At 28.0% G+C, this 57,671-nt stretch carries 46 protein-coding genes and 6 tRNA genes (1 of these 52 running past the window's edge); 42 read left to right on the top strand and 10 right to left on the bottom strand.

The window, feature by feature from the left end; all coding sequences use genetic code 11:
- From AWT65_RS05190 to AWT65_RS05055, 28 genes are all read left to right on the top strand, one after another.
- A protein-coding gene (locus AWT65_RS05190; RefSeq protein WP_066729981.1) for a BaiN/RdsA family NAD(P)/FAD-dependent oxidoreductase crosses the window boundary here: on the top strand, positions 1-1,150 show its 3' portion. 53 nt of this gene lie to the left of the window's left edge; 1,150 of the gene's 1,203 nt are visible here — the last part of the coding sequence; its start codon lies beyond the left edge, outside the window; its stop codon occupies positions 1,148-1,150.
- Complete coding sequence (locus tag AWT65_RS05185) at positions 1,147-2,733, top strand: NAD(P)/FAD-dependent oxidoreductase (protein WP_066729980.1); 1,587 nt, start codon at positions 1,147-1,149, stop codon at positions 2,731-2,733. The genes AWT65_RS05190 and AWT65_RS05185 overlap by 4 nt, the downstream gene beginning before the upstream one ends.
- Positions 2,723-4,270, top strand: a complete 1,548-nt coding sequence (locus AWT65_RS05180) for a phospho-sugar mutase (RefSeq protein ID WP_066729979.1) — start codon at positions 2,723-2,725, stop codon at positions 4,268-4,270. The genes AWT65_RS05185 and AWT65_RS05180 overlap by 11 nt, the downstream gene beginning before the upstream one ends.
- 77 nt (positions 4,271-4,347) lie before the next feature.
- Positions 4,348-5,559 (top strand): ATP-binding protein, encoded by a 1,212-nt coding sequence (locus AWT65_RS05175; RefSeq protein ID WP_066729978.1) that lies wholly within the window; start codon positions 4,348-4,350, stop codon positions 5,557-5,559.
- 58 nt (positions 5,560-5,617) lie between these two features.
- Positions 5,618-7,099 (top strand): glutamate--tRNA ligase, encoded by a 1,482-nt coding sequence (gene gltX / locus AWT65_RS05170; RefSeq protein ID WP_066729977.1) that lies wholly within the window; start codon positions 5,618-5,620, stop codon positions 7,097-7,099.
- 228 nt (positions 7,100-7,327) lie between these two features.
- A complete protein-coding gene (locus AWT65_RS05165; protein ID WP_066729976.1) occupies positions 7,328-8,182 on the top strand; it encodes a YitT family protein in 855 nt (284 codons plus the stop codon).
- A gap of 9 nt (positions 8,183-8,191) precedes the next feature.
- Positions 8,192-8,419 (top strand): DUF1858 domain-containing protein, encoded by a 228-nt coding sequence (locus AWT65_RS05160; RefSeq protein WP_066729975.1) that lies wholly within the window; start codon positions 8,192-8,194, stop codon positions 8,417-8,419.
- Positions 8,419-8,988: a helix-turn-helix domain-containing protein gene (locus AWT65_RS05155; RefSeq protein ID WP_066729974.1), complete on the top strand. Its 570-nt coding sequence runs from the start codon at positions 8,419-8,421 to the stop codon at positions 8,986-8,988. Before AWT65_RS05160 ends, AWT65_RS05155 begins: the two co-directional genes overlap by 1 nt.
- Positions 8,985-10,349 carry a phosphoglucosamine mutase gene (glmM, locus tag AWT65_RS05150; protein ID WP_066729973.1) on the top strand — a complete coding sequence of 455 codons (1,365 nt, stop codon included), beginning with the start codon at positions 8,985-8,987 and terminating at the stop codon, positions 10,347-10,349. The genes AWT65_RS05155 and glmM overlap by 4 nt, the downstream gene beginning before the upstream one ends.
- Positions 10,349-11,038, top strand: coding sequence for a class I SAM-dependent DNA methyltransferase (locus AWT65_RS05145; RefSeq protein ID WP_066729972.1), 690 nt, complete (start codon positions 10,349-10,351; stop codon positions 11,036-11,038). Before glmM ends, AWT65_RS05145 begins: the two co-directional genes overlap by 1 nt.
- Entirely contained in the window at positions 11,035-11,379 is a 345-nt protein-coding gene (locus AWT65_RS05140; RefSeq protein ID WP_066729971.1) for a hypothetical protein, read from the top strand. Before AWT65_RS05145 ends, AWT65_RS05140 begins: the two co-directional genes overlap by 4 nt.
- The gene (locus tag AWT65_RS05135; RefSeq protein ID WP_066729970.1) at positions 11,376-12,794 is read left to right on the top strand and encodes a hypothetical protein; all 1,419 of its coding nucleotides are present in this window, start codon (positions 11,376-11,378) and stop codon (positions 12,792-12,794) included. The genes AWT65_RS05140 and AWT65_RS05135 overlap by 4 nt, the downstream gene beginning before the upstream one ends.
- Before the next feature lie 3 nt (positions 12,795-12,797).
- Positions 12,798-13,997, top strand: a complete 1,200-nt coding sequence (locus tag AWT65_RS05130; RefSeq protein WP_066729969.1) for an aspartate kinase — start codon at positions 12,798-12,800, stop codon at positions 13,995-13,997.
- A gap of 4 nt (positions 13,998-14,001) precedes the next feature.
- Positions 14,002-14,868: a 4-hydroxy-tetrahydrodipicolinate synthase gene (dapA, locus tag AWT65_RS05125; RefSeq protein ID WP_066729968.1), complete on the top strand. Its 867-nt coding sequence runs from the start codon at positions 14,002-14,004 to the stop codon at positions 14,866-14,868.
- Positions 14,865-15,596, top strand: coding sequence for a diaminopimelate epimerase (dapF, locus tag AWT65_RS05120; RefSeq protein ID WP_066729967.1), 732 nt, complete (start codon positions 14,865-14,867; stop codon positions 15,594-15,596). The genes dapA and dapF overlap by 4 nt, the downstream gene beginning before the upstream one ends.
- Positions 15,593-16,576 carry an aspartate-semialdehyde dehydrogenase gene (locus tag AWT65_RS05115; RefSeq protein WP_374041693.1) on the top strand — a complete coding sequence of 328 codons (984 nt, stop codon included), beginning with the start codon at positions 15,593-15,595 and terminating at the stop codon, positions 16,574-16,576. The genes dapF and AWT65_RS05115 overlap by 4 nt, the downstream gene beginning before the upstream one ends.
- Before the next feature lie 2 nt (positions 16,577-16,578).
- Positions 16,579-16,887 (top strand): hypothetical protein, encoded by a 309-nt coding sequence (locus AWT65_RS05110; protein WP_066729965.1) that lies wholly within the window; start codon positions 16,579-16,581, stop codon positions 16,885-16,887.
- Positions 16,888-16,896: 9 nt separating this feature from the next.
- On the top strand, positions 16,897-18,819 hold the full coding sequence (locus tag AWT65_RS05105; protein ID WP_066729964.1) for a V-type ATP synthase subunit I: 1,923 nt from the start codon (positions 16,897-16,899) through the stop codon (positions 18,817-18,819).
- A gap of 13 nt (positions 18,820-18,832) precedes the next feature.
- Positions 18,833-19,291, top strand: coding sequence for a V-type ATP synthase subunit K (locus AWT65_RS05100; RefSeq protein WP_066729963.1), 459 nt, complete (start codon positions 18,833-18,835; stop codon positions 19,289-19,291).
- 16 nt (positions 19,292-19,307) lie between these two features.
- On the top strand, positions 19,308-19,850 hold the full coding sequence (locus AWT65_RS05095; RefSeq protein WP_066729962.1) for a V-type ATP synthase subunit E: 543 nt from the start codon (positions 19,308-19,310) through the stop codon (positions 19,848-19,850).
- 9 nt (positions 19,851-19,859) lie between these two features.
- The gene (locus AWT65_RS05090) at positions 19,860-20,768 is read left to right on the top strand and encodes a V-type ATPase subunit (protein ID WP_066729961.1); all 909 of its coding nucleotides are present in this window, start codon (positions 19,860-19,862) and stop codon (positions 20,766-20,768) included.
- Entirely contained in the window at positions 20,761-21,090 is a 330-nt protein-coding gene (locus AWT65_RS05085) for a V-type ATP synthase subunit F (RefSeq protein ID WP_066729960.1), read from the top strand. The genes AWT65_RS05090 and AWT65_RS05085 overlap by 8 nt, the downstream gene beginning before the upstream one ends.
- 10 nt (positions 21,091-21,100) lie before the next feature.
- Positions 21,101-22,861, top strand: a complete 1,761-nt coding sequence (locus AWT65_RS05080; protein ID WP_083497838.1) for a V-type ATP synthase subunit A — start codon at positions 21,101-21,103, stop codon at positions 22,859-22,861.
- Positions 22,858-24,237: a V-type ATP synthase subunit B gene (locus AWT65_RS05075; protein ID WP_066729959.1), complete on the top strand. Its 1,380-nt coding sequence runs from the start codon at positions 22,858-22,860 to the stop codon at positions 24,235-24,237. The genes AWT65_RS05080 and AWT65_RS05075 overlap by 4 nt, the downstream gene beginning before the upstream one ends.
- Before the next feature lie 3 nt (positions 24,238-24,240).
- On the top strand, positions 24,241-24,870 hold the full coding sequence (locus AWT65_RS05070; protein WP_066729958.1) for a V-type ATP synthase subunit D: 630 nt from the start codon (positions 24,241-24,243) through the stop codon (positions 24,868-24,870).
- The gene (locus AWT65_RS05065; RefSeq protein WP_066729957.1) at positions 24,867-25,427 is read left to right on the top strand and encodes a hypothetical protein; all 561 of its coding nucleotides are present in this window, start codon (positions 24,867-24,869) and stop codon (positions 25,425-25,427) included. The genes AWT65_RS05070 and AWT65_RS05065 overlap by 4 nt, the downstream gene beginning before the upstream one ends.
- Before the next feature lie 118 nt (positions 25,428-25,545).
- On the top strand, positions 25,546-26,202 hold the full coding sequence (locus AWT65_RS05060; protein ID WP_066729956.1) for a hypothetical protein: 657 nt from the start codon (positions 25,546-25,548) through the stop codon (positions 26,200-26,202).
- Between the two features lie 408 nt (positions 26,203-26,610).
- Complete coding sequence (locus AWT65_RS05055; protein ID WP_066729955.1) at positions 26,611-29,103, top strand: ATP-dependent Clp protease ATP-binding subunit; 2,493 nt, start codon at positions 26,611-26,613, stop codon at positions 29,101-29,103.
- A 33-nt stretch (positions 29,104-29,136) separates the two neighbouring features.
- On the opposite strand, the gene AWT65_RS05050 is transcribed toward AWT65_RS05055, so the two are convergent.
- From AWT65_RS05050 to AWT65_RS05005, 10 genes are all read right to left on the bottom strand, one after another.
- Complete coding sequence (locus AWT65_RS05050) at positions 29,137-29,787, bottom strand: 2'-5' RNA ligase family protein (protein WP_066729954.1); 651 nt, start codon at positions 29,785-29,787, stop codon at positions 29,137-29,139.
- 5 nt (positions 29,788-29,792) lie between these two features.
- Positions 29,793-30,515, bottom strand: a complete 723-nt coding sequence (gene aphA, locus AWT65_RS05045) for an acid phosphatase AphA (protein WP_066729953.1) — start codon at positions 30,513-30,515, stop codon at positions 29,793-29,795.
- A 143-nt stretch (positions 30,516-30,658) separates the two neighbouring features.
- Positions 30,659-30,733: transfer RNA gene (locus tag AWT65_RS05040), tRNA-Gln, on the bottom strand.
- A gap of 6 nt (positions 30,734-30,739) precedes the next feature.
- On the bottom strand, positions 30,740-31,093 hold the full coding sequence (locus AWT65_RS05035; RefSeq protein WP_066729952.1) for a YbaB/EbfC family nucleoid-associated protein: 354 nt from the start codon (positions 31,091-31,093) through the stop codon (positions 30,740-30,742).
- Positions 31,094-31,114: 21 nt separating this feature from the next.
- Positions 31,115-31,199 (bottom strand) — tRNA-Tyr (locus AWT65_RS05030).
- Between the two features lie 2 nt (positions 31,200-31,201).
- Positions 31,202-31,277: transfer RNA gene (locus AWT65_RS05025), tRNA-Thr, on the bottom strand.
- A 9-nt stretch (positions 31,278-31,286) separates the two neighbouring features.
- Positions 31,287-31,363, bottom strand: a tRNA-Asp gene (locus tag AWT65_RS05020).
- Positions 31,364-31,367: 4 nt separating this feature from the next.
- Positions 31,368-31,443: transfer RNA gene (locus AWT65_RS05015), tRNA-Val, on the bottom strand.
- Between the two features lie 11 nt (positions 31,444-31,454).
- A tRNA-Glu gene (locus AWT65_RS05010) sits at positions 31,455-31,529 on the bottom strand.
- A gap of 85 nt (positions 31,530-31,614) precedes the next feature.
- A complete protein-coding gene (locus tag AWT65_RS05005) occupies positions 31,615-32,112 on the bottom strand; it encodes a nitroreductase family protein (RefSeq protein ID WP_066729951.1) in 498 nt (165 codons plus the stop codon).
- A 93-nt stretch (positions 32,113-32,205) separates the two neighbouring features.
- Here AWT65_RS05005 and gyrB point away from each other — a divergent pair, with 93 nt between their 5' ends.
- From gyrB to AWT65_RS04935, 14 genes are all read left to right on the top strand, one after another.
- A complete protein-coding gene (gene gyrB, locus AWT65_RS05000) occupies positions 32,206-34,140 on the top strand; it encodes a DNA topoisomerase (ATP-hydrolyzing) subunit B (protein WP_066729950.1) in 1,935 nt (644 codons plus the stop codon).
- A 60-nt stretch (positions 34,141-34,200) separates the two neighbouring features.
- The gene (gene gyrA, locus AWT65_RS04995) at positions 34,201-36,654 is read left to right on the top strand and encodes a DNA gyrase subunit A (protein WP_066729988.1); all 2,454 of its coding nucleotides are present in this window, start codon (positions 34,201-34,203) and stop codon (positions 36,652-36,654) included.
- Positions 36,647-37,408 carry a hypothetical protein gene (locus AWT65_RS04990; protein ID WP_066729949.1) on the top strand — a complete coding sequence of 254 codons (762 nt, stop codon included), beginning with the start codon at positions 36,647-36,649 and terminating at the stop codon, positions 37,406-37,408. Before gyrA ends, AWT65_RS04990 begins: the two co-directional genes overlap by 8 nt.
- Before the next feature lie 3 nt (positions 37,409-37,411).
- Positions 37,412-38,764 carry a hypothetical protein gene (locus tag AWT65_RS04985; RefSeq protein ID WP_066729948.1) on the top strand — a complete coding sequence of 451 codons (1,353 nt, stop codon included), beginning with the start codon at positions 37,412-37,414 and terminating at the stop codon, positions 38,762-38,764.
- Positions 38,765-38,780: 16 nt separating this feature from the next.
- On the top strand, positions 38,781-39,797 hold the full coding sequence (gene pheS / locus AWT65_RS04980; RefSeq protein WP_066729947.1) for a phenylalanine--tRNA ligase subunit alpha: 1,017 nt from the start codon (positions 38,781-38,783) through the stop codon (positions 39,795-39,797).
- Between the two features lie 11 nt (positions 39,798-39,808).
- The gene (gene pheT / locus AWT65_RS04975; protein ID WP_066729946.1) at positions 39,809-42,160 is read left to right on the top strand and encodes a phenylalanine--tRNA ligase subunit beta; all 2,352 of its coding nucleotides are present in this window, start codon (positions 39,809-39,811) and stop codon (positions 42,158-42,160) included.
- Positions 42,161-42,173: 13 nt separating this feature from the next.
- A complete protein-coding gene (locus AWT65_RS04970; RefSeq protein WP_066729945.1) occupies positions 42,174-42,665 on the top strand; it encodes a hypothetical protein in 492 nt (163 codons plus the stop codon).
- 2 nt (positions 42,666-42,667) lie between these two features.
- On the top strand, positions 42,668-44,407 hold the full coding sequence (pepF, locus tag AWT65_RS04965; RefSeq protein WP_066729944.1) for an oligoendopeptidase F: 1,740 nt from the start codon (positions 42,668-42,670) through the stop codon (positions 44,405-44,407).
- A gap of 48 nt (positions 44,408-44,455) precedes the next feature.
- Complete coding sequence (gene eno, locus AWT65_RS04960) at positions 44,456-45,766, top strand: phosphopyruvate hydratase (RefSeq protein WP_066729943.1); 1,311 nt, start codon at positions 44,456-44,458, stop codon at positions 45,764-45,766.
- A 244-nt stretch (positions 45,767-46,010) separates the two neighbouring features.
- Positions 46,011-46,586, top strand: coding sequence for a hypothetical protein (locus AWT65_RS04955; RefSeq protein WP_066729942.1), 576 nt, complete (start codon positions 46,011-46,013; stop codon positions 46,584-46,586).
- The gene (locus tag AWT65_RS04950; protein WP_066729941.1) at positions 46,583-54,631 is read left to right on the top strand and encodes a YadA-like family protein; all 8,049 of its coding nucleotides are present in this window, start codon (positions 46,583-46,585) and stop codon (positions 54,629-54,631) included. The genes AWT65_RS04955 and AWT65_RS04950 overlap by 4 nt, the downstream gene beginning before the upstream one ends.
- Before the next feature lie 69 nt (positions 54,632-54,700).
- Positions 54,701-55,507: a hypothetical protein gene (locus tag AWT65_RS04945; protein ID WP_066729940.1), complete on the top strand. Its 807-nt coding sequence runs from the start codon at positions 54,701-54,703 to the stop codon at positions 55,505-55,507.
- Positions 55,504-56,697, top strand: a complete 1,194-nt coding sequence (locus AWT65_RS04940; RefSeq protein ID WP_066729939.1) for an acetate/propionate family kinase — start codon at positions 55,504-55,506, stop codon at positions 56,695-56,697. Before AWT65_RS04945 ends, AWT65_RS04940 begins: the two co-directional genes overlap by 4 nt.
- A 96-nt stretch (positions 56,698-56,793) precedes the next feature.
- Positions 56,794-57,603, top strand: coding sequence for a DUF4198 domain-containing protein (locus AWT65_RS04935; RefSeq protein WP_066729938.1), 810 nt, complete (start codon positions 56,794-56,796; stop codon positions 57,601-57,603).
- Positions 57,604-57,671: the final 68 nt, after the last annotated feature.

The following is a 57,671-nucleotide window of genomic DNA, read 5'->3' as shown; positions in this document are numbered from 1 at the left end:
TATAGAAGCAGGAAGTAGAAAAAAGAAAATTTTGTTATTAGAACATAAGGATAGAATATTAAAAAAAGTTTTAGTAACAGGAAATGGGAGATGTAATTTTACAAATTTGAACGCAGATTATACGAAATATACAGGTATAAATGAAAAATTAATTAAGAATTTATTAAATAATTATGGAAGTTCAAAAGTAATAAATTTTTTTGAAAATTTAGGTATTTGTCCATATACTGAAAATAAAGGTAAGACTTATCCTAGATCTTTGCAAGCCTCTTCTATAGTGGATAGCTTAAGATTAAAGTTAGATGAACTAAAGATAGAAACAAAATTAGAGTATATAATTGATAAAATTGAGAAAAATGGAGAGCTATTTTGTGTTAATAATAAATATTATTCAAAAAAGCTTGTTTTAGCTACGGGGGGTTATAGTTATCAAAATTTAGGTTCAGATGGAAGTGGATATAATCTAGCGAAGAAATTTGGACATAGCTTAACAGAACTTACACCTATTTTGGTACAGCTTAAAACTGAAAAAGAATATGTAAAAGGGTTGGAAGGAATAAAGGTTGACGCAGTTGTTAGTGCAGAATATATGAATGAATGTATAAGAAAAGAAAAAGGAGAGTTACTATTTACTCCATATGGAATTTCAGGGCCTACAATATTTAATTTATCATATCTTTTGCCAAAATATATGTTTAACTTAGTATATTCTGTAGATTTTGTTCCTGAAATGGAAGAATTTGAGTTAGTGCAATATTTGTATAAAAGAAAAAAAATATTAAATAAATTGGAAGCAACAGAGTTTTTAAATGGTTTTTTACCTAAAAAATTAGGTATGTTTTTATTAAAAAAAGCAGGAATAGATAAATTAAATTTAAGTATAAAAGAAATAGATGATAAAACAATAAATAAATTAGCAAATTTACTTAAAAAGTATAAAATAAAAGCTAACGATACTATGGGCTTTAAACAAGCACAGGTTACAGCAGGAGGAATAAATACAAAGTATATAAATGAAATTACCTTAGAATCTAAATTAGTAAAGGGTCTATACTTTGTAGGAGAAATAATGGATATATATGGAGAATGTGGTGGATATAATCTACAATTTGCTTTTGCAACAGGACTGTTAGTAGGGGGTGAAATATGATAAGAATAACGGGATTGAAGGTAAATATAGAACATACGGAAGAAGATTTGAAAAAAAAGATATATGAAAAATTAAATTCTCGTGTAGAAATCAAGCAATTTAAAATAGCTAATAGAGCTGTAGATGCAAGAAAAAAACCTAATATATATTATGTATATTCTGTAGATATAGAAATAGAAAATGAAGAAAAATATATAGATGATAATACAATAAAGAAAATAGAAGAGTTAAAATATGAAATTCCTAATTTGAAAGGGGCTAAGGTTAATAGACCAGTAGTTGTAGGTAGTGGACCTGGAGGACTTTTTGCAGCTTTGATACTCGCAAAAGCAGGACTTAAGCCAATTATACTTGAAAGAGGAGAAGCTGTTGATGAAAGGGTAGAAACAGTGTATCATTTTTTTAAAACTGGAGAGTTAAATGAAATTTCTAATGTGCAATTTGGTGAAGGTGGAGCTGGAACTTTTTCAGATGGTAAATTAACGACTAATAGTAATAATAATAGAAATAAGATAGTTATAGATGAATTGATAAGTGCTGGTGCAGATGAAGCAATATCATATATAGCTAAACCCCACATAGGTACGGATATTTTGGTAAATGTTGTAAAAAAAATAAGAAAACAAATAGAAAAAATGGGTGGAGAGTACAGATTTCTTAATAAATTAGTGGATATAAAATACGAAAATGAAGCTTTAAAAGAACTTGTAGTGGAAGCCCCTGAGGGTGTATATAATTTACAAACAGAATATTGTATTTTAGCTATAGGTCATAGTGCAAGAGATACACTATACATGTTAAAAAATAGAGGAATTAATTTAACAAAAAAAACTTTTGCAGTAGGTTTTAGAATAGAACATAAGCAAGAATATATAAATGAGTGTCAATATGGAAAAAATTATTCAAAGTTATTACCACCTGCAGAATATAAGATAAATGTAAGAACAAAACAAAAAAGAGGAGTTTTCACTTTTTGTATGTGCCCTGGAGGTGTGGTAGTACCTGCTTCTAGTGAACAAGGCTACCTTGCGATAAATGGAATGAGCTATAATAAAAGAAATTTAGAAAATGCTAATTCAGCAGTTTTGGTTAATGTTGAACCGAGTGATTTAGAAGAAGATGTTATGTCAGGTATTGAATTTCAAAGAAAAATAGAAAAAAAAGCCTTTGAATTAGGTGGAGGAAAATATAAAGCACCTGTTCAATTAGCTACAGATTATATTAAAGGAATTAAGACAACAAAGTTATTAGATGTAAAGCCTAGCTATAGCATAGGTTATACACTAACAGACCTTAATGGTATTTTACCACCTATATTAAATGAAAGCTTAAAAGAAGGTTTGGTGCAATTAAATAAAAAAATTAATAATTTTTCAAAAAAAGGAGCTATTTTAACTGGTGTAGAAAGTAGAAGTTCATCTCCAGTTAGAATTAATAGAGATAAAGATAGTTTTAATTGTAACATAAAAGGATTAATACCTTGTGGAGAAGGTGCTGGTTATGCAGGCGGTATAATGACAGCAGCAGTAGATGGAATAAAATGTGCAGAAAAAGTTATGGAGGATATAAAAAATGCTATATAAAAAATGGCTTGAAAGTGAATATATAGATGAAGATGACAAAAAGACTATTTTAAAAATGTCTAAAGAAGAATTAGAAGAAAATTTTTGCAAATATATTAGTTTTGGTACTGGAGGAATAAGGGCAAAAATGGGGCTTGGTACTAATAAACTTAATAAATATATAATAAGAAGAGCAAGTCAAGGTCTAGCAAATTATTTAAAAAAAAGATATAACACTGATATATCTGTTGTAATAGCAAGAGATTGTAGAATTAATTCGGAATTATTTCAAAATGAAACAGCAAAAGTTTTGTCTTCTAATGGAATAAAAGTATATATTTATGATGGTGTTAGAAGTACTCCAGAAATGACTTATGCTATTATAAAATTAAAAACAAAGGCGGGTATAGCAATAACTGCTAGCCATAATACTAAGGAGTATAATGGGTATAAGGTATATTTAGAAGACGGAGGTCAAGTTGTTCCGCCTTATGTAAATGAAATAATAGATGAAATAAATAAGGTAGAATTAAAAGATATAAAATATGAAAATACTGAATTAGTTGAAGTATTAGATAAAAATATAGATGAAGCATTTATCGAGGATATAAAGAAATTAAGCATAAAGCAAGGTAATGTAAATATTGTATATACACCACTACATGGTACAGCAGGTATACCTGTAACAAAAATATTAAAAGAAATGGGATATACAGTTAAAATAGTTGATACACAATTTAAACCAGATGGGAACTTTCCTACTGTAAAAAGTCCAAATCCAGAGTATAAGGAAGCTTTTGATGAAGCTATCAAATATGTGGATAATAATACCGATATAATTATAGGTAATGATCCAGATTCTGATAGGATAGGTGTTGTTATCCCAAATAAGGGTGAATATATATATTTAACAGGTAATGAAATAGGGATGTTAGTCCTAGACTATATCCTAAAAACAAGAGATACATCAAAAAGAAATGTCGTTGCCACTACAATAGTATCTACACCTATGGTAGAGAATGTTAAGGGTATACGGGTTAAAAAGACTTTGACAGGATTTAAGTATATAGGTGAGATAATAAAGAATAGTGAAGAAGACTACTTGTTTGGTTTTGAAGAAAGCTTTGGCTTTCTTTATGGAACAACAACAAGAGATAAAGATGGAGTTAGTGCTACTATGATGGTTGCTGAAATGGCAGCATATTACAAGAAAAATGGAAGTAATTTAATAGAACAATTAAAAAATATACAAAATAAATATGGAAATTACAGGGAAAAAAGAATAAATCTTACTATTGAAGGCGAAAAAGGAAAAGAACAAATTAAAAAGATTATGGAAGAATTTAGAAAGTTAGATATTAAGAAGATAGACTACTTAAATGATAACACTAATTTACCAAAATCAAATGTACTACAATTTGACTATCCTGATAAAACAAGAATTTTAATTAGACCATCAGGAACAGAACCTAAATTAAAGGTATATATTTATGCAATAGGTGAAGAAAAAGCAAAAGAATACAAGGAAGAAATCAAGAGATTTATAGACACACATTAAAGTAATTTGTCGAGTATAGTCTACAAAGATGTTGAAATACATAAAAATCCATAGTATAATCTACATGAGGTGGTGCTATGGATTTTGTTGAAAGAAAAGAATATATTGATAAAATAAAGCCCTTTATTAATAAGCCTGTAATAAAAGTTATAACAGGAATGAGACGTGTAGGAAAATCTACGTTTCTTAAGATAATATCACAAAAAATTTTGAAAGATATTGACGAGAGTAATAAAATATATCTTAACTTTGAAACATTGGAATTATTGAAAATTAAAACAGATATAGAACTGGTAGAGTATTTAAACCCTTTACTAAAAGATAAAAAAAATAAGGTATATATGTTCTTTGATGAAATACAATTAGTTAAAAATTGGGAAAGAGTCATAAATGCACTAAGAGTTGATGAGAATTATGATATATATATTACTGGTTCAAATTCAAGTTTGATGTCATCTAAAATTTCTACTTTGTTATCAGGAAGATATATACAAATTGAGATACAGCCATTTAATTTTAGAGAATTTTTAAAACTTTATTCAGATAAAAATTTAGTTTATGAAGAACTATTTAAAAAATATATAAATATAGGTGGTATACCATTTCTTAAGTATTTTGATTTAGATGAAAATTCATGTGCTAAATATCTACAAGATTTGTATAATACTGTAATAGTAAAGGATGTTATTGAATACAATAAGGTAAGAGATGTTGATATGTTTAATCGTATTTTAACTTATGTATTTGAGAATATAGGGCAAACATTTTCTTCAAGAAGCATACAAAAATTTTTGAAAAATGAAAATAGAAATATTTCTGTTGATACAATATTAAACTATTTAGAATATGCAAAAAGTGCGTATATTATAAAAAAAGTACCAAGATATGATGTTGTAGGCAAAAAAATTTTAAGTGTAGATGAAAAATACTTTATCACAGATCATGGATTAAGATACGCAAAAGGATTTTCAAATGAAAAAAATATTGAAAGAATATTAGAAAACATTGTATATATAGAGCTTTTATCAAGAGGGTATAAGGTCAATATAGGTAGAGTCAATGACAAAGAGATTGACTTCATAGCAGTAAAAGGAGATAAAAAAGAATATTATCAAGTCTCATATTTACTAGAAACAGAAGAAACTAGAAATAGAGAATTTGGTGTATATCAAAAAGTTGAAGATAACTATCCAAAATATGTATTATCAATGGATAAAATAAATTTTAGCCAAAATGGGATTATACATTTAAACATTATACAGTTTTTGTGTGAAAGAAGCATAAATTGACAAGTAAAAATATTAATGTTATCATAAAACATATATGAAAAAAGGAGAACCTAATTTAATGGAAGATAGAAAAGTTAAAGTAAGAATAGCTCCCTCACCAACAGGAGATCCACATGTAGGTACAGCGTATATTGGATTATTCAATTACGCATTTGCAAAACATAATGGAGGTAAATTCATACTCCGTATAGAAGACACAGATAGAACAAGATATTCAGAAACATCTGAACAACAAATATTTGATGCAATGAAATGGCTAGGTCTAAATTATGAGGAAGGGCCAGATGTAGGAGGGCCTTGTGGTCCATATAGACAATCTGAAAGAATGGGAATGTATGCTAAATATGCAGAACAATTAGTTGAAAAAGGAGAAGCATATTACTGTTTTTGTACTCAAGAAAGATTAAAAGCTTTAAGAGAAAGACAAGAAGCAATGCATCAAGCACCAGGGTATGATGGACATTGTAGAAAATTAACAAAAGAAGAAGTAGAAGACTTAAAAAAGAAAAATATACCGTATACAATAAGATTAAAGATGCCATATGATGGTCAAACAATAGTAAAGGATAAGTTAAGAGGAGATATTGCATTTGATAATAGTGGTATTGATGATCAAGTGCTATTAAAATCAGACGGATTCCCTACATATCACTTAGCAAATATTGTAGATGATCATTTGATGGGAATAACAGATGTAATTAGAGCAGAAGAATGGATAGCTTCAACACCTAAGCATGTACAATTGTATAAAGCATTTGGATGGCAAGAACCTAATTGGTATCATATGCCTCTTCTTAGAAATGCAGATAAAACTAAGATCTCAAAGAGAAAGAATCCAGTGTCATTGAACTATTATAGAGAAGAAGGGTATTTAAAAGAAGGAATGTTAAACTTCTTAGCATTAATGGGATGGAGCATGGAAGGTGAAAAAGAAATATTTACCTTGGATGAAATGGTAAAAGAATTTACTTTTGATAGAATTTCTTTGGGTGGACCAGTATTTGACTTAGTTAAATTAGCATGGGTTAATAATCATCATATGAGATTGAAACCAGTAAAAGAATTGGCTGAACTTGCAAGACCTTTTTATGAAAAACTATATGATCTTTCAGGATTAAAGGAAGAAAAATTTGAAAGAATAGTTGAAATAATAAGAGAAGGAGCACATACTTTAAAAGAGCTAGCAAAATTAAGTGATATTTACTTCATTGATAAATTTGATTTACCTAAAATTGAAGAAGGAATGAATAAAAAAGAAAGAAAATCAGTAACAAGAATACTTGATGCACTTAATTCTGAAGTTGGTAAGAAAGCAATTGACTTGTTCAAACAAAAATTAGAAAAATATAATGAAGAAATATCAGAAGAAGAAGCAAAAAACATATTACAAGAATTACAAGATGAATTACAAGAAGGACCATCAGCAGTATTAATGCCATTAAGAGCGGTATTGACAGGAAAATCAAGAGGTGCAGACTTATATACAGTAATTTCTATAATAGGTAAGAAAAGATGTTTAGATAGAATAAATCAATTTTAAGAAAACGCCGAATGGCGTTTTTTTTTACTGTTAAGAAAAAAATAAAAGTATGATATAATTAAAATATAAATTCGGCGAGGTATGTTTGTGTGTAAAGATTTAGAGATAAAACACAATATTATACATTAAATTTTTAAAAAGAATAATTTGAATGTAAATAGCCTAATTATAGAAAAAAAGACTTAAAAATGATATAATTATATTAATAATAAAAGAAGGAATGATTTAATGAAAATTTGTACAACGAAGCTTATTAAAAACATCTTGTTAATTGTTGGATCGGCATTTATTCAATGTTTTGTTATACAATCAATGATGAAGTCTTCAGGTTTAATAGCCATGGGGTTTACTGGTTTAGCACTATTATTACATATGGGGTTGAATATAGTACATGTTAATATATCAATTTCGGTATTCTTAATAGTCCTTAATTTGCCAGTTGCATTGGTGTGTGCGAAGTCTATTAGTAAAAAATTTACGCTTATGTCTTTGTTACAAATAGTACTAGCTTCAATATTCCTAGTAATATTTAATTTCAAACCAATATTTACTTCAGTAATACTTAATGTAACTGTTGGAGCCTTTATTTATGGGTTACAATTAGTTATGGCATTAAGAGCTGGTGGTTCAACTGGTGGAACAGATTTTATTGCATTGTATGTTGCAAATAAGATAAGTAAAACTATTTGGGAATATATTTTTGCATTTAATGCTATTCTTTTATTAGCATTAGGTTTCTTATTTGGCTGGGATAAGGCGGGCTATTCATTAATTTTTCAATTTGTAACGACTTATACAGTGAATAAATTTTATACTAGGTATGTAAGAGTTACTATACAGGTTATAACAGCATGTCCTGATGAAATAATTCAAGAATATATGAAAGTAATTCATCATGGAATTACAAAAGCAAGAGGAGAAGGTGGTTATTCAAAGAAAGAATATGGTATACTTTATGCAGTGGTATCTAGTAGTGATGTTAGAAAAGTTGTTGATATTATAAATCGAATAGATTCCAATGCTATTATAAATATATATAAGACAGAAGATTTTTATGGTAAATTCCATCTTGATCCAATATAGGAGGTTTTTATGGAAAAAAGAGTTACAGGTGATATGAGTATATTAGAAGCTGTCGAAAAATATCCCATAATAACAGAAGTATTGATGAGATATGGACTAGGTTGCACAGGTTGTTTCATTTCTGAAATGGAAACAGTATATGAAGGTATAGCTGTACATGGTTTAGATCCAGATATAGTTATAGATGAAATAAATATGCTAATAGAAATGCAGGAAAATGGAGAACTTGATTATTAATGCAAACTACAGGTAATATTTTAAAAAAATATATAAAGAAAAAAATAAAAAGAGATGATTTAGCTAAGCTTTTGGGAATAAGTCCACAATATCTGAGCAATATTATGAATGATAAAAGAAAAGCTTCTAAAAATCTTTTAAATAAATTGATTATTTCACTTGGTATAGAAGGTGAAGACAGAGAACAATTAAAAGCTTATGAAAAAGAACGCTTAAAAGCTAAAAACTATGAGCTAATAAAAAAAATATTAACTAAGGAGGGCTTAAAAAGTGATGGTAGTGAAAAAATTTACTCTAGAGGAGGAAATTTATTTAATACATTAACCAATTTAAGCCTTTTTGTTAATATTGACTTTGATATTTTTGATTTTGTTAAAGGTGATATTTTAGCTTTTAAAAAATATACAAATGAAAATTTAAATAATAGCTATTGTTTAATAGCTGATAAGCTATATAAAGTAAAACAGGTAAATGATAGCTATATTTTAGAAAGTGATGAAATAAAAATAGTTAAAGAAATATCTATAGAATATATATTAGAATATATCATTAGGAGGGTAAAAAAATGAGTAGAAAATATTTCGGTACAGATGGTATTAGAGGAGAAGCAAATAAAGATTTGAATATAGAACTTGTTACAAGATTGGGACTAGCATTAGGATATTATTTAAACAAGAATAATAAGAATAAGGATGTTAAACCTAAAATAGTATTAGGAACAGATACAAGAATATCAGGATATATGATAAGATCTGCATTTTCAGCAGGACTTACTGCAATTGGAGTAAATATTGACTTCGTTGGAGTTTTACCTACACCAGGGATAAGCTATTTAACAAGAGTAAAAGGTGTTGATGCAGGTGTTATGATATCAGCTTCACATAATCCTATAAAAGATAATGGTATAAAAATATTCAGTAGTGATGGATTCAAATTACCAGATGAAATAGAAGAAGAATTAGAAGGATATATGGATAATAAAGAATTAATGATGCAAAATCTAGTTCCAGCAGAAAGATTAGGTAGATTTATCTTCGTTGAAGACGATATGAAGATGTATAGAAGATTTTTAAGAAGTACAGCACATATAAAATTCAATGGCTTTAAGATAGTTATAGATACAGCAAATGGAGCAGCATACCGTGTGGCAGCAAAGGTTTTCCAAGGCTTGGGAGCAGATGTAATAGTTATTAATAATATTCCAAATGGGAAGAATATTAATGTTAACTGTGGTTCAACACATCCACAACTATTACAAGAAATGGTTAAATTATACAAAGCTAATATAGGTCTTGCATATGATGGTGATGCAGATAGATTAATAGCTGTTGATGAAAAAGGTAATATAATAGATGGAGATTTAACAATAGCAATAATTGCAATGAATCTTAAAAAACGTGGATTACTTAATTCAAACACTGTAGTAACAACAGTACTAAGTAATATGGGCTTTGAAAAATATTTACATAAAAAAGGAATAAGATTAGTAAGATCAAATGTAGGCGACAGATATGTACTAGAAAAAATGCAACAACAATCACTAAACTTAGGTGGAGAACAATCTGGACATATAATAATGCTTGACCATAATACAACAGGGGACGGAATTTTATCATCAATACAATTAGTTCAAGCTGTAATAGAATCAAAGAAAAAATTAAGCGAATTAGTAGAAAAAATAACATTATGGCCTCAAAAAATGGAAAATATACAAGTTGCAAAAGAAAAGAAGCTAACATGGCATGAAAATGAAGTAATAATCAATGCAATAAAGAAGGCTAGCGAAGAATTAACTGGAGTTGGAAGAATTTTAGTTAGACCATCAGGAACTGAATCATTGATAAGAGTAATGGTTGAAGCTAAAGAACAAAAATTAGTTGATAAGTATGTAAAAGAATTAAGTGATGTAGTTAGAAATGAGTTATGCTAATGCATGACGATTTTGCAAGAATATATGATGAATTTACAAAAGATGTAGACTATAATTCATGGTATAAATTTTTAAGAAAATATATAAAAAAAGGAAATATATTAGATATAGGTTGTGGAACGGCTAGCTTAACTAAGCTATTTTATGAAGATGGTTTTGATATAATAGGTTTAGATATATCTAAGTCTATGCTTGAAGTAGCAAGAAAAAAAGCTAGTCAAATTCCATATTTTTGCGTAGATATACAAAAAAATAAATTAGATAAAAAATTCAAGTATATAATGTGTAATTTTGATACTGTTAATTATTTAAAAGATTTTTCTTCTTTTATTAAACATTGTTCTCAAATGCAAGATAATAATGGAATTTTAATTTTTGATATAGTTAGTGAAGAAATATTTGACGAAATTTTTGAAAATGATTTGTTCATAGACGAAGAAGAAAATTATACAGCAATATGGAGACATGAAAAGAAAAAGAAGAATATTCATAATATAGATATAGATTTATTTATAAAACAAGGAGAACTATATAAAAAATATGTAGAACATTATACGAAATATATTTATGAAATGGAAGAAATTATAGAAGTTTTAAATAATAATTCATATATTCTATATGATGTGGCAAAGAATTCAAAATATGGAGAAGCAAGAATTTTTGTAATTGCAAAGAAAAGAGAAATATGAAAAAAAAATTAGATGACGATTTAAAAAAGTTAAATGATTCAGAATATTCAGACTTAGTTGAGAGTATTAGTTTTTTACCAAAGGATGAAAAGAATTTTGATGAAGATGGTCATGAAAAGAAAAAAATAAAAATTAGTAAATTTACAAAATATTTTACTACAGCAACAGGTTTTATTTATACTTTAACAGCACCCTGCATCTTATTATTAACAATATACTATATCTTGGTTAAATACTATTTTTTAAAAAGTAAACCAGTATTATTGATTGTTTTGATTGTTTTAGGTATTTTGACTGGTTATTGGTCTTTATTTAAAGAAATTGGAGGGCATAAAAAATGAAAAAAATGCTATTTTTAGTGAGTTTAGTACAATTTTTGACATTTTCAAATGAAATAAAATTAACCCTATTTCAAGATGCGAATATTAATGAAAAGCCTAAAGAAGCTTTGATAAAAATATCTAATAAAAAAGAAGAAGATATATCTAATTTTTCAAAAAACTTGGAAAAATATTCTACAGATTTTAAATTTCTAAATTTTTCAAATATTTATGAAAAAAAAGTAGAAGGATATAAGCTAAGTGTGGTTTTTAACAAAAAATACGATATGCTTTTTGAAACTAAAGCTAATACAAAAAAAGAAGTTATAGAAAAGATGCTAAAGGAAGTAGAAAAATTAAAAAATATTAAATTAGTAAGTTTTAATATGGAAAAAATTTATTCAAATGAACCTAAGGTGTATAAGAATTATCTAATTAAAGTTAAAAATTTAAAGGAAATAAATGAGATTATTGATCTTTGTAAAAAGTATAAATTAGATATAAATAATCCGGAATATTTATATGATAATGGTAATGTTCCATATAATGATATCCTTTATAATACAAAAGAAAAGGCAAAAAAAATATCAGATTTATTGAAATATAGCTTTGATGACAAAAATTTTGTTTTAAGTGAATTGAATAATGAAAATATTGGAAATATTTTCCCAATGTATTACAAAGCAATGGATAGTAATATACAAGTTCCAAATAAAAACACTATAGTAAATTCAAAAGTAGAATATATTTTGAAAAATAATTCATATAAAAAATTAAATGGTAAAATAAAAGTATATGGACATGCTAGTGAATATGTTGATGCTAGTAATGCAAATATTACAGTAGAAGTTAATGATGATAATTTAGTTGAAAAATTAAAAGCATATGGTTTTAAAACAAAAAGTTATGAATACTATAAGTCATACTCAGATGAAATAGAACAAATAACCACACTAGAATTAAAACCAACTGAAATAAAAAATATAAGATATTTATTAACCAATATAGACAAATTGAAGGTGGAAGCTAATACAAGAGATAAGGCAGTTAAAAAGGCAGAAAATATAATAAAAGAATTCAAGGCAAATGGAGTTAATTTGGTGATAAATAATCAAAGTATTAAAAATATAAGAAATAACAAGGAAAAAATGTTTTTATCACATATTTTAACTGCTAAGGTTAAAGATATGGAAAAATTAAATGAAATATTTATTGAATTAGGTAAAATGAACTTGGATAATATAAGTGTATATTATGAAATAGATGACAAGGATATATATATTAAAGCTTTAGAAAATGCTATAGAAAAATTAAAAAACTTTAAAGCTTATCAAATTACAAGTATAAAAGAAATAAAAAATATGGATAAGTCATTTAGTTCATTGCCAATAAAATTAACTAAGAGTATAGAAGTAGAAGCAGATATAGAAAGGTAAGATATGGTAGTTCACAAATATGGAGGCTCTTCTGTAGCAACTATAGAAAAAATAGAAAATATTGCAAAGCATTTGAAAAAAATCTATGAAAGTGGAGAAAAAATAGTGGTAGTAGTATCCGCTATGGGAAAAACTACAAATGCTTTGATAGCAAAGGCTCATGAAATTACAACAAATCCTAATTTGCGAGAGTTAGATAGATTAATGTCTATAGGTGAAAATCAAACGATAGCTCTTTTAGCTATAGCTTTGAATAATATAGGAGTTCCTAGTATATCATTAACTGGAGAACAAATTCCAATAATTACAAAAGGTGTGCATACTAAAAATATAATAGAAACAATAAATACAAATAAAATAGATAAATTACTTTCAGAGGGGAAGATAGTTGTAGTTGCAGGTTTTCAAGGTATAAATAGTATGGGAGATGTTACTACTTTAGGTAGAGGAGGTTCTGATACAACAGCAGTAGCCTTGGCAGCAGCCTTGAAGTGTAAGTGTGAAATTTATACAGATGTTGATGGTATCTATAGAATAGATCCTAGAATTTATGAAAAAGCAACTAAGATAAAAACTATACAATATAATGAAATGATGGAGCTTGCTTATCTTGGGGCAGGAGTTATGGAACCTAGAGCTATAGAATTGGGGTATAAGTATTCTGTACCTATTTATGTAGGAAAAAGCTTAGGTGAAAAAAATGGAACAAATATAGTTAAGGAGTGTAAGATGGAAGAGCAAGAAATAACTGGTATTTCTGTAAATTCAAATACTTTGATGGTTACAATAGATGGTATAGCGACTTATGCTAGAAATCTTGAGCCTATATTTAAAAAAGTTAGTGAACTTGGAATAAATATAGATATAATAAGCCAAAATGATGTAATATCTGAAAATGGAAGTATTGCTTTTACAACAGCAAGAACAGATGAAAATTTATTAAATAAGTTATTTTCTTCTTTAAAAATGGGAACTGATGTTAAGGTATTAATTAATAAAAATGTTGCTAAGGTTTCATTGGTTGGAATAGGAATTATGACACATGGTAGTGTAGTAGCAAAGATATTTGAAATATTGATGGATAATAATTTGAGTTTCCATCAAATATCTACTTCTGAAATTAGCATATCATTAATAGTTAATGAAAATATAGCAACGAAAGTTGCAGAATTACTTGCACAAAAATTTAAAATAGGGGGATAAAATAATGGAATTTAAGGGAGCATATACAGCATTAATTACACCATTTAAAGAAGATTATGCTGTAGATTATGAAAAATTAGAAGATTTAGTTGAATTCCAAGTCGAAAATGGAATTTCTGGTATAGTCGTTTGTGGAACTACAGGGGAAACACCAACATTAAGTGAAGAAGAATATAAGAAGGTTATAAAAACTGTAGTGGATAAGGTTGCTAAAAGAGTTCAAGTTATAGCAGGTGCAGGAGCTAATTCTACTAAAAAAGCTATAGAATTGACAAAAATTTGTAAAGAATTGGGAGCTGATGCAGTATTATCAACTTGTCCTTACTATAATAAACCAACTCAAAGAGGAATACAAGCTCATTATGAAGCAATAAGTAGTGCTGTGGATATACCATTAATAATATATAATGTTCCAGGTAGAACAGGATCTAATGTATTACCTGAAACTATAGAAAAATTATCACATATACCTAATATAGTTGGTGTTAAAGAAGCTAGTGGTAGCCTAGAACAAATGATAGAAATTAGAAAATTATGCAGAAAAAATTTCAATATTTTGTCAGGAGAAGATCATTTAATTATGCCTATGAGTGCAGTAGGTTGCAGAGGGGTAATATCAGTTATAGCAAATATTTTACCTAAAAAAGTTTCAGAATTCTATAATTTACAAGGTGAAGAAAAGGAAGCAATGCATGAATATCTATATGATATAAGTAGAAATTTATTCATAGAAGGAAATCCTGTAACAGTTAAAGAAGCAATGGATATTTTAGGGCTTGCAAGTAATAGAGTTAGACTTCCTTTGGTTAGTGCAGAACCAAAAACAAGAGAAAAACTAAAGAATTTATTTAAGTTGAAAGGACTTTTATGAAATTTGAAAAGTATCAAGGCTTGGGTAATGATTTCATAATATTAGATGAAGATATAGATGAAAAAAGAGTAAAAGAGCTGTGTGATAGACATTTTGGAATAGGAGCAGATGGTTTAATTATTCATACATATAAAGATGGTTTGCCATATATGAAATTTTTTAACGCAGATGGTAGTCGTGCTAAGATGTGTGGTAATGGTATTCGTTGTTATGCAGCTTATCTATATTCAAAGAAAATACCCTATACCAAAATATATACTTTAGCTGGAATCAAAGAAATAGAAAAAATTGATGATAAGTATAAAGTATATATGGGCAAGGCTAAGATAGATTTTTTAGAATATTCTTATAAAGATTTAAAATTAAATAGTATAAATACTGGAACTGAACATTGTGTAATAATTGCTGATAAAAGTCTTAAAGAATTAGAAATTATTGCAAAAGATTTGTCAAATAGAAAAGACCTATTTCCAAAGGGAACTAATGTAAATATGATAAATATAAAAGATAGAAAAAATATACAAATGTATACCTATGAAAGAGGTGTTGGAATAACTTTGGCTTGTGGAACAGGAGCTTGTGCAAGTGCATATTTAGCAAATTTAAAAAATTTGGTTGAACCAAAAGTTAGGGTACAATTATTAGGCGGAGTATTAGAAATAACAATTTCAAAAGATGATATATATATGTTAGGAGATGCAAAAAAAGTTTTTGAAGGAGAAATATAATGAAGTTAAATGTAGCAGTAGTTGGAGCAACGGGTCTAGTTGGAAGAACAATGTTAAAGGTTTTAGAAGAGAGAAATTTTCCAATAAATAAACTATACCTTTACGCTTCAAAAAGATCAAAAGGTAAAAAAATGTTGTATAATAATACTGAATATACAATAATTGAATTAACTGATGAAAATATAGCAAATGATATAGATATAGCTCTATTTTCAGCAGGAGCAGATACATCAAGAGTTTTTGCACCTAAATTTGTGAAAAAAGGAGCAATAGTTATTGATAATAGTAGTTGTTTTAGAATGGATAAAGATAAAGAGCTAATAGTTCCTGAAGTAAATAAAAATAGAATACCTGAAAAAGGAATTATAGCAAATCCTAATTGTTCAACTATAACTGTTATGCCAGCATTGAAATTTTTAAGAGATGCTTATGGTTTAAAAAGAGTAGTATATTCTACATATCAATCTGTATCTGGTGCAGGTAAGAAAGGACTTGAAGATTTGGAAAATAATTTACAAGGTTTACCTAGCCAAAAGTTTGATGATAAAATAGCCTTTAATTTAATTCCATATATAGATAAATTTTTAGATTCAGGTTACACAAAGGAAGAACAAAAAATGATAGATGAATCAAGAAAGATATTAGAACTTCCAAATTTGAAAGTTACAGCAACTTGCGTAAGAGTACCCGTAAGATATTCACATGGAGTTAGTGTCAATGTTGAATTAGAAAAGGACTTTAAATTGGAAGATGTAATAGAAGGACTTAAAAATACTGAAGGAGTAATAGTAGAAGTAGGTAAATATCCTATGCCTATATATGTTGAAGGTAAAGATGAAACTTATGTAGGTCGTATTAGAAGAGATTCTTCGGTTGAGTATGGTCTTAATATGTGGATAGTAGCTGATAATATCAGAAAAGGGGCAGCAACAAATGCTGTACAAATTGCACAAGAAATTCTGAAGAAAAAGGAGGAGTAGGTATGAAGGAGGCCTTAGACAAAATTAAGGTAGCTGAAGACCAAGCAGCAAAGATTGTACTTGATGCGAGCAAAAAGGTAAAAGATATACTTAATGAAGCAACCAATAAAGCTCAGTTAATATATTCAGAAAAAATTGAGAGTAAGAAAAAGGAATTGGGAGATAAATTAGCTTCTAGTACTAAAAATTTAAGGGACGAATTAAGTATAGAAATACAAGATGCTACGAGCAAAGCAAATGAAATATTGGTAAATGTTAAGGAAAATGGGAATGAAGTTGTGAAAGCAATTTTATCTGACCTATTGAAGTAAGGTGTTAATATGGCAATATTGAAAATGACAAGATTTAATTTGATGGTTTTTGAAAAATATAAAAAGGAAATATTAACAGCATTCCAAAATTTCAAAGAAGTAGATTTCGTTGAAAGTAATTTAGAAGATTATGGCTATAAAAATGTGGTGTCAGCTAAATTAGAAAATATTGAAGAAGAATTATACAAATTAGATCAGGCAATTAAAAAATTAAGAAAGTATGCAAAAGTTAAAGGGGGTTTTCAAGCTTTAAAAGAAGGACAAAAAACTTTTACATATAAAGAACTTTTAGATTTTATTCAAAATCATGAATGTAAAACTATTTTGAAGAAGGTAGAAGAATTACAAATTGATTTTGATAAAAATATGAAGCTTATTGAAAATTCAAAAGCAAAAATACAAGATTATATTACTTTAACAAAGTTAGATATATCTAAGAATGAAATTATGAAATTGAAGCAATGTACTGTAAAAATTGGAAGTATAGCTACTAAAAATTTAAATGATTTAAATCAAGATAATATCTATTATGAAATAATAAATGAAACTGTTAAAGAAACTATACTTGCTATAGTATTTAAAAATAGTGATGAAGATGAAGCTATGGAAACACTTAGAAAGGTTAATTTTAATTCTATTAATATTGAATTGAATAAAACTCCTAGCGAATATATTTCAGATTATAAAAATACTATAGACCAAGCAAATAAAGAATTAACTAAAATAGAAGAACAATTTACAGAATATGCTCTAGATATAGAAACACTAGAAATATTCTATGAATATTATTCAAATGAAAAATTAAGAGAACAAAAAAGTGAAGATTTTGCAAAAACAAATAAATTAATTTATTTGGAAGGTTATATACCAACTGAAAAAGAAGCTTTGTTTGAAAAAACTATAAAAAAAGTATGTGATAAATATTATTACTTAAATATGGAAGAAGTAAAAAGAGATTCAAATTCAGCACCAATTAAATTAAAAAATGATAAATTTTCATCTGCATTTGAAGGCTTAGTTAAAACTTATTCTATGCCAAGCTATAATGAAGTGGATCCAACACCTTTAGTAGCACCATTTTATTGGTTATTCTTTGGAATGATGGTTGCAGATTTTGGTTATGGATTATTAGTAACTATTTTATCATTTATTGTGTTAAAAACTTGCAATTTGAAGGAAAACGTAAAGAAAAATGTTAAATTCTTTTTCTATCTTGGTTTTTCAATAATGTTATGGGGAGCTATATATGGTTCATATTTCAGCTTACCATTGGGTATACCAGGTTTAATAAATCCAACAACAGACTATAATACAATTTTGAAGATTTCAATAATAATTGGTTTAATACATGTATTTGTTGGGTTAGGAACTAAGGCATATATTCAAATAAGAGATGGAAAAGCTTTGGATGCTTTTTATGATGTTGGTTTATGGTATATCACTTTAACAACTGTTATACTATTACTTTTAGGTTCATATATGGGATTTACACCTTTAGTTATGAAAATAATAAAATATATAATGATAATAGCTATGATAGGTATAATACTAACAGGTGGAAGAGATGTAAAAAATATTGGTGGTAGAATTGGTTTAGGAGTTTATTCATTATATGGAATATCAGGATATATGGGAGATTTGATATCTTATGCTAGACTTATGGCTTTAGGATTATCAGGTGGTTTCATAGCCTTGTCAGTAAATCAAATTTGTGCCATGGTAGGTTTCAAACCAGCAACAATAATATTTGTAATATTGATCTTTATATTCGGGCAAACATTTAATTTATTATTATCATTACTAGGTGCATATGTACACTCTGCTAGATTGATATATGTAGAATTCTTTGGAAAATTCTATGAAGGTGGAGGAAGAGAATTTAAAGATTTTAAGATAGATGAAAAGTATATTAATATAAAGGAAGATAAATAAGGAGGAAGTTAATATGGAATTTTTAAAACAAACAGGTGTATTTTTTGGGATGCTTGGTATAGCATTATCAGTAATTTTAGCAGGTATGGGATCAGCAAAAGGTGTAGGTATGGTTGGGGAAGCAGCTTCAGCCGTTGTTATAGATGAACCAGAAAAATTCGGTAAATCATTAATCTTACAATTACTACCAGGGTCTCAAGGATTATATGGATTTGCAATAGGATTATTAGCTTTAGGTAAATTAAATATGAATTTAACAACATTACAAGGATTTTTAATTTTAGTAGCTTGTTTACCAGTTGGTATAGTAGGATATTATTCAGCTATAGCACAAGCAAAGGTATCAGTTGCAGGTATAACTATCTTAATTAAAAATGAAAGTCAACAAATAAAAGGAGTTGTTTATGCAGTAATGGTTGAAATATATGCACTATTAGCCTTTGTTATTTCATTCATACTAATAAGCAGATAAGAAGCGGAGGAGAGAAATGGAAAATTTAGAAGTAATAGTAGCTAAAATAGTAGATGAAGCTAATGAAAAAGCTAAATTAATTCTCAATGATGCTAAAAAACAATATGATGATATTTTAATTAAGTCTGATAACAAAGCTCAAAATGCTATTAAAAATTTAGAAAAAGAATATGAAGTTAAAGAAAAAACTGAATTGGAAAGAATAAAATCAGCTACAGCTTTAAAATATAGAAATATTATACTTCAAGCAAAACAAGAAGCAATAGCATATATTTTTGAGGAATTAGATAAAAAAATTAAAAATCTTTCATCTGATGAAATGAAAGCATACATAAATAAATCATTAGGAACTAGAGTATTAGAAGCTAATGAAAAGTTAATAATACCAAGCACTTATGAAGGAATAGATTTAGGAAGAGAATATGTTTTAAGTTCTAAAATAAAGACAGGATTTTTAATAGAAAAAAATGGTATTTATGAAAATTATACTTTAGAAGCTTTAATTGAACATAAAAAAGATGAAATTGAAGCTAAAATTCAAGAAAAAATATTTTTCTAGGAGGCATAGATGATAAATAGAATGGAATATGTTCAAACAGCAGCTATAGTTAAAGTCCAAGAAAAGAAATTATTATCTAAGTCTAAATTGAATAGAATGATAGAAAGTGAAAATATTTCAGAAATATATAAAATTTTATCTGAAACAGCATATAGTAAGGCAATGATAAATACAAATTCAGAACATGATTTTGAAGATATTTTAGCGAAAGAACTAGAAAAAGTTTATGCATTTTCAAGAGAATTAGCTAAGGATGCACAAGATTGTGTTACTATTTTACAACTTAGATATATCTATCAAAATTTAAAAATGAAATTGAAAAGCTATATCAAAGAAGGAAAAAATCAAGAAATTGATGAAGAATATATGGCTGACTATATGGAAGCACTAAAGGAATATGAAAAAAATAAGGATGTTCAAAGTGCAGTTATACTTTTAGATAGACTATATTTTTCAAGATTAAAAAAATTATGTTCAAAAGTTGGCTTAGAAATATTAGATAAATACTATAATTTAGCAATAAAATCATATAATTTATTGACTTTTTTGAGACTAAAAAATCAAAAAAGATCATATAAATATGCTGAAGCTTGTATAATAGATGATGAAGAATTACTTAGAATTTATGAAGGTGATTCAAACTATATTCAAACTTTAGAAAAATATTTTGATAATAAAAAATTATGGTCTGCATATTCTAAAACAAAAAAAATATCAAGTATAGAAAAAGAATTAGAAAATATGCTTGTTAATTTAATGAAAGAATATAAGAATGTAAATTATGGTATAGAACCTATCATAACATATATATTAGCAAAAGAATATGAAATAAAGGCATTAAGATTAATAATAACAGCTAAGATTAATAAGATACCTAATAATATAATCAAAGAAAGAATGAGGGAAATTTATGTATAAATTAGCAGTAGTTGGTGATAAAGATTCTATAATTTCTTTTAAGGTATTAGGTGTTGATGTTTATCCGATAGACTTTATTAGTGATACTGAAGAATTAACTAATAGAATAAAAAAGGTACTAGAACATTTAGTTGCAAAAGAATATGGAATAATCTTTATAACCGAAGAATATGCAAAATATTCTAAAAAGGTAATAGATAGATATAAAGCACAAACTCTACCTATGATAACTTTAATTCCAAGTAATCGTGGAAGTCTTAATATAGGTATGAGTAAGATAGATGAAAATATTGAAAAAGCAATAGGTACAAATATATTATAGGAGGAGAACTTTGAAAGTTGGTAAAATTGTAAAAGTTTCAGGGCCTCTAGTTGTAGCAGAAAACATGGATGAAGCAAATGTCTATGATGTTGTTAAAGTTGGAGAAAAGAAACTTATAGGTGAAATAATAGAAATGAGGGGAGATAGAGCCTCTATACAGGTTTATGAAGAAACAGCTGGAATAGGACCAGGAGAACCTGTAATATCTACTGGAGAACCCTTGAGTGTTGAATTAGGACCAGGTTTACTTGAAAATATGTTCGATGGTATACAAAGACCTTTGGATATGATAAGAGCTGAAGTTGGAGATTTCTTGGAAAAAGGTGTAGATGTTAAACCATTGAATAGAGAAAAGAAATGGCACTTTATACCTAAAAAGAAAGTTGGAGATAAGGTTTCTACAGGAGATATTTTAGGAATAGTACATGAAACTGAAGTAGTTGAACATAAAATTATGGTTCCATATGGAATTGAAGGAACAGTTGAAGATATTAATGAAGGAGATTATACAATATTAGAAACAGTTGCAAAAATCTCTGGTAAAGATATAACAATGCTACAAAAATGGCCTGTTCGTCGTGGAAGAAGATATAAAAAGAAAATTAATCCTACAGAACCATTAATAACTGGACAAAGAGTAATAGATACTTTCTTCCCAGTTACTAAAGGTGGAACTGCTTGTGTTCCAGGACCATTTGGATCAGGTAAAACAGTTGTACAACACCAATTTGCAAAATGGGGAGATGCACAAATAGTTGTATATATTGGTTGTGGTGAACGTGGAAATGAAATGACAGATGTTTTGATGGAATTCCCAGAAATAATAGATCCTAAGACTGGGCAATCACTAATGAAAAGAACAGTCCTTATTGCAAATACATCTAATATGCCCGTTGCAGCCAGAGAAGCTTCAATATATACTGGAATTACAATAGGGGAATATTATAGAGATATGGGATATTCAGTTTCAATAATGGCAGATTCTACATCAAGATGGGCAGAAGCTTTAAGAGAAATGTCAGGTCGTCTTGAAGAAATGCCAGGGGATGAAGGATATCCAGCATATTTGTCATCAAGAGCAGCAGAATTTTATGAAAGAGCTGGTAAGGTAGTTTGCTTTGGTGAAGGAGATAGAATAGGAGCATTGACAGTTATAGGTGCTGTTTCACCTCCAGGTGGAGATATATCAGAACCAGTATCACAAGCAACTCTTAGAATAGTTAAGGTATTCTGGGGACTAGATTCTACATTGGCATATAGAAGACACTTCCCAGCTATAAATTGGTTAAATTCATATTCACTATATCAAACAAAGGTAGATGAATGGATGGATGAAAATGTATCTAGTGATTTTTCAAAGAGAAGAAAACAAGCTATGAAACTATTACAAGAAGAATCAAATCTTCAAGAAATAGTAAGATTGGTTGGTAAAGATACATTATCACCAGAAGATCAATTGAAATTAGAAGCAGCAAAGAGTATAAGAGAAGATTTCTTACAACAAAATGCCTTCCATGAACAAGACACATTTACATCATTACATAAGCAAGATAAGATGTTGACTATGGTGCTTTCATACTATAATTCAGCAGTAAAAGCCTTATCTTCAGGAGTATATTTAGGAAATATTTTGGAATTACCTATTAGAGAAAGAATTGCAAGAGCAAAATATATAGATGAAAAAGATGTAGATAAAATTGATGAAATCATAGATCTTATCCCTAAAGAAATAGATAAATTAGTTAGTGCAGTTAAGGAGGAAGTATTATGATAAAAGAATATCAAACAATTAAAGAAATTGTTGGTCCTTTGATGACTGTTACTGGTGTTGAAGGTGTAAAATACGAAGAATTAGTAGAAATAGAAACTCAAACTGGCGAAATTAGAATGGGAAAAGTTCTTGAAATTGATGGAGATAAAGCAGTTGTTCAATTATTCGAATCAGCAGCTGGAATAAATATGAAGGAATCAAAGGTTAGATTCTTAGCAAAACCATTAACATTGAGAGTTTCAGAAGATATGATAGGAAGAGTATTTAATGGTTTAGGAAATGAAATGGATGGTGGACCAAAGATAATTCCAGAAAAGAAATTGGATATTAATGGTATGGCTATTAATCCTGTTTCAAGAGATTACCCTTCTGAATTTATACAAACAGGTATATCTGCAATAGACGGATTGAATACTCTAGTTAGAGGACAAAAATTGCCTATATTCTCAGGAAGTGGATTACCACATTCAGAACTTGCAGCTCAAATAGCTAGACAAGCTAAAGTTTTAGGAAGTGGAGAAAAATTTGCCGTTGTCTTTGCAGCAGTAGGTATTACATATGAAGAAGCAGAATTCTTTATTGAAGATTTCAAAAAAACTGGATCTATAGATAGAGCTGTTTTATTCATTAATTTGGCTAATGACCCAGCAGTAGAACGTATTGCAACACCAAGAATGGCTTTGACTTGTGCTGAATATCTTGCATTTGAAAAAGGAATGCATGTTTTAACAATAATAACAGACTTGACAAACTATTGTGAAGCCTTAAGAGAAATATCAGCAGCAAGAAAAGAAGTTCCAGGTAGAAGAGGATATCCGGGATATCTATATACAGATTTGTCAACACTTTATGAAAGAGCAGGGCGTATAAAAGGAAGAAAAGGATCTATAACTCAAATTCCTATACTAACAATGCCAGAAGATGATAAAACACACCCAATACCAGATTTGACAGGATATATTACTGAAGGACAAATAATATTAAGTAGGGAACTATATAAGAAGAATATTATGCCACCTATAGATGTATTGCCTTCATTGTCAAGATTGAAGGATAAAGGAATAGGTAAAGGAAAAACAAGGGAAGATCATGCAGATACAATGAACCAACTATTTGCTGCATATGCAACAGGTAAAGAAGCAAAAGAATTAGCAGTAATATTAGGGGAATCAGCCCTATCAGATACAGATAAACTATTTGCTAAATTTGCTGAAAGATTTGAAGAAGAATATGTAGGTCAAAGTTTTACAACTAATAGAACAATAGAAGAAACTTTGAATTTAGGTTGGGAATTATTGAGAATCTTACCTAGAACAGAATTGAAGAGAATAAGAGATGCTTATCTTGAAAAATACCTTGATAAAAAGGAGGATTAGTTTATGGCAAAGCTAAATGTTAATCCAACAAGAATGGAATTAAGTCGGCTTAAAATTAAACTGGTTACTGCTAAAAAAGGTCATAAATTACTAAAGGATAAGCAGGATGAACTTATGAGAATTTTCATTGATATGATAAAGAAAAATAAAAAGGCAAGAATGAATACAGAAAAAAAGGTAGAAGGAGCATTGAAAAACTTTCTTTTAGCAAGGGCAATAATGTCAAATGAAGCTTTTGAAGAAGCAGTATATATGCCTAAAATGGAATTTAAAATAGATGTTGCAAAAAAGAATGTAATGAGTGTTAGAATACCAGTTTTATCACTTGATGAAAATTTGAGTAATCCAGATTTAAGCGATATATATCCATATTCTTATGCAAGCACATCAGCAGAATTAGATGATGCGGTATATGAATTAAATGGTATAATGCCTGAATTAATTAGATTGGCTGAATTAGAAAAAGCTTGTCAATTAATGGCAGATGAAATTGAAAAAACAAGAAGAAGAGTTAATGCTCTTGAGTATATGACTATACCTCAATTAGAGGAAACAATAAAGTTTATACGAATGAAATTAGATGAAAATGATAGAGCAAGTACAATTAGATTAATGAAAGCGGGGATACATTGATTAAAAAAATACTATTAATTACAAGTATATTGACAGCAGTAAGTTTTTCAAAAAATCTTACTATTACACCTAATGTTGAAGTTGGAGCTAGAATTGCATCTAAAATTAACGAAAAAGGCTTAGTTAATGAAAAAGAATTGGTACCATGTATAGGACTTTCTTTAGATTTGAAGTCAAAGGTTAATAAGAATAAGATATTTGATAAAATGGATATAGAACTTGGTGCAGGTCTTGCACAAAATGTAGAAGTACATGAAAAAAGAATACCATATGGACAAACCTTTGCATATGGACTAACAGAATTTAATTATGAAGTTAAACCTAATATAAATGTGTATTCACAAGTAAGATTAGGTCTAGGTACAGAATATAGTAGTTCAAAAGTTAGTTTAGCAATAATGGGAGATTTAGGTCTAGGTTTGGAATATAGAAATTTTAGAGTTGGAACTACAATAGGTGCAAGAGGACCTATAGGTATGAATAATAATCATGAATATGAAAGACCCAATTTTTCAGCGGGAGTAAAAGTTGGATATGATATACCCGTTATTCATTAGATGAAAGGCACATATGTGCCTTTTATTTTATATTCTGTAAACTAAAGTTTACGAAAAATAAAAGTATTGACAAAAATGAGCGGAAGTTATATAATTCTAGCAAAAGGAGATGAATATTATGAAAAAATTATTATTAGCAATATTTGCAGTTACATCAGTTGGATTTGCAGCTGATAGAGTAGTTACAATCACACCTAATGTTGAAGCTAGTGGAATGTTAAGACCTAATGATTATAATACATTTGTGAAAGAAGTTAAAGTTGATGATAAAGACCCAAAGAACTTCTATGTAACACCAACTGTTGGTTTATCAGTTGAAGCTAGAACAAAGGTTGAAAAAGCAAAATTATTAGACAAATTAAGCGTTGAAGCTGGTGGAGGACTTAAACAAGACATCCTATTAGTTAACACAACTGATAAAAAAATCTTTGGATCAACTTATGCTTATGGTTTAACTGAAGTTAATTATGCTATTAAACATGATTTAAAAGCTTATGCACAAGCTAGATTAGGATTAGGAGCTACTTATTCAGTAGTTAAGAATCATGAATTCTGTGTTCCATTTTCAAACGATAAGGTTGAATTATCTGCAATGGCTGACTTAGGTGCAGGGTTAAACTACAAGAATGTTAAAGCTGGATTAGTTTTAGGAGTTAAAGGACCTATCGCTAAAGAAAAACCTGCTTCATCATCAGATACTGACCCTAAAAAATTATGCTTACCAGAATTTACATTTGGTGTTAAAGTAGGATACGATATACCAGTTAGATTCTAGTTAAATTAGTTTAGACTGCTTAGGCAGTCTTTTTTTGACATTTTAATAAGAAAAGCATATTATTTGTTAATAAATATAAAAGAGGAGAATAAAATATAAAAAAATCTATTAAGCCTTATGTAATTGAATTTGCAGATTTAGGTGGATGTATAAAATATAAACAAATGAGAGTGGGTTGCAATTTGGGAGTTAAAGGTGGCATATTATCGAAAAATGCTTTATTAACCTTTGGTCTTAAATTGGGATATGATATATCAGTAAAATAAAGGTGTGAAATAGTATTAAATGTATATTTGAAAAAATATTATTAATACTATTTTTTTATTTGACAAAACAAAAAAAAGGTGCTAATATACAATTGTTAGCAGATAAATAAGTTGAGTGCTAACTTAAAAGGGGATGGGAAATATGGAAAATAAATATACAGAAAAAGCAACATTAGCCTTATCTGAAGGGCAAAATTTTGCTAAAAAGTGTTCAAATGGAGAATATAAGGTAGAACATTTATTACTTGCATTAGTTGGTCAACCACAAGGGTTGATACCTAATATATTAGAAAGAGCAGGATATAGTGTAAGTGAAATACAAAGAGAATTACAAAAAAGAATAGATAAATTTCCAAAAGTTAATGGAGGAAACTTAGGTGTTAGTAATGATTTATCAAGAGTCATAGTAGACGCTGATAGATATATGAATAGAATGGGTGATAAATATGTTAGTGTGGAACATTTATTCTTGTCATGTATGGATAACACCAACATATTAAAAGAGTTAGGTATAGATAAAAGAAAATTTATGACAATTTTAGAAAAAATTAGGGGAGGTCAAAAAGTTATGTCTGAAAATCCTGAAGAAACTTATGAAGTTTTAGAAAAATATGGTAAAGATTTAGTAGATTTAGTTAGAAAAGGAAAAATAGACCCAATAATAGGTCGTGATGAAGAAATAAGAAGGGCAGTGCAAATATTATCAAGAAGAAATAAAAATAATCCGGTATTAATTGGTGAACCTGGTGTAGGTAAAACAGCTATAGTAGAAGGTATTGCTTGGAGAATAGTAAAGGGTGATGTACCTGAATCATTGAAAGATAAAAAAGTATTTTCACTTGATATGGGTTCATTAATTTCTGGTGCTAAGTACAGAGGTGAATTTGAAGAAAGATTAAAGGCTGTTATTGATACTTTGGAAAAAAGTCATGGTGATATTATCCTATTTATAGATGAAGTGCATAATATAGTAGGTGCTGGTTCAAGTGAAGGAAGCATGGATGCTTCTAATTTGTTGAAGCCAATGTTAGCAAGGGGAGAAATAAAAGTTATAGGTGCTACAACCTTGGATGAATATAGAAAATATATTGAAAAAGATGCAGCATTAGAAAGAAGATTTCAACCAGTTTTGGTAAATGAACCAAATGTAGAAGAAACAATTTCAATTTTAAGAGGACTTAAAGAAAAGTTTGAACAATTCCATGGAATTAGAATAACAGATAATGCCTTAGTTGCTGCAGCAAAATTGAGTGATAGATATATAACAGATAGATATTTGCCTGATAAGGCAATAGATTTACTTGATGAAGCTTGTGCAAAATTAAAAACTGAAATAAATTCTATGCCAACAGAATTAGATGAATTAACAAGACAAGTTACTCAATTAGAAATTGAAAGACAAGCTTTAAAGAAAGAAGAAGATGAAGCAAGTAAGAAAAGACTTACTGATTTGGAAAAGGATTTATCTAATAAAAAAGAAAAACAAAAAGAAATGTTAGCTCAATGGGAAAAAGAAAAGAATACAGTTGAAGAAATTAAGAAATTACAAGGTAAACTTGAAAAAGCTAAGTTAGATTTTGAAGAATATAGTAATAGAAATATTGATTATGAAAAAGCAGGACAAATAAAATATCAAATAATTCCTCAATTAGAAGCTCAATTAGAAGCAATGAAGAATAAAAATGAGCAAAAGATGGTTAATCAAAAAATAACAGAAGATGAAATAGCTGGAGTTATAGCTGCTTGGACACATATACCAATAAGTAAATTAGTTGAAGGCGAAAAAGAAAAATTATTGAATCTTGATAAGAAGATAGAAGAAAGAGTTATAGGTCAAGATGAAACAGTTAAAAAAGTTTATGAAACAATTTTAAGATCAAGAGCTGGATTGAAAGATCCTAATAGACCTATAGGATCATTCATATTTTTAGGACCTACTGGTGTAGGTAAAACATATTTAGCCAAAACATTGGCATACAATTTGTTTGATGATGAAAATAATATGATAAGAATAGATATGAGTGAATATATGGATAAATTCAGTACATCAAGATTAATAGGTGCAGCACCAGGTTATGTTGGATATGAAGAAGGTGGACAATTAACAGAAGCTGTTAGAAGAAAACCATATTCAGTAATTCTATTTGATGAAATAGAAAAAGCACACCCAGAAGTATTTAATTTACTTTTACAAGTATTAGATGATGGTAGATTGACTGATAATAAAGGTAAGGTAGTAAGCTTTAAGAATACTATTATAATAATGACATCTAATTTGAAAGAAGAAAATTTAAAAACATATTTCAAACCTGAATTTTTGAATAGGGTAGATGAAATAACAGTATTTAATAGCTTGGATAAACACTCTATTTCTAAGATAGTAGAAAATGAATTGAAAGAAGTAAATGATTTGTTAGTTGATAAATTCATAACTATAAAAGCAGATGAAAGTGCTATAGAATACATTGTTTCTAAGGCATATGATAAAGAATATGGTGCAAGACCAATTAGAAGATTTATACAAAGATATATCGAAACAGATTTATCAAAACTTTTATTAGAAGGAAAAGTACCAAATAATAGTGAAATTAAAATTAGTTGTGTAAATGATAAGTTAAAATATGAAGTTAAATAGTAAAATAATGGCGAGATTGCTCTCGCCATTTATTTATTTAATTTCTTTAAAATATAAAATATCTTTTGCTTGACCTAAGTCGTCAACTTCTGCTATACCGATACCAGTAATTTTAGAAGTGAAAGGTTTGAAATTATATTCTTTTTGGAAGGCTAAGATATCTTCTGCTTTTTTTGGTGTAAGTAAAGTAACATGTGGATCAAAGTTTGAAAATACATTAGGTGAACCATAAGTTTTAAATGATCTAACCTTTGCTGGCATTGATTTTGCCCAATTTGGAACTTGTGCATCAGTAGCTCTTAGAGGTAAAAGTCTAGCTGTAACTTCATCAGCTAAAGCTTGAATATCATAAGCTTTTTTAGCATCTAACATTAACCAATTACCAGGTGTCTTTCTAATATTATAGAATTGTAATTCTATAGGTTTAGCATTTGTAGCGACATCGTCTACAACATCTTTAATTTTTTCAAATGCATCCTTCTTATATTCGCTCAAATAAAGAGTAACATGTATTTGATATTTTTCATCATATAAGCTAGTTATATTATGTTTATTTAAATTTTTTGATATATCTTCTACAACTTCTGTAGCCTTGTTATCCATTTTAACAAATACATTGTAATTTACATTCGCAAATACATGAGTAGAAAGTAAAATAAATAAAGTTGATATAATTTTTTTCATAATTATCACCATGCAGAATTGATTAATACTTCTTCACCGTAACCACCATTTAATTTTTGAGGGTTAGTAGAGTTAGGAGCTCTTTGAACTCTTATTCCTCTTATACCAAGTTCTCTTGCAGCAAGAATATCATCATCTGAATCTCCATAATGTAATGAAACATTGTGTTTCTTCATGTAGAATGATTTATCATATTTGTAACCACCAGTTGGTTTATCTGCAGTATATTCAATATATACTTCATAAGGCATGTGGAAGAATCTTTGTAAAGTTTTAGAAGTTATAGTTGATGTATAATTTTGATCTTTAGAGTGTTTTGTTCTTCCAGTAATAAAGAAAATTTTATCTCCTCTTTTTAAATGCATATTAATTAATGCTTGTGCAGAAGCTTTAGGTATAGAGAATTTATCTCCCATTTCAGCAACAAAATCCCAGAATTTTTGGTTATATAAATAACTTACAGGATTTTTTGGATCAGTTTGATAATAGTCTTGTCCAAATCTAAAGTAAGCACTAGAATGAACTAAAGTATCATCTATATCAAAGCTAACATTAATAGGACCTTGTCCTTCTAAACTTTTTTCAATATCTTCAACTGAAACAAAATGAACTGCTTTTTGAACATTTTCAGTAGTATAGAAACCTTGATTAGTATAAGGAACTTTTGGTCCCTTAGCGAAAGTTAAACTAGCTATTGCTAAGCAACTGATAATTAATGTCTTTTTCATGAAATAAAAACCTCCTAATTTGTTAGTAAAATTCTACCTTGAAAAAGCTATAAAGTCAACAATATAGAAAAAAACTCTTCACGAAATCAATCGTAAAGAGTTTAAGAATAAAATTATACAATAAAAAAATAAAAAACTATTTATGGTTGGGCTGGCTGGATTCGAACCAACGCATGGTGGAGTCAAAGTCCACTGCCTTACCGCTTGGCTACAGCCCAACAAAGTTAAAATAATCCAGGGATCTTAAGACCACCTGTAACTGTTTCCATTTCAGATTCTGCTAAAGCATCAGCTTTTGCAGTAACTTCTTTAACAGCAGTTAAAATTAAATTTTCAAGTTCAGATGTATCTTTTTGTGATACAGCTTCTTCTATAATATCATTATTAATTTTAATATCAACTAATTCTTTTTGTCCATTAGCTTTAACAACTATTTGTCCACCAGCAACAGAATGTTCAATTATTTTATCTTTCAAACCTTCTTGTATATTAAGCATAGCTTCTTGCATTTGTTTAGCTCTTTTAATTATATCTACTTGATTAGTAGAAGAATTAGAAGTTTTAATCTTTCTAACCATAACTCCTCCATAAAAAAAAGATGGTGGCGAGAGAAGGATTCGAACCTTCGAAGGCTGAGCCGGCAGATTTACAGTCTGCTCCCTTTGACCACTCGGGTATCTCGCCAATGGTGCCGCTTATCGGATTCGAACCAATCACCTACTGATTACAAGTCAGTTGCTCTACCAAATGAGCTAAAGCGGCATTATTTAATGGCGGAAGTGACGAGACTTGAACTCGCGACATCTTGCGTGACAGGCAAGCACTCTAACCAACTGAGCTACACCTCCGTATTGGTGGTCACAATTGGGCTCGAACCAATGACCCCCTGCTTGTAAGGCAGGTGCTCTCCCAACTGAGCTATGCGACCATTAAATTGTTTGGTAGGGCCTAGGAGAATCGAACTCCTGTTGCCGGGATGAAAACCCGATGTCCTAACCACTAGACGAAGGCCCCAAACCTTGTTCGCTTTGAACAAGATATATATTAGCAAAAAAGAAAAAGTTTGTCAACAATTTTTTAAAAAAAAATTAAAAAAAATTTATTTTACCCATGTTACCATTTCTTCCTTGTAGGAAATATGGGGTCTTCTTTCTTCTGCCTTATATCCAATTGCCATTATAGAAATAGGTATCATGTTATTAGGTAAGTTTAAAATTTCTTTTGTTATAACTTCAGCATTGTCATTATCTAGTACACCCATCCAAACAGTACCAAGATTATAATGTGTTGCCATAATAGCTATATTTTCCAAAGATGCTGCACAATCTTGAATAAGGAAAGTTAAGTTAGGATCTTTATCTTTATCTCCACAAACAAGAATAGCTAAAGGTGCAGTTTCAAATGCTTTACCATAAGGATGTTTTAGAAAAAATTGCTTCAAGATTTCTTTATTTTCTATCACATAAAACATTCTAGGTTCTTTTTTGTGAGCTGAAGGAGCAGCTATTGCACCTCTTAAGAGTTCCTTTATAATTTCATCTTCAACTTTTTTATCTTTAAAAGTTCGTATACTTCTTCTGTCAAATATTTCTTTCATTAATATCACCTCAGTTCTAGTATAGCACGAAATGCTAGAAAAAAAAGCTGAAAAATGATATAATAATCCTATAAAACAAGCTAGGAGAAATATATGGAAAATAGAAATTATGGTTCAGATGATATTACGGTTCTTGAAGGTTTAGAAGCCGTTAGAAAAAGACCGGGAATGTACATAGGTACAACATCATCAAGAGGACTACATCATTTAGTTTGGGAAACAGTAGATAATAGTATAGACGAAGCATTGGCAGGATATTGCGACACTATAAAAGTTAGAATGTTGCCTGATAACTATATTGAAGTACAAGATAATGGTAGAGGAATACCTATAGATATGCATAAAACAGGGAGACCTACATTAGAAGTTGTAATGACAATATTGCATGCTGGAGGAAAGTTTAATGATAAGAATTATACATATTCAGGTGGTTTGCATGGTGTTGGTGTTTCTGTAGTTAATGCCTTATCAACAGAATTAATTGCCACTGTTACAAGAGACGGCAAAATTGTTAGACAAACTTTTTCAAAGGGTAAACCTACATCTGGTTGTGAACAAATAGGAGTTGCTAAAAAAAATGAACATGGTACAGTAATTAGATTCAGACCAGATGAAGAAATATTTGAAGAAGTAATTTTTGAATATAATACTTTAAAAGAAAGATTAAAAGAATTAGCATATCTTAATACAGGTTTGAAAATTATTTTAACAGATGAAAGAGATGAAGAAAATAAGAGAGAAGAAGTTTTTCATTTTGAAGGTGGAATAAAGGATTTTGTAGCAGAATTAGTAGACGCAGATAAGATGATAATTCCAACTATTTACATGAAAGATACTACAAAAATTAGTGGAAATAAGCTAGTTGAAGTAGAAATAGCTATGACATATAACAAAGATAGCCAAGCTGTGGTTGAATACTCTTTTGTAAATAATATAAATACTTATGATGGTGGAACTCATGTTCAAGGCTTTAGAACAGCTTTAACAAGAACTATTAATGATGTTGCAAGACAATTGAACTTGTTAAAAGAAAAAAAAGATGAAAATTTACAAGGTACAGATGTTAGAGAAGGTTTAGTTTGTGTAATAAATATAAAATTCCCTGAACCTCAATTTGAAAGTCAAACAAAATCAAAATTGGGAAGTAGTGAAGCACAATCTTCAGTATCAAGTGTTGTAAATAATAAATTGAAACTTTATTTAGAAGATCATCCTAAGGATGCAACTGCTATGATAGAAAAAATGCTTTTATCTAAAAAAGCAAGAGAAGCAGCTAAAAATGCAAGAAATAACATTTTGAGAAAAAATCCTTTAGAAATAGGGTCTTTACCAGGTAAATTAGCAGATTGTTCTTCTAAAAAAAGTGAAGAATGTGAAATTTATATAGTCGAAGGAGATTCAGCTGGAGGTAGTGCAAAGCAAGGAAGAGATAGAAAAACACAGGCAATATTACCACTTAGAGGTAAAATACTTAATGTTGAAAAGGCTGTACTACATAAAATGTTGGAAAATAATGAAATTAAAGCAATGATAACTGCCTTTGGTACAAATATTGGAGATAATTTTGATATTTCCAAACTTAGATATGGAAAAATAATAATAATGACCGATGCTGATGTTGATGGAGCTCATATTAGAACTTTAATGTTGACATTTTTCTTTAGATATTTAAGAGAATTAATCAATGCTGGTCATATTTTTATAGCTCAACCACCTTTATATAAAATACAGGTTGGAAAGAAAATAAAATATGCTTATTCAGATGATGAATTGAAAAAAACAACAGTGGTATTAGAAGAAGAAAGTAAAAAATATACTATACAAAGATATAAAGGATTAGGAGAAATGAATCCAGAACAACTTTGGGAAACAACTATGGATCCTGAAAATAGAACTTTATTAAAGGTTACCTTAGAAAATGCAGGTTATGCAGATAAAATGTTTAGTATTTTAATGGGAGATAAGGTAGAACCAAGAAGACAATTTATAGAAGAACATGCTATGCATGTAAAGAATTTAGATATTTAGGAGAAGGTAATGTCAGATAAATTTAATGAGAATGATGAAAATAATAGAGTAAATGAAGTTATGGATACTAGTAAAAAAGAACAAGAAGTACCAGTATTCATTGAAGATGAAATAAAGTCATCATATTTAGATTATTCTATGAGTGTTATAGTATCAAGAGCTTTGCCTGATGTAAGAGATGGACTAAAACCTGTACATAGAAGAGTCCTATTTGCAATGAATGATATGGGAATGACATACAATACAGCCTATAAGAAATCAGCTAGAATAGTTGGGGAAGTTTTAGGTAAGTATCACCCACATGGTGATACAGCTGTATATAATACAATGGTTAGAATGGCACAAGATTTTAATAGTAGATATATGCTAGTTGATGGACATGGAAATTTTGGTTCTATAGATGGAGATTCTGCAGCAGCAATGAGATATACTGAAGCAAGAATGGCAAAAATTGCTAATGAAATGCTTTTGGATATAAATAAGAATACAATAGATTTTAGAAAGAATTTTGATGAAACCTTAGATGAACCTATAGTTTTACCAGCAAAATTACCTAATCTATTAATCAATGGGACAACAGGAATAGCTGTAGGGATGGCAACTAATATACCTCCACATAATTTAGCAGAAGTTTGTGATGGTATAGTAGCTTTAATTGATAATAGAGATATTAGTGTTGATGAATTAATAGAGCATATTAAAGGACCTGATTTTCCAACTGGTGGAATTATTAATGGTAAGCAAGGTATTTATGATGCTTATAGAACAGGTAGAGGTAAGGTGCAAGTAGCTGGTAAGGTTGACATAGTTAATAGTGCATCTGGTAAATCAAGTATAGTTATTAGTGAAATACCTTATCAAGTTAATAAGGCAAAATTAGTTGAAAAAATAGCTGAATTATATAGACAAAAAAAGATAGTTGGAATAACAGATATTCGAGATGAATCAAATAAACAAGGTATAAGAGTAGTAATAGATGTTAAGAAAAATGAAGAACCAGAACTTATACTTAATATGCTATATAAATACACAGATTTACAAACTACTTTTGGAGTAATTATGTTAGCCTTGGTTAATAATATTCCAAGGGTACTTAATTTGAAACAAATATTAACTAAGTATCTAGAACACAGATATACTGTAGTTGAAAGAAGAACCAAGTTTGATTTAGATAAGGCAAAAAGAAGAGCACATATCTTAGAAGGTTTCAGAATAGCACTAGATAGTATAGATGAAATTATTAAATTAATAAAAGCATCAAAAGATGCTAATATTGCAAAGGATAAATTAATAGAAGCTTTTGGATTCAGTGAAATACAAGCAAAGGCTATACTAGATATGAGATTGCAAAGATTAACTGGACTTGAAAGAGATAAGATAGAACAAGAATATAGTGAATTATTAGCACTTATTGAAGAGTTGGAGGCTATTTTGAATAGTTCTGAAAGAAAGTACGAAATAATTAGACAAGAAGTTATAGAACTTAAGACTAATTATGGAGACAAAAGAAGAACTGAAATACAAAATAAGAGAAATGAAATTGAATTAGAAGATTTAATAAAAGAAGAAGATGTTGTTGTTACTATAACAAATAAGGGTTATGTAAAAAGAATTTCAACTGATGCTTACAAATCACAAAGAAGAGGAGGAATAGGAGTTAATTCTATTAATACTGTAGAAGATGATGAAGTAAGTGCAATATATACAGTTAAAACATTGGATAAATTATTAATCTTCACTGATAAAGGTAAAGCATATAGTATAAAAGTGTATGAAATACCAGAAGCAAGTAAACAAGCAAGAGGTAGATTAATAAGTAATATAATTAATCTTGAAGATGGAGAAAATGTAAGTGGTATTTTAAATACTGCTGGTGCTAACGAAAATTCACAAATTTTTATTGTAACTAAGAAGGGTATAGCTAAGAAAATGTCTGCACCTTTATTCAAAAATATAAATAAGAGAGGAATAAGGGCAATAACATTAAGAGAAGATGATGAGCTTGTATTTGCAGACTTATGTGAAGAAGAAAGTGAAATTTTCGTTGCAACTATAAAAGGACAAGCAATAAGATTTAAAGCAAGTGATGTTAGAACTATGGGTCGTAGTGCAAGTGGAGTTAAATGTATTAGATTCAAAGAAGAAACAGATTATGTTGCCAGTGCTAGTGTAATAAGTAATAAAGAAAATAAGCAAGTTTTAACAATTACAAGTGAAGGTTTTGGTAAGAGAACTGACTTGGAAGAATATAGCATACAAAAAAGAGGTGGAAAAGGAAATAGAAATTTCAAATTAGCACCGAAAACAGGAGATGTTGTGTCTTCAATTTTAGTTGATGAAACTGTTAAAGAAATTATGTTAATTACAAAAGAAGGAGTTTTAATTAGAACACCAATAAAACAAATTTCAAAAATAAGTAGAGCTACTTCTGGTGTAAGAATAATGAAACCTAAAAAAGGAGACATAGTTATTTCTGTAGCCTTAGTTCCAGAGGGAGATGAAAATAATGACTAAAAAAAGATTTCTATTTTTACTTACTAATGAAGATGAAATGGAAAAGGCAAGTAAGTTTGCTAAAGTTGTTAGAGAAAAATTGAAAGATGTAGATGCAATAGCCCTATATGTTAAGGATATTATGAAATATGAAGTCATATTTAATAATATAAACTCTTATGGTATTCAATCACCAACTTCAATGCTTGTTGAGGAATATAAAAATATAGAAAATAGTATATATGAAAAAATAAAAAAAGAAGCATATAAGTATTTTGATAAGGTATATAGTAAAGAAGGCGATACACATGAAGTTATACTTGAAGAAATGAAGGCTTATGATGCTTTGGTTGTTGTAAAATCTGAAGAATTGACAGTAGCCATGAAAAATCTTTTAAAGGATCATTATAAACCTTTAATAATTTTAGGTGATAAAAAAGAATATTCTTTAGATAAGATTTTAATGTTAAATGATGGAGGATATAAGGTAAATAAAGCAATATTTGCCTTTTTCCATTTGTTTTCAGAACAACAAATTGATGTTTTGAGAGTTAATGTAACAGAACAAAATAGATTAACAGAAAGATTTGGAAATGTCTGTAATGTAATTGATGAAAAAAGTGATGATACATATGAAACAATAATGAAATATGTACCAAAATATGATTTGGTTGTTATGGGAGAATTAAGATATACTATCTTATTTGAAAGATTAACAGGTCAAATGGGAATGAGAATTATTGAAAATACAGATATTCCAATTTTTATGGGGTGAGATATGCAAGAAAATAAATTAAAAATAAAATTATCAGTTAAAGTTTTTGAAACAATAATAATATGGTTAATGAGTTTTAATTTTTTGATAGGAGCTTTGGTATTTTTTAAATCTTTTTCAATTTTTAGTAAAATGAAGCAAAATTTGAATCTATCATCTGCCTTTGTTGATTTGGTTAAAAATTTAGTTAAAGAAGAAAATGATTTAAAAGCACTACAAAAATTAGTAGAAATTTATCGAATTTTTATACTTTTATCTGTTATAGTTATAGCTATTTTCTTGATTATAAGACTAGCTAGAAGAGAATATAAAAAATTAGCAAAGTATATTTATATGGTTATGCTAGGTTCTATTATTTTTTCTTGCTTTTTAATATATTTAACAAAAGATATTTTTTATGCAATTAAAAGTATAAATGAAAGAATTTACACTCAAGATTTATCAAAAATTCTATATTTATTACAAAAAATGCAAAATATAAAAGATACAAGATATATAATATTAGTAACATTCGTAATATCCTTATTTTTAAGCTTATTAGCAATAGCTACATATCTATATGAAATGTTTCAAAAAACAGATGAAGTCTATAATCCTAAATTAAATATTACTTTTTGTATAGTAACATTTGTAATATTTATCGGATTAGCATTTGCAAGATATAGAGTAATGATCTTAGCGAATAATATTGATCCATCAGAATACTATATTCTTTCTTATGATATAGATGATAATAATAAGATAATACCAGTATCATATGTAAATTATAAAAAAATTGAAGAAAAGTATTTGGATCCACATTTAATAACATTTTTAGAAAAAGGACTTGCATTTGATATAGATAAAAAAGATAAAACAATAGAAACTAATAAAGAAATGAAAGTTTCTGTTTCATACAATGTAGAAGTCGCAAATGAATTGAATTTAAATATTAGAAAACTTAACTTCTATGTTGAAAATAAAGAAAAACCTGAGCTTTTACAAAATTTAAAAGATTTAGACAAAAAATCTATCTATAAATTAATGAAAAAATATGATACGAAATATATAAATGAAAATATTAAGGAACAGGATGAAATATCAGGTATTTATTCTGCAAAGGATAAAAAGAATAATATAGAAATCTATGTAATATCAAAGATAGAAGGAGATAGAATACCGCTTAAATTAAAAGCAGATTTTAATATTACAAAAGATAAGGCTTATCAGGTAATATATTTAGGTAATATTTTTGTTAATTCAAAACATAAGGCTATAGCATATACAGGAATGAATAATGATAATGCAGTTGTCTATATTGAAAATAAAGAAGTTGTAAAACAAATTATAGAACATAATAGCTTGATAAAATATTAGTGAAAGGGTTATTGAAATGAAAGAAAAGATTACAAGAATTAAAGAACAAATTTTAGAAGGGCTAAAACCTGTAAAAGATTTAGGACAATTAAATGAAATTAAGATAAAAGCCCTAGGTAAAAAAAGTGAGTTTAGTCAACTTTTAAAAGAAATGGTTAATCTTAAGGCAGAAGAAAGAAAACAAATAGGTAAATTTGTGAATGAAACAAAGAATATTTTACAAGAAAAAATAGATGAAAAATTTTCAGAAATAAAAAACAATATTAAAAAAGAAAGAATTGAAAAGGAAAAAATAGATATTAGCCTACCTGGAAGAAAGCAAGTTCATGGTAGTTTACATCCAATAACAAAAACAATTTTTCAAATAAAAGAAATAGTTTCTGAAATGGGTTTTGATATAGTAGATGGACCTGAAATAGAATTAGTAAAGTATAATTTTGATGCTTTGAATATTCCTAAGACACATCCATCAAGAGAAAAAACAGATACTTTCTATATCACTGATGAAATAGTACTTAGAACTCAAACTTCACCAATGCAAATCAGATATATGATGGAACATAAACCACCATTTAGAATGATTTCTATGGGAAAAGTTTATAGACCAGATTATGATGTTTCGCATACACCAATGTTTCATCAAGTAGAAGGACTTATGGTTGGAGAAAATATTTCATTTGCCAATTTTAAAGCAATGCTTGAATTGATTGTTAAAAGAATATTTGGACAAGAAAGAAAGGTAAGATTTAGACCACATTTCTTTCCATTTACAGAACCAAGTGCCGAAATGGATGTTGAATGCGGAGTATGTCATGGAGAAGGTTGCAGAGTATGTAAAAATACTGGTTGGCTTGAAATATTAGGTAGTGGAATGGTAAATGCTAAAGTTTTAGAAGCTGGGGGTATTGATAGTACAAAATATCAAGGTTTTGCCTTTGGAATTGGTCTTGAAAGAGTTACAATGCTTAAACATGGTATAGATGATTTGAGAGCATTTTTTGAAAATGATGTTAGATTTTTGGAACAATTTTAGGAGGATAGAAAATGTTAATTTCATTAAAGTGGTTAAATGAATATATAGATATAAAGGATAAGGAAATATCTGAACTTGAAAATGCTCTAACTATGATAGGACAAGAAGTTGAAAAAATAGAAACAAAATTTTCTTATTTAAAAACAGTAGTTACTGCAAAAATAGTTGAATATTCAAAGGTCGAAGATTCAGATCATTTGACTTTGTGTAAGGTTGATACTGGATCTGAAATATTACAAATTATTTGTGGAGCACCTAATCATAAATTAGGCGATGTAGTATGCCTTGCAAAAATAGGAACTCAATTAGCTCCAGACTTTATAATCAAAAAAAGTAAAATAAGGGGAATATTATCTCAAGGAATGCTATGTTCAAAAAAAGAACTAGGTTTAGGAAATGAAGCAGATGGAATAATAATTTTACCTCAAGATACAAAATTAGGTGTAGCTTTGAGTGATTATTATGATAAAGGAGATACAGTTTTTGAATTAGAAATAACACCTAATAGACCAGATTGCTTATCATATATAGGTATAGCAAGAGAATTAAGTGCTTATTACAATCAACCTTTAAAAAAGCCTGAAATAAAGATAGAAGAAAAAGGTGAAAATATAGATTTTTCTGTAAAAATTCAAGATGAAAAATTGTCAAATAGATATTTAGCAAGGGTTATAAAAAACATAAAAGTTGAAGAAAGTCCAAAATGGTTAAAAGATAGATTAGAAGCAATAGGAGTTAAAAGTGTCAATAATATTGTAGATATATCAAATTATGTAATGTTTGAAATGGGACAACCTAATCATATCTATGATCTTGATAAATTAGGTAAGGAAGTAGAAGTAAGAAGGGCTTTTGCTGATGAAGAATTTGTAACATTGGATGATAAAAAAATTAAATTAACAACAGAAGATATAGTTGTAGCTTCAAATGGAAAGGCTGTAGCCTTAGCTGGGGTTATAGGTGGTTTAGATACTTGTGTTGATGAAAATACAAAAAATATTTTAATAGAAACAGCTCATTTTGATAATATAATGGTTAGAAGAAGTTCAAGAAGACATGCAATATTTACTGAAGCTTCATATAGATTTGAAAGATGGGTAGATACAATTTCTTTGGATAAAGTATCAAAAAGATTAGCTCAATTTATTGGCGGAGATTTACAAAAGGGCTTTGTTGAAGAATATAAATTTAAACCTATTTTACCTGATACTTTGCTTAATTTAGAAAAACTATATAAATTTATAGGTAAAAGAGTTGAAAAAAATAAAGTATTAGATATATTTAAAAAGTTGGAAATTAAGGTAGAAGATAATGGTTCTGACTTACTTTTAACACCACCATGTTTTAGATCAGACCTATTAACTGCTCAAGACTATTACGAAGAAGTAATTAGAATGTATGGCTTTGATAATATAGAAAATATTTTGCCAGATCTTGAAATAAAGAAGGATTTAATAATAGATAATACAAAATTAAATTGTACAGTAAAACTTATCCTAGCTAATTTAGGGTTGAAAGAAGTAATAAATTATAGCTTTATACCAAAAACAGCCTTTGCTAAGATAAAGAGTAAGGAAGAAGATTTAATAGAAATTTCTAATCCAATAACTGAAGATTTTGCTATTATGAGACCTACATTTATGTATAGCTTGTTAAAAAATGCTTCAGATAATTTCAATAGAAGTGTTCAAAATGTTAATTTCTTTGAAGTTGCTAAAACTTTCTTAAAGGATAAAGAAATTACAAAAATAGGTATTGTATTATCAGGTACTTTAAGTAAGGATATATTTAATAATGAAAGACAATATGATTTTTATGATATGAAAGGTATAGTAGAAGAACTTTTTGCAAAGCTTAATATAAAATCATATAGCTTATATAGAACAACAAATGAAGCATATCATTTAGGTAGAGCTGCAGATATTTATGTAGGAAATACTTTACTTGGAACATTTGGACAAATACATCCAGATTTAGAAGAAAATTTTGATTTGGAAAATAAGTCAACAATTTATTGTGAATTGAATCTTGATGAAATGAGCAAATATATGAAATCTAATTTCAAATATAAAAGCTTGAGTAAATATCAATTAGTGACAAGAGATTTAGCCTTTGTTGTTAAGGAAGATGTACAAATAGGGGAAATTTTAAAAGCTATAGAAAAGAGTAGTAAAATAGTAAATAAAATAGAATTATTTGATATATATAAGGGTGGAATTATAGAAAAAGGCTATAAGAGTTTTGCAATTAAGTTATATATGTCAGATCCACAAAAAACTTTAGAAGAAAAAGAAATTAATGAAGTTGTAAATAAGGTAATTGATAAAATTACAAAAGATTATTCTGCAAGCATTAGAAATTAAAAAGGTGGGAATTATGAAAAAAATATTAATTGGAATAGTAACAATGTTAACTTTATGCTCATGTTCCCTTATTTCAAAAGATATTTTAATATCTAATAGGGAAATAAATTCATATGTTAGCAAAAAAATGAATATATCACAAAACTATATTCTAGCTAGGGCAAATATAAAAAACTTAGATACAAGAGTTAGAAATGGTAAAATTTATTCAGACTTAGAATATAATTATGCTATTTTAGGAGGAACAGTTGCTGAAAGCAAGGGTAAAATATTGATTAATTATGATTTAGAAATTAAGGATAATAAACTATATTTAAAAAATCCTAATGTAGTAGATTTTACTGCAGAAAAGGGCCTTATTGCCGACGAAAAAGTAAAAAAACTTTTAATAGATTTGGTATTAAATGGCTTAACTTATGCACAAATACAAGACTTTGGAACAAAATATAAAATTAAGGATATCAAGATGGTTAATAATAGGGGCATCTTGTTGATTATGGAGTGATTATGGAAGAAAAATGGGACCTAACATATATATTTAAAAATGATGAAGAGTGGCAAAAGAATTATGAAAAGGGACTTTTGTTAGTAGATGAAGTGAAAAAATATGAAGGTAGATTAACAGAAAGTAAAAAAACCTTTAAAGAACATCTTAAGGAAGAAGAAGATATAGATATTTTTGTTGAAAATTTATACATGTATGCACATTTAAATCGGGATGTAGATACAAGCCAAGAAAAATATCAAGATATGTTCTCAAAAATACAAAAACTTCTTGCAAAATATAGACAAAATTCTTCTTATGTCATAACTGAATATATAGAAAATAGAGATAAAATTGAAGAATATTTAAAAGATGAAGACTTGAAGGAATATAAGCATATTTTTGAGAAAATATTTTCAAAGGCAGAACATACTTTGAGTGAAAAAGAAGAAAGAATAATTGCAAGTTTTTCAGAAATTATGGATGCACCTGATAATATTTTTACAGCACTTAATGAAACAGATATTACTTTTGCTGATGTTGATGGTGAAAAATTAAATAATACTAATTTTACAGTATTTTTAGAATCAAAAGACAGAGAAAAAAGAAAAAAAGCTTACACAAATCTATATGAAGGATATAAGCAATATATTAATACATATGCAAATATACTAGCAACTAATGTTAAAGTATATAATTTGGATGCAAAACTTAGAAAATATGCTTCAGCAAGACAAGCTTCACTATCAGAAAATTTTATAGACGAAAGAGTTTATGATAATTTAGTAAATACTATTAATTCTAAACTTCCTTTGTTACATAAATATATGGAATATAGAAAAAATATTTTAGGTTTATCAAAACTTGAAATGTATGATATCTATGTTTCAACAGCGAAAAATTTTGAAATTAGCTACACTATAGAAGAAGCAAAAGAAATAATATTTGAAGCTTTAAAACCACTAGGTAAAGATTATGAAAAAATATTACATAAGTGTTTTGATGAACATTGGATAGACTTTACAGTTAATGATAATAAGGTTGGAGGAGCATATTCAAGTGGAGGATATAAAACAAAACCATATATATTAATGAGTTGGAAAAATAATTTGGATTCTTTATATACATTGGCACATGAAATAGGGCATAGCGTACATTCATATTATTCAAGACATGCTCAAAACTATTTTTATTCATCATATGTGTTATTCTTAGCAGAAATTGCTTCAACAACTAATGAAAATTTACTAACACACTATTTGTTAGAAAAATATAAGGATAATAAGGAAGCATTAATATATATATTGAATAATCATTTGGATGGCTATAGGGGTACAGTCTTTAGACAAACTCAATTTGCTGAATTTGAAAATGAAATATATAAATTGGATGCACAAGGAAAACCTTTAACTGCAAATAGATTATGTAAGTTATATAAAGAAATTAATGAAAAATATTATGGTCCTAATGTAAATACAGATGATAAAATTTCTTACGAATGGGCTAGAATACCACATTTTTACTATGATTTCTATGTTTATCAATATGCAACTGGCTTTAGTTGTGCTGTATATTTTGCAAATAGCATAATAAATGGTGGTCAAGAAGCAGTAGATAAATATATTAATTATTTGAAAGCAGGTTGTTCAAAATATCCATTAGATATTTTAAAAGATGCAGGATTAGATATTTTGGGTGGAACTGTAGTAAATAGTGCATTAGATGAATTTGCAAGAAAATTAGAAGTATTGAAAAGCTTGTGAGTTTGTGATACAATTAATTTAATAAGAAAAAAGAAAGGCGGATTACAGATGAGTAATATAAAATATCAAACAGTTATTGAAGATATTTATGCAAGAGAAATCCTTGATTCAAGAGGAAATCCAACAGTTGAAGTTGAAGTTTATCTTGAAGGTGGTGCAATGGGAAGAGCTTCTGTTCCATCAGGAGCATCAACAGGTGTACACGAAGCCGTTGAATTAAGAGACGGAGATAAGAAAAGATACCTAGGTAAAGGAACATTAAAAGCTGTTGAAAATGTTAATACTATAATAGCTGAAAATGTAATCGGAATGGACGCACTTGACCAAGTTGCAATAGACAAGACAATGATAAAATTAGATGGAACACCTAATAAAGCTAATTTAGGAGCAAATGCTATTTTAGGAGTATCATTAGCAGTAGCTAAGGCAGCAGCTAACCAATTAGGTTTACCTCTATACAGATATCTTGGTGGAGTTAATGCAAAAGAATTACCAGTTCCAATGATGAACATTTTAAATGGTGGAGCACATGCAGATTCTGCTGTTGATGTTCAAGAATTTATGATACAACCAGTTGGAGCAAAATCATATAAAGAAGCTTTAAGAATGGGTGCTGAAGTATTCCATCATTTAGGAAAATTATTAAAAGCTAATGGAGATTCAACAAATGTTGGTAACGAAGGAGGATATGCACCTTCTAAGATTGCTGGAACTAAGGGAGCATTAGATATCATTTCTAAGGCAGTTAAAGATGCAGGATATAAATTAGGAGAAGATATTACATTTGCATTAGATGTAGCTTCATCAGAATTCTATGATGCAAAAACTAAGAAATATGTATTCAAAAGAGAAGGTGGAGAAAAAACAGCTAAGGAAATGGTTGAATGGTTTGAAGAATTATGTTCAGAATATCCAATTGTATCAATAGAAGATGGACTTGCTGAAGATGATTGGGAAGGCTTCAAATTAATGACAGACAAATTAGGAAAGAAATTACAAATAGTAGGAGATGACCTATTTGTTACAAATACTGAAAGATTGGCAAAAGGTATTGAAAAAGGTGTAGCTAATGCAATCTTAATTAAGTTAAATCAAATAGGAACATTAACTGAAACATTAGATGCAATTGAAATGGCTAAGAAAGCTGGATATACAGCAGTAGTTTCACATAGATCAGGAGAAACTGAAGACGATACTATAGCTGATGTAGCAGTTGCAACAAATGCAGGACAAATTAAGACAGGTTCAGCTTCAAGAACAGATAGAATAGCTAAGTACAATCAATTATTAAGAATTGAAGATGATTTAGCTGGTGAAGCAATTTACAAAGGTCTTAAATCTATTTATGTTATAAAATAATAGAAAATTAGAGATTACTAGAGATGGTAGTCTCTTTTTTTGTATAATAAACTTTTGGGTTAAAAAAGAAACATAAAAGAAAACAAGTATAAATCAATAGGTATTTATACTTTTTTTATTGAGTTAAATAATAGGTAAATATATGTGTAAAATAAAGTTGATTTTATGCGGGGGGGGGGTGTTACTATAAAAGATGTGTGTTTTTTTAGGAAACATGAAAAAAATTAAAATAAGGAGGAAAAAAATGGAAAATATAGTAATATTATCACAACTATTATATAAAATTAAACGAAATTTTAATATTTTTACTACTAAAAAGCTTTTAATTTCATTATTAGTTCTAATGACTAATATTACTTTAGCAAATAATTTGGATAAATTTGTAGAATATACAAAGGAAATAGAAAGTATTAAACATACAGACTTACAAGCAGTAGATTTTAAATTTGCAGACTATTTTTTAGCAGAATCAAAAATAAATAAAGAGGTATCTGATGAGTTTTTGGTAATTTTACCAGATGTAAGTATATTAGAAAAAAATAAGGATAAATTAAGTAAGCTTGGTAAGGAAATATTAATATTTTTACTAAAAGAAAAGAATGATAAATTAATAAATAGAAGCATAAAAGAATTAAAAGAGGATAAATTCGCGAAAAATATAAAAATTATAACACTATCATTAGATGATGAAGAAACAGATAGATTTATAACAGACACTGAAGACAATTCACTATATTTTCAGGACTATTTTAAATATAAGTTTTATAGACAATATAAGAAAATAACAAAGTATGACTATTTAGGAGTGATTAATAAATGAAGAATGTAATAAATGTTGAAGAAATGAAAAGATATTTAAAAAGAAGCCTAAAAAAGAAAGTAAAGATAACGACAAGTTTGATAGTGTTATTTATGATGAGTAATAGTATTGTTAATGGAAATGTAATAATGATTGATAAGGGTAAAATATCAGCATCAACTAAACCGTCTGCTCAAGCAATACCTAGTCAAAAAAATAAAACAGTAGCATTAAATCCCAATTCAGAAAGTGGTAATACTGTAGGCATAAATGATGTGGCTGAAGGTTCAGTAGCAGTAGGTTATTTAGCAAAAGCAAGTGGTGGGTCTTCAGTAGCAGTAGGTTATAGTGCTGAAGCTGCTGCTGAGGAAGCAATAGCAATAGGACATGAAGCTACTACAGCTTTTAGAGAATCAGTAAGTATAGGGTTGCAATCTAAAATAAAAGGAGATCAAGGGGTTTCGATTGGATCAAAAACAGCTGCATCTGGTCAAGCGGTTGCAATCGGAAGTGATATTTATGCTTTAGGAAAATCATCAATTGCAATAGGGAATGATGATATTGGAGGAACAGATCATTTACCAGAAGAAACAATTAGAAGAATATATAAAGGAATAGTTAATGAAGGTGTTAAAAAACAAAATGAGTTTGATAGTGCATATATAGATTCTAAACAATATTCTCCAACATATGCAGGGGGGACTTCAGCAATAGCTATAGGGTCAAGATCTGTAGCTGCAGCAGATCAATCAATTGCAATGGGAGTTTTATCTTTTGCTTTAGCAAATGGATCTACTGCAATAGGAAGGTATGCATTTGTAGATGAAGGTGCTGCTCAAGGATTAGCCGTTGGTGAAAAAGCAAGAGTATTTAGTGCACATTCATTAGCTTTAGGTAATGAAAATGAATCAACAAATGAAGGATCAATGTCATATGGGTATAGGGCAAAAGCAGTAGGTATAGGTTCACTAGCTATTGGAAATAAGGTTGCTTCTAATGCAGAAATAAAAAATATATCTGATTTACAAAAAATATTTACTGGAAATAGTAGTATCGATGATAAAAAAAATTCAATTGAAAAATATAATCCTGAATATATTGAAACTGGTGACACAAAATTTACATTGAATAATAAAGATATAAAAAAATTAAAAAGTATGGGAAATTATGGAATATCATTAGGAAGTAATGCATATTCTATTGGTAATAATTCAATGACAATAGGGTCTTTGTCACTATCAGAAGGTAAAAATTCACTTGCTTTAGGTGTAATATCTTATGCCAAAGGAGATAACTCTATGGCAATAGGTACTGAATCTATTTCAAAAGCCAATAATTCAATGGCTATAGGTATAGGGGCAAAGGCTTATTTAGAAAATTCATTAGCATTAGGTAATAAATCTATGACTGATTACCAACAGGATTGGTTTAATAAAAAAGGTTATGTTCCTAAGGGTGCAATTTCATTACCATCATCAACAAATGTCGGTGTAATATCAGTAGGTAGTATAGGACAAGAACGTAGAATAACTAATGTTGCAGCAGGTTACAGAGATACAGATGCTGTAAATGTTTCACAATTAAAAAGTGTTGAAGATAAATTGAGTGCTGTTAATTTATCTGGTTATGATAGTTCTATGGTTAATTTTGTGTCTGTAGATAAAACAACAGCTGATGGTGAAGGTAAAAAAATGCAAGACCTTGCTATTAGAATGGGGAACTATAAAGAATATATACAACTTAAAGCTAAGCTTTTAGAAATGAAAGTTAGAAAAGAAAAAAATCATGAAACTATTAATGGTGAAGTAGAAAAAGAAATAGAAAATCTTTTAAAAGATGCAAAATATAATTATATAAAAAATAAAGACGAAAGTTTTAAAAATTTTGAGGCTGAGATTAATAAGAGTAGTGAAGCTGCAACAAAAATTTTGACAGAAATTGATAAAAAGAAAGATGAATTAATTAAAGATGAAAACTTAAAATCAATTTTAAGTACTGAAGAAAAAAAATCTTTTGAAAAATCTAATTTCTATAATAAATTAACAACTGGAAAAGATGCAATAGCAATAGGTGCTTTTGCAGATGCAACTAAAGAACAAGCAGTAGCCATAGGTAAGAATGCAAAAGGTGATTCTTTTTCAGTAGCTATAGGAGGAGATTCAGAATCAAAGAATAAAGCTGTTGCAATAGGAGATAGAGCAAAAGCATTAGGTGTAAGAAGTGTAGCAATAGGACATGAGGCAAAAGCAAATAACGAGTATTCAGTAGCAATAGGTGATGGTTCAGAAGCAAATTCAAGTACAACTGAAGCGTATTTAACTAAAGATCAAAATAGTGGTGGAAAAACATTTGCTGTAGGTGGTACAAATGTTAAAAGAAGAATAACAGGTGTAGCTGACGGGTCAGCTGATTCTGATGCAGTTACTGTTAAACAATTAAAAAAAGTTGGGAATATCATATTTACAGGAGATACTGGTTCTAATGTAACATTTGAATTAGTTAAAAATATAGATATAAAAGGAGCAACAGCAAAAAAACAAAATAGTACTGATATGGAAACTTGGGGTCAAGGAGATAATAAACATACTGTAGAAAATATACAAACACATGTATCAAAAATTGGTGATACTCAAAGAATAGTGATAGGTATGAAAGATGTACCAAGATTTACTAAAATTAAATTAGGGAATGATTCTAGTGTTAATTTAAGTGTTAATAACAATAATTTAACTTTAAATAATAAGAAGTTAACAGGATTAGCAGATGGTGATATTAGTACTTCATCAACAGATGCAGTAACTGGAAAGCAATTAGAAGCTAGAACAAAATTCACTATACAAGCAGATGAGTATAGAGAAAATGATAAAGGTACTGAAAATAAATCTGTTGAACTTGCATTTCCTAAAAAAATTATCTTTAAAGGAGCAGAAGGAAAAAATAAAGGTAAAACATATGATACTACATATGCAACAGACAATGTAAGAACATACATTGAAAAGAATGGAAATGATTATGAAGTAATAGTTGCATTTAAAAATAAGCCTAAATTTGATAAAGTACAGATTGGTGAAGTTGGAAACTTTGTAATTTCAAAAAATTCTGAAGCATTTGAATTTAATAAGAAAAAACTTGGAAAGGTAGCACCAGGTAGAATAGGAAAAGACTCTGGAGATGTTGTAGTAGGAGATCAATTAAAAGATTATGTTAAACAAATAGATTCTTCAAATGGTGACGATATATCAGTAACATTAACTGATATTATGGATGCTAAAAATAAAGTTGGAGTTAAGTATACTTTAGGTTTAAATCAAAATTTAAAAAATAAAATAAATAAAATAGATGAAAAAGCTGATAAATCAGAATTAACAAAACTAGGAAATAAAGAAATTACATTTATTGGTGACACAAGAGGTGCAGAAAAAAATGATATTAAAGTTAAATTAGGTGAAGAAATAGAAATAAAAGCAGAAGATCATTGGAATTATAATAAAGAAACTAAAGCACATACTGATTCAGACCCTTATTATGAAACAGAAAATCTTTCAACATACTATAGAATAAAAGATGGTAAAAAACAAATCCTTATAGGTATGAAAAGTAAGCCAATCTTCGAAGAAATAACAATAGGTAAATCGGCAGAGAATAGAGTTAGCATTACTAAAGATGGAATTAGTCTTAATAAGAAAATACAAGATCCAACTAATAATAAAAATAAAATAGATACAGTCGTAAAATTTGAAGTAGATAATGAAGGTAGCTTAAAATTAAATTCTAAAAAAATAACAGGACTTGCAAAGGGAACTGAAGATAGTGATGCAGTAAATATGCAACAGTTCAAAACATTGGAAAGTACAGTAACAAATAATACAAGTTCTATTAATATAAATAAAGCAGAAATAGCTAAAAAATTAAATGTAGATGCAGATAATATAAGTGAAAAAGGGAAAAATAAATTAACTGAACAATTAGGAACTGGTGTTATTGCAGATAGTAATACAAACCTAGTTACAGGTGGAGTTGTAAAAAAATATGTAACTGATGAAATTAACGAGATTAATACTAGATTAAATAGTAAATTAAGTAGTGCAGATGTAAAAGTTACAGGTGATGATTATATCACTGTAAATACGGATGTAACTAAACCTAATCATTATACATTAGTATTTGATAAAGATAAAATAGGTAAAGAAATTAATTTATCTAATAATAGTAAATTAAATGAAAAATTTGATAAATATGCATTGCTTGATGGAACAAATTTAAATAATAACGAATTTAATTTGGATACTTGGCAATCTAAATTAGGTAATGGAGTTGTAGCTGATAATAATAAAGGGCTAGTTACAGGTGGAGTAGTATATAAGTTTGTTAATAATATTAAACAAGAATTATCTAATAAATCTACCGAAGATTTAGCTAAGAAATTAAATGTAAATGCTGATAATTTAAGTGACCAAGGAGTAACTACTTTAACTACCAAATTAGGAATAGGTAAAATTGAAGATAATAATAATAACCTAGTTAAAGGTGGAGTAGTTAAAACATATGTAGATGATAAACTAAAAGATAAATTAAATAGTGACGATGTAAAAGTTACAGGTGATGAATATATCGAAGTAACAAGTGAAAAAGATAAACCTAATCACTATGAATTAAAATTTAACGAAGATACTTTAAAGCAACTTGTTAATAATACAGATATAACTAATAACACTTCTTTAAAGACTGAACTAGATAAAAAAGCAGATTTAGATGCAAGTAATGTAAACGGTGACAATTTAACTAAGTGGCAAACTGTATTGGGTGATGGTACTATAGATGATGGTAATACAGGATTAGTAACAGGTGGAGTAGTTAAAACATATGTGGATAGTCAAATAAAAGATAAATTGGACATAATAAACACAAACTTAAGTAGTAAATTATCTGATATAACTATTACTGGAGATAAGTATATTAAAGCAACTAAAGTAAGTAATTCAAACTATACATTAGCTTTAAATGAAGATATCTTAAATAATCATTTAAATTCATATGACTTTAGTAATAATAAAGTTATTAAAAATATAAATAACGATATAGATAAAAAATTAAATAAAGATGATATAGATGTTACTGGAGATAATAAATATATTAATGTAAGTAGTACAGGTAAAAAATATACAGTATCATTTGATGAAACACAATTAAAAACTACTGTTAGTGGGTCTGACTTTAGTAACAATAAATCAATACAAGATATGTTAGATAAGAAAGCTAATTTAGATGCAGGTAATGTAACAGGGGATAATTTAACTAAGTGGCAATCAACATTAGGTACAGGTAAAGTTGAAGATAATAATAAAGGATTAGTTACAGGAGGAACTGTAAGTGCTGCTATAAAACCAATAAATACAAGAGTTGACCAATTAAGTACAGATTTAAATGATAAATTATCTGATATAACTATTACAGGTGATGACTATATTACAGCAACTAAGGGTAGTGCTAAAGGGGTATATACATTATCATTTAATAAAGATAATTTACAAAATTTAATAAACTCAAATAATTTTGATTTATCAAAAAATACTACAATAACTAATATTAATACAGAGTTAGCTAAAAAAGCTAATAAGGATGCAACTAATTTAGAAGATAAAGATGTTAAGGATTGGCAAGCTAAATTAGGTAATGGTGCTATGAATGATGGTGACACTGGATTAGTTAAAGGTGGAGTAGTTAAAACATATGTAGATAGTAAAATAGAAAATAATACAAGTACTATCAATACAAAACTAGATAAAAAGTTAAATACAGAAGATGTTGATGTTAAAGGTGATGGTAAATATATCACTGTAACAAATATAGATAATGTTAAGACAAAGTATAAAGTAGCATTTGATGAAAATAAATTACAACAACTTGTTAACAGTACAGATATAACTAATAACACTTATCTAAAAGCTAAATTAGACGATAAGGCAGATAAAAATGCAAATAATTTAAATGATACAGATATAACTAGTTGGCAAGCTAAATTAGGTAATGGTAGTGTTGCCAAAGGTGAAACTAAACTTGTTAAAGGTGATACTGTATTCAATTATGTTGATAATATTGTTAATAACATTAAACAAGATTTATCAAATAAGTCTAACACAGATTTAACCAAAAAATTAAATGTAGATGCAGATAATTTAAGTGAAACAGGTAAAACTGCTTTAACTAATGCACTCGGAACAGGTACTATTACAGATAATAATACAAACCTTGTTACAGGGGGGACAGTTAAAAAATATATAACTGATGAAATAAACGATATTAACAATAAAGTAAGTAATAAATTAAGTAGTGACGATGTAGATGTTACAGGTGATGATTACATCACAGTAAATAAGGGTACAATTAAACGTAATCATTATAGCCTAGTATTTGATAAAGATAAATTAGCTAGTGATCTTGATTTAACTAAGAACACTAAATTAACTGAACGATTTAATAAATATGCACTACTTGATGGAACTAATTTAGAAAATATTGATTTAAATGTATGGCAAGCTAAACTTGGTAATGGTACTATAACTAAAGATAATACAGGATTAGTTAAAGGTGGAGATATATACAATTATGTTAATACAATTAAGCAAGAATTAACTAATAAATCTACACTAGATTTATCTAATAAATTAGATAAAGATGGGACTAATCTAGATACTGCATCATTAGTTAAATTAACAGAAAAATTAAGTAATGAATCAAATTTATCTACACCAACTAATAGATTAGTTACAGATACTAAGGTAAGTGAAGCATTAAAAGGTAAATTAGATATAGATGCAAACAACTTAACTAAAGAAGGTGAAAATACTTTAACTAATAGATTAGGAACTGGTGAAGTTAAAGAAGGTGATACTAAACTTGTTACAGGTGGAAAAGTTTATGAAGTTAAGAAAGAATTAAATAAGAGTATATCTAGTAACACACAAAATATTACAGAATTAGATAATAAATATACTACTCTTAATAATCAAGTTACAACAAATACTAATGATATTAAGAACTTACAAACAACAGTAAATGGTCTTAAGAATACAACACAAGATATTACTAATATTAAGAATAAATTAGGTGATATAGATAATAGTATAACTAATATCAATACTAAATTAGATGGTAAGTTAGATAAAGCTGATTTATCAATAACAGGTGATAAATATATTGGTGTTAAGAAAGATAATAAATTTAACTACACATTATCATTTAATAAAACTAACTTAGAAAATGATCTTGATTTAACTAATAATAATTCAATAAACAATATGTTTACTACTAAATTAGGTGATATTAATACTAATATTGGAGATTTAAAAACTAAAGTTGAAAGTAATACAAATAACATTAATTCATTAACAACTAAGGTAGACACAAACACTAACGATATTACTACTCTAAAACAAGATATGACTAAGAAGTTAAATGTAGATGCAGATAATTTAACAGCAAAGGGAGAAACTAACTTAATTAATAAATTATCTAAAGATTCAGATATATCTAAACCTAATAATAAATTAGTAACAGATAAACAAGTAAATGAACATCTAAAAAATTACTATAATAAAACTGAAGTTGATGAAAAGGTAAGTAATATATCTAATACTGTAGTTGGAGCAAATAAGAAATCTGATTTAGCATTAGGAGGAGTAGCGAATGCAGTAGCTATGGCAAACTTATTGCAAGCAAATTCAAACGCAAAATACAAGACTAATATATCAGCAGCATATGGATATTATGGAGGAGCAAACGCCTTAGCAGTAGGTTTCAGTGGAGTTAGTGAAAATAGAATGGTATCATATAGAGTAAGTGGTTCGGTAAATACAAAAGGAAATATAGCATTAGGAGCAGGTTTAGGAGTAATGCTTGGTGAATTTAAGACTGATAAATATCCTGAAAAAGGAAAGAAAATTAGTGAACTTGAAGAAAAATTAAAAATGCAAGAAAATGAAATTAATATTCTTAAGAAAAAAGCAGAAAAAACTGATATACTTGAAAAGCAAATTCAAGAACTTATGAAATTAATCAAAAAATAAGATAAAAAGCAGAGATAACTATCTCTGTTTTTTTGTATTTATGGTATAATTAAGATGATGGAGGTAATTATGAAAAAGATATTTTTAATGATTTTTTTATCCACAATTAGCTTTTCATCTTTATATCAAAGATTTAATAGTGGACAGGAATACAAACAAGAGATATTAAAAACTGATAATGTTAATGAAAGAACTTTTGGTTTTTATTTGAATGCAGATTTATTGAATAAAAAAGAAAGAGAACAAGAAAAAGAAAATATAATTAAATCTTTTCCTAGTATTTCAAGCTTTTTTGAAAGATTATATAACCTCAATAGTCCTAAATTATATAACATAAAAGAAATTATAGATATATTTAATCAAGTGAATGATAACAAATTGTTTAATGAATCGCTTCTTATAGAGATTTGTATAGAAAAAGGGTATATTAATGACTTGAAAAAGATATACAAAGGGATAGATAAATACACATATATTTATAAAAGGCTAACAAATAATTATGATGAAATATTGAAATATGGAATGAATAAAGATAAAAATTATCATATACTACTCAATATGTTTGTTCAATATTTAACGAAAGCATATGACAAATCTAATAATGAAGTTGAAAATATGGATAATTTTTTAAGTTTTACTGAAAAATATGTTGATTTATTGCAAACACAAGATAAAAGAATGATATTTAAGATAATGGTTTCACTAGAAGAAACTTGTTATGTTTTAAAGAGTATGGATGTAGAATTTGGAAATAAATTTTTTTATAGGGTAGATAGGATAGTAAATAAATTAATTAATGAAAAAGATATCAAACTAATAAATGAAGACAGCAAAAAAAGAGATTTTGAATTTATAAAAACATGGAGGGAAAAATGAAAATATTTGTTTTAAATAGTGGAAGCTCATCAATTAAATTTCAAATAATAGATACAGAAAGTAGAAAAACTTTAATGAAGGGATTATGTGAGAGGATAGGGCAAGAAAATTCAGTATATACAGTTAAAAATTTAATTAAAGATTTAAAGGATAAAAATATAGAAGCTAATTTTGTAAATCATAAGAAAGCTATAGAAAAAGTTTTAGAATTAGTCACAGATGAAAGAATAGGTGTTTTAAAAACTTATGATGAAATTGATGCTATAGGGCATAGAGTGGTACATGGTGGAGAATATTTCAAAGAATCTAAGATAGTAACAGAAGAAGTCTTAAGTAAAATAGAAAGTGTATCTCTTTTAGCTCCTTTACATAATCCAGCAAATATTCAAGGAATAAAGGTATGTATGGAACTTATGCCAACTAAGAAGAATATTGCTGTATTTGATACAGCTTTTCATCAAAGTCTTGAAAAAGAAAAATATATGTATGCATTACAATATGAAGATTATGAAAAGTATCAAATAAGAAAATATGGCTTTCATGGGACTTCAGTTAGATATATAGTTAATGAATTGGAAAAAATTGATCCTAAATTAAGTAGAGTTATAGTATGCCACTTAGGAAATGGAGCCTCTATTACAGCCGTTAAAGATGGAAAATCATTTGATACTACAATGGGATTTACTCCTTTAGCAGGAATACCTATGGGAACTAGAAGTGGAGATTTAGATCCTTCTATAATTGAATATCTTGCAAAAGTTAAAAATATGAATATAGAACAAGTCTTGAATTATCTTAATAAAAATTGTGGAATGTTAGGTTTATATGGTAAATCAGATAATAGAGATATTCTAGAAGGTATACAAAATGGAGAAGATAGAGCAAAATTGGCACTTGATATATTTTGCAGTAGAATAGCAAGTTATATTGGAGCATATTATGTAGAATTAGGAGGCTTAGATGCCCTAATATTTACTGCAGGTATAGGAGAAAATTCTCCTGAAACAAGGGCAGCTATTTGTGAAAGATTAAAAGTATTAGGAGTTGAATTAGATTTAGATATTAATGATATAAGAACAGATGAAGATTTATTAATTTCAAATAAGAAATCAAAAGTTAAGGTATATAGAATGAGAACAAATGAAGAATTAATGATTGCTTTGGATGTTAAAAAAATATTAGGAAAATAGAATAGTATATTTTTGAAAAATACTTTGATAGGCAAAATAAATTATTGACTTTTACTGACAAAAGGTAGATAATATACCTAAATGGAGGTATTAGAAATGAAAAAAGTATTTTTTTCTGTTGTAGCATTACTTAGTACATTATCATTTTCACATTTTCAAATGATTAATACACCTAATTTAGATGTAGATACTAAGGTCAAAAAAGTAAGCTTCGATATTGTATTTACACATCCTGCAACTAATGGGCATACTATGAATATAGGTAGAGATATACATGGAAATATAAAACCAGTAGAAGTATTTATGTTGAAAAAGGGAGATAAGCTTATAGATGCAAAAAATAAGCTTATAAAATCTCAATTTGGTAAAAAAGATAACAAAGCTTTATCATATAAATACGATTTTACTTTTGCTGATGGATTAAGATCAGGAACTTGGGCTGTTTTATTTGTTCCAGCACCTTATTATGAAGCAAATGAAGATATATATATTAAACAAGCAACTAAAGTATATTTACAAAAAGGAGATATACAAGGTGAAGATTGGCATGAAAAACAAATGCCTAAGGGTGAACCTGAAATAATACCATATATTAATCCTTCACAAATATGGAAAGGTCAAGTATTTGTAGGACAAGTAGTAGATGGTGATGGAAATCCAGTTGCTAATGCAGATATAGAAGTAGAATTTAGAAATTATGATGTCAAAGATGGAATGTTTGTAGGTAAACCTAAGACAAATCATGCAGAAGCTGTTATAAGAGCTGATAAGAATGGAATGTTTTCATTTGTACCAACTAAAGAAGGACAATGGGGATTTGCAGCTTTAGGTGCAGGTGGAGAAAAAACATTAGATGGAAAAGAAGTTTCTCATGATGCAGTATTATGGATAGAAGCTCAAAAATAGAAAATTTTAAAATTGCTACATATCGATTAAGATATGTAGTTTTTTTTTTTTTTTTTTAATTATATGAT

The organism is Sneathia sanguinegens, assembly GCF_001517935.1.
Lineage (GTDB): Bacteria > Fusobacteriota > Fusobacteriia > Fusobacteriales > Leptotrichiaceae > Sneathia > Sneathia sanguinegens.
This window is presented reverse-complemented; position numbering and strand designations above follow the sequence as displayed.

Bases quoted from the DNA above. Each gene is read 5' to 3' on its own strand.
- AWT65_RS05185 (WP_066729980.1), top strand. From the start codon at position 1,147: ATGATAAGAATAACGGGATTGAAGGTAAATATAGAACATACGGAAGAA.
- AWT65_RS05180 (WP_066729979.1), top strand. From the start codon at position 2,723: ATGCTATATAAAAAATGGCTTGAAAGTGAATATATAGATGAAGATGAC.
- AWT65_RS05175 (WP_066729978.1), top strand. From the start codon at position 4,348: ATGGATTTTGTTGAAAGAAAAGAATATATTGATAAAATAAAGCCCTTT.
- gltX (WP_066729977.1), top strand. From the start codon at position 5,618: ATGGAAGATAGAAAAGTTAAAGTAAGAATAGCTCCCTCACCAACAGGA.
- AWT65_RS05165 (WP_066729976.1), top strand. From the start codon at position 7,328: ATGAAAATTTGTACAACGAAGCTTATTAAAAACATCTTGTTAATTGTT.
- AWT65_RS05160 (WP_066729975.1), top strand. From the start codon at position 8,192: ATGGAAAAAAGAGTTACAGGTGATATGAGTATATTAGAAGCTGTCGAA.
- AWT65_RS05155 (WP_066729974.1), top strand. From the start codon at position 8,419: ATGCAAACTACAGGTAATATTTTAAAAAAATATATAAAGAAAAAAATA.
- glmM (WP_066729973.1), top strand. From the start codon at position 8,985: ATGAGTAGAAAATATTTCGGTACAGATGGTATTAGAGGAGAAGCAAAT.
- AWT65_RS05145 (WP_066729972.1), top strand. From the start codon at position 10,349: ATGCATGACGATTTTGCAAGAATATATGATGAATTTACAAAAGATGTA.
- AWT65_RS05140 (WP_066729971.1), top strand. From the start codon at position 11,035: ATGAAAAAAAAATTAGATGACGATTTAAAAAAGTTAAATGATTCAGAA.
- AWT65_RS05135 (WP_066729970.1), top strand. From the start codon at position 11,376: ATGAAAAAAATGCTATTTTTAGTGAGTTTAGTACAATTTTTGACATTT.
- AWT65_RS05130 (WP_066729969.1), top strand. From the start codon at position 12,798: ATGGTAGTTCACAAATATGGAGGCTCTTCTGTAGCAACTATAGAAAAA.
- dapA (WP_066729968.1), top strand. From the start codon at position 14,002: ATGGAATTTAAGGGAGCATATACAGCATTAATTACACCATTTAAAGAA.
- dapF (WP_066729967.1), top strand. From the start codon at position 14,865: ATGAAATTTGAAAAGTATCAAGGCTTGGGTAATGATTTCATAATATTA.
- AWT65_RS05110 (WP_066729965.1), top strand. From the start codon at position 16,579: ATGAAGGAGGCCTTAGACAAAATTAAGGTAGCTGAAGACCAAGCAGCA.
- AWT65_RS05105 (WP_066729964.1), top strand. From the start codon at position 16,897: ATGGCAATATTGAAAATGACAAGATTTAATTTGATGGTTTTTGAAAAA.
- AWT65_RS05100 (WP_066729963.1), top strand. From the start codon at position 18,833: ATGGAATTTTTAAAACAAACAGGTGTATTTTTTGGGATGCTTGGTATA.
- AWT65_RS05095 (WP_066729962.1), top strand. From the start codon at position 19,308: ATGGAAAATTTAGAAGTAATAGTAGCTAAAATAGTAGATGAAGCTAAT.
- AWT65_RS05090 (WP_066729961.1), top strand. From the start codon at position 19,860: ATGATAAATAGAATGGAATATGTTCAAACAGCAGCTATAGTTAAAGTC.
- AWT65_RS05085 (WP_066729960.1), top strand. From the start codon at position 20,761: ATGTATAAATTAGCAGTAGTTGGTGATAAAGATTCTATAATTTCTTTT.
- AWT65_RS05075 (WP_066729959.1), top strand. From the start codon at position 22,858: ATGATAAAAGAATATCAAACAATTAAAGAAATTGTTGGTCCTTTGATG.
- AWT65_RS05070 (WP_066729958.1), top strand. From the start codon at position 24,241: ATGGCAAAGCTAAATGTTAATCCAACAAGAATGGAATTAAGTCGGCTT.
- AWT65_RS05060 (WP_066729956.1), top strand. From the start codon at position 25,546: ATGAAAAAATTATTATTAGCAATATTTGCAGTTACATCAGTTGGATTT.
- AWT65_RS05055 (WP_066729955.1), top strand. From the start codon at position 26,611: ATGGAAAATAAATATACAGAAAAAGCAACATTAGCCTTATCTGAAGGG.
- AWT65_RS05050 (WP_066729954.1), bottom strand. From the start codon at position 29,787: ATGAAAAAAATTATATCAACTTTATTTATTTTACTTTCTACTCATGTA.
- aphA (WP_066729953.1), bottom strand. From the start codon at position 30,515: ATGAAAAAGACATTAATTATCAGTTGCTTAGCAATAGCTAGTTTAACT.
- AWT65_RS05035 (WP_066729952.1), bottom strand. From the start codon at position 31,093: ATGGTTAGAAAGATTAAAACTTCTAATTCTTCTACTAATCAAGTAGAT.
- AWT65_RS05005 (WP_066729951.1), bottom strand. From the start codon at position 32,112: ATGAAAGAAATATTTGACAGAAGAAGTATACGAACTTTTAAAGATAAA.
- gyrB (WP_066729950.1), top strand. From the start codon at position 32,206: ATGGAAAATAGAAATTATGGTTCAGATGATATTACGGTTCTTGAAGGT.
- gyrA (WP_066729988.1), top strand. From the start codon at position 34,201: ATGGATACTAGTAAAAAAGAACAAGAAGTACCAGTATTCATTGAAGAT.
- AWT65_RS04990 (WP_066729949.1), top strand. From the start codon at position 36,647: ATGACTAAAAAAAGATTTCTATTTTTACTTACTAATGAAGATGAAATG.
- AWT65_RS04985 (WP_066729948.1), top strand. From the start codon at position 37,412: ATGCAAGAAAATAAATTAAAAATAAAATTATCAGTTAAAGTTTTTGAA.
- pheS (WP_066729947.1), top strand. From the start codon at position 38,781: ATGAAAGAAAAGATTACAAGAATTAAAGAACAAATTTTAGAAGGGCTA.
- pheT (WP_066729946.1), top strand. From the start codon at position 39,809: ATGTTAATTTCATTAAAGTGGTTAAATGAATATATAGATATAAAGGAT.
- AWT65_RS04970 (WP_066729945.1), top strand. From the start codon at position 42,174: ATGAAAAAAATATTAATTGGAATAGTAACAATGTTAACTTTATGCTCA.
- pepF (WP_066729944.1), top strand. From the start codon at position 42,668: ATGGAAGAAAAATGGGACCTAACATATATATTTAAAAATGATGAAGAG.
- eno (WP_066729943.1), top strand. From the start codon at position 44,456: ATGAGTAATATAAAATATCAAACAGTTATTGAAGATATTTATGCAAGA.
- AWT65_RS04955 (WP_066729942.1), top strand. From the start codon at position 46,011: ATGGAAAATATAGTAATATTATCACAACTATTATATAAAATTAAACGA.
- AWT65_RS04950 (WP_066729941.1), top strand. From the start codon at position 46,583: ATGAAGAATGTAATAAATGTTGAAGAAATGAAAAGATATTTAAAAAGA.
- AWT65_RS04945 (WP_066729940.1), top strand. From the start codon at position 54,701: ATGAAAAAGATATTTTTAATGATTTTTTTATCCACAATTAGCTTTTCA.
- AWT65_RS04940 (WP_066729939.1), top strand. From the start codon at position 55,504: ATGAAAATATTTGTTTTAAATAGTGGAAGCTCATCAATTAAATTTCAA.
- AWT65_RS04935 (WP_066729938.1), top strand. From the start codon at position 56,794: ATGAAAAAAGTATTTTTTTCTGTTGTAGCATTACTTAGTACATTATCA.